This window comes from Microcoleus sp. B3-D2 (genome assembly GCF_036705345.1).
Taxonomy (GTDB): Bacteria; Cyanobacteriota; Cyanobacteriia; order Cyanobacteriales; family Microcoleaceae; genus Microcoleus.
Window position 1 is genome coordinate 1 of the sequence record NZ_JAUBUG010000028.1, and the last position, 57671, is coordinate 57671.

The window sequence follows — 57671 nt, forward strand, 5'->3', positions numbered from 1 at the left end:
GAAGGAAGAAGGAAGAAGGAAGAAGGAAGAAGGAAGAAGGAAGAAGGAAGAAGGAAGAAGGAAGAAGGAAGAAGGAAAAAGGAAGAAGGAAGAAGGAAAAGGGAAGAAGGTTGACTGTTGAGTGTTGACTGCTGAATGTTGAGTAAAATCTGGTAACTGCCAACTGACAACTGGTTACTAACTACTGACTACTGACTTCAAAAGCTTAACCTTGAATCCGGCGGCTCAAACTGCCGTATCTAGAAGCAAGGCGAGCTTTCCCCGCAGCGGCCCAATCTTGGAGAAACTGGATTTGTTCTTGAGCCGTTCTGGCTAAGGGCACCATCTGACTAGCTGATTCTAAAATATCATCTGTGGTAAAGTCTCGATTTTGGCTAAACCCAATGTGCATTGCTTCAATCAAAGTTTGCTCGATTTCGGCCCCTGAAAAATCGGGAGTTTCGTAAGCCAAGCGCTCTAAATCGTAACTTTTGATGCTGTGCGATCGCAACCGCAACAAATGTACCTCAAAAATCGCCCGCCGTTCCTCCTGGCTGGGCAAACCCACAAAAAATATTTCGTCAAACCTGCCTTTTCTCAGCATTTCTGGCGGCAAAGACTGGATGTTGTTGGCTGTTGCTACCACAAACACCGGGGAAGTTTTTTCGGCCAACCAAGTAATAAAAGTCCCGAACACCCGGCTGGTTGTCCCGGAATCCCCTTTACCGTCCAATCCCGCAAAAGCTTTGTCAATCTCGTCAATCCACAGCACGCAGGGGGCCAAAGCTTCCGCTAGCTGAATCATTTGCCTGGTGCGGGATTCTGATTCCCCGACTAATCCGGCAAACAAGCGCCCGACATCCAAGCGCAGTAAAGGCAAATGCCAGTGGTGGGCGATCGCCTTTGCTGTTAAGGATTTTCCCGTTCCTTGAATTCCGACTAACAACAAACCTCTGGGATGCGGCAAACCGTATTGGCGGGCTCGTTCGGTAAAAGCACCGCCGCGCCGCAGCAGCCATTCTTTGAGATTGTCCAAACCGCCGATATCGGAAATATTTTCGCGGGCTGGGTAAAAATCCAGAATTTGAGTTTGGCGAATTGTTTGGCGCTTTTCTTCTAAAATCAGTTCCGCGTCGTCGGGATGGAGTTCGCCTCTGGTGGCGATCGCCTTTGCCAAAACTCGGCGGATTCGTTCCATCGACAGCCCTTGACAGGAGCGCACTGTTTCGTCCAGCAAACGCCCTTCAATGGCTTGTCCGGTAGCCCCTAACAGCCTTTCTACCTCAATTTTGATTTCCGCCGCCGCAGGCAGGGGAAATTCCAAAACTGTCATCACTTCGCTGAGGTCTTCCGGGATGGAAATTAAAGGAGATACGATGACAATATTTTTGGGTACAGATTTGAGGAGTCTCGCCAAATTCCGCAGCTTGCGGGAAATCGAGACATCTTCCAAAAACCGCTGAAAGTCTCGCAGAATAAAAATTGCCGGCGCGGAGGCGGGCAATTTTTCGAGAAATTCCAAAGCTTGCAGCGGATTGCGCTTGCCAAAACCGGTATCGTTGGGATTGCCTTGGTAGCCATCAACAAAATCCCAGATGTAGACAGCGCGAGAACCCTGTTTTTTGGCGCATTGGGCGATCGCCGCTTCTACGCGCTCTTCTTCCCGTGTGGGAATGTAAATTAGGGGGTAGCGCGATCGCAGCAGTAGTTCAAACTCGTCGCTAAAAATAGTCATTAGTTATTAGTCAACTGACTAAGGCAATTGCCGTTTAAGTGCTTCCAGAGACGCCCAGCGACTGTCTGAGACTGTTTCTGAGCTTTCTGTATTTGCATCATCAGTTAAAGAAATTCCCGGACATTCAGTATCGCATATCTGTTTGTGCGGCAGTTCCAAACACATTTGCTCGTACACCCAATCGCTCGGAGAGAAATAGCCACCTGGGGACAAATTTTCCACCAAATCCTCTAAAGCAACTTCTATTTCTGCTGAACTTGAATCTGTTTGATTTGCTGTTTCCTCGAGCCAGATTAGTTCCGATGAGTTGAGTACCAAACGATGATTGTATTGTTTCAAGCATCTGTGGCACGTGAGAGTAACTATTGTTTCTGCTTTCGCCTTCACCTCAAGATAATTCCCTTGGTGAGCCACTTGCAGTCGCCCCCGCACCGGAGTAAGAGTTTCTAAATCGGGGATAAATTCTTCAAAATCAATGACCTCTTTCCGCTCAGTTTTTGTGAGTAGATGAGGGATATAAATTGTCTCCATAATCTTTTACCTTCCTACTTCTTGAATTCAAAGGTCAAAAGGAATAGTTAATTTTTAACTTCTTCCTTCTTCCTTCTTCCTTCCTTCTTCCTTCTTTAGCGTCAGCGCAGCCGCACTACCAAACGCCGATCGGGTTCTTGCCCTTGACTGTAAGTTTCTATGTCCTCACATTCGCTCAAAAAGCTGTGGACTTGACGGCGTTCTGCCGAAGACAGCGATTTTATTTCAACTTCAACTCCCGTCGATCGGGCTTGATCTGCTGCGTACTCTGCCATCGAGCGCAATTCCTCTTGGCGGCGGATGCGATAGCCATTTAGTTCAACTGTATAAGGAATTGACTCCTCTACTTCCTGACCTATATTCTGAACCGTGTTACAGAGGTATTGAATGGCATCTATTACATTACCGTTTGGTCCGACTAAGATTGCAACTTGTTCTCGAGTCAGATTGCTTTCATCTATTGTCATCCAATAGCAATCTTTTTGTTGTTCGCATACCACTTTTGAAGGAATTGCGGACAGTTGTAGCAATTCTTCTAACCATGCCTGTCCGCGCTGCATTTGAGAGTCTTTCATTGTTGTTAAAATCAAGCCTTTTTCTTGGCACGCTTTGGCTCAAAGGGAAGGGCATCTAATCCCTGATCTTTTTTTGTTTTCGCCTCTGCTTCGTCTACTATTTTTTGCAGGTTTTCCGGCAGCGGTTCTCGCGACAAAATAAACGCTTGAACTGTCTGGAAGATGTTAGCAATCAGCATATACATCAACACGCCGGCGGGCAGCGGGAAGAACAAAAACATCCCTGAAAATATCACTGGCGTCAGTTTGTTAACTGTAGCCTGTTGGGGGTTGTCGTTTGGTCCTTGTGCTTGTCCTGAAAGGGTTTGGTTGATGTACAAACTGATGCCGAAGCCCAGGATCATTACCAAAATATCCCAGTGGAGTGTACCGTCTGAGTCGATCGCGCCAACGCGGCCTAGAGCTTCAATAAACAGGAATCCTTTGTTAGTAGCCAATCCGGGGATTGTACCTTGAACTGTCGCTTCACCGGGCGCTAAGGCCGTGATGTTGCCCTGTTCATCTACCTTGACGATTTCTTCGCCTTTGATGACTTTCCAGCCGGGTTCAAAGTCGATTTCGCTCTTATTTTCTGTCGCTAGAGCTTTGAGAGGTTTGCCCTCTGGGGTTTGAAAATTAATCTTGGTTGTTTCGCCGACTGCGAGTTTGTCGCCGCCTGGAATTACGCCCACAACAGGAGCATGAAAAGTACCTGTGACGTAAATATTTTGCGGCGGTGTAGCAAAAGCTTGCGGTTGAACAGTTTCGATTTGTTCTTTGGGCAAAACTTGAACGTTTACGCTGTAATTTATGTCAGAAAACGGCGAACCCCTGAGCGTTGCAAACAGTGCAAACAGCACTGGCATTTGCAGCACCAACGGGAAGCATCCTGCTAGAGGATTACCAAATTCTTTGTATACTTTGCTCATTTCCTCCTGCTGTTTGGCAGGATTTTCTTTATAGAGTTTTTGAATTTGATCTACTCGCTCTTTCATCAATGGCTGCGCTACTTTCATGCGCCGCATATTGCGAAGAGAGCCTGCATTGAGAGGATAAAGAGCAAAGCGAATCACGAGCGTCAGAGCTACGATCGCTAAACCGTAGCTTGGCACGATCCCGTAGAAAAAATCTAGGATCGGGAGCATGAGGTTGTTGGAGAGAAACGAGATACCGAAATCCATTCGCTTTGAGTTAATTTAGGTGCTCTATGTTTGCTGTTGAGAACTATTTTTACCCGCTGAAGGCGAGCCGCCTCAATTTTTAGGGTTTTGTCTCTATCTTAGGACATTGCCCGTCGATCGACCGCCCAGTCTGCGGGTTTGTTGTAATGAGTTTGCCAATACTCGCACTCACTTTACCCTGATTTGAGGGCGAAGCGGTTCGGTTATTTAGCTTGGGCCGCGTTTGCTTTTTGAGCGGCTACGGGCAGTTTTTCGTTAATGTAGTCATACATTGCTCGAAATTTCGGCATAGCTCTGAGTTCCAAGCGGCTGCCATTTTTCATGGTGAGCACCATGTCTCCGTAAGTCCCGAAACCGCGAGGTACTGTGACGATTTTGACTATATCTGAGTAGATAACGTCTGTGCGATCGCCCCCCATCCAACCGCTAGTTACGGACACTCGGCGGCTCGTGATCCGATACCGCAGCCACAGAGCCCGGACAATTGCTCCTACTGCTAGGGGGATTCCGACGACTGTCAGCCCCAGGAGTAAATTGAGGATCAAGTCTCCCGGCGCGGGGCCGCCTTCATAATATACTTCCTCTCGAATTCCCATCTAGTACCTCGGCTTCTACCAACAACTGCTCTAATTCTTGCAGAATTTCTGCATAATTGCACTCTTGTGCGATCGGACGCACGACAATTACTAAATCCCACCCGAATTTTAATCTGGGCAATAGCTGTCGCAAAGCTGCCCGAATCTGACGCTTAATCCGGTTGCGGACTACAGCGCGTTTGCTGACTTTCAGGCTGATGGAAATGCCTGTGCGAGTTGGCTGCAAGGATTTTTCGGCTGTCGGTTTGGCAAATTCGGCGCTTTTTGGTTTACGCAGAGCTCTTAAGCTGAAATGGGCCGAGTTACGGCGCATTCCCTTGCGGTATACGGCGCTGAAGTCTTTTCGGTGCTTAAGTCGGTTTGTCTCGGGCAACATGGCGTAGGGCGATCGTTGAGGCCTCTCAACCTTGATGCAGTGCTATACTGCGAGGCGGTGGCGACCTTTGCTGCGACGAGCTTTGATTACCAATCGACCGGTTGCGGTACGCATTCTGGCGCGAAAACCGGATGTTCTTTTTCTTTTGCGGCTGGTTCCGTGCAGGGTTTGCTGTGTCATTTTGATTTCTCCCGGCTTGTTACTTTACTTTTGATTAATATTCACAATCTTCTAGTATACCATAGAGTTGTTTTGTTGGCAATAAAATTTTTCCGATTTGAATCGATCGCCACTAATCACAAAGCAACAACCCGTTTTCGAGCTGGTGAACAAGATTTCGGTTTCGTTTTCACTACCAGATACCTAACTTTTTAAGATGATATTGCAAGGGCGATCGCCCTTAACCGAAACAAATAAAATCCCCGACTGCTCAAACTTCTCAAACTGCTCCAAGAAGTTGGGGATTTCTCCTGCTAGTCGCCCTTAACCCAAACAAATCAAATGCCCGACTTGTAAATTCATCCGTGTATCCGTGTATCCGTGTTCTTCCCTTATTTCAGTTCAACATTTACCGTAACAGACATCCCCGGTGCAATTCGCGATTCATAGCCTTTAAAGCTTTCGGCATCAAATACAACTTTGACAGGAATCCGTTGCACGACTTTCGTGAAGTTGCCAGTCGCATTATCCGGAGGCAATAACGAAAAATGAGCGCCAGAAGCAGGGGATAAACTATCGAGACGACCCTCAAACTTGCGACCACCAAAAGCATCTAATTTGATTTCTACTTTTTGGCCTGGTTTCATGTTTGCCAGTTGCGTTTATTTGAAGTTAGCAACTACCCACAAATCGTTACTTACGATCGCCATTAACGGAGTTCCCGGCGGCACCCGTTGCCAGACTTCAACGGATTTGCGGCCGATTTGTCCGGCGGGTGCGGTGCTATTCGTGTAGGGAAGTTGCACTGTTTTTTTTAAGAGTGTGTAGTATTTTACGGTTATTTGTAATGTAGTCGAGGTAGATGCTGCTGCGCTTTACTAATAAAGATTGATTTGTCGGTTTAGGAAAGATTGACGATCGCCCCATCGATCAGTGGGCAAAAGAGTTATCGATCGGCCTTGTGAAATCCCCTCGACAGCTCGATCTCGGATTTCAGCTACCAGCGGGGGCAATACGTCTTGCAGTTCCCTCCCGGAGTCTGTCAGCCAAATGCGCCAAATGCGGCCATCGCGACTGTCTCTCTCTCGGCGGACTAGGCCTCTTTCTTCCATGCGATCGATCGCGCCTGTCAGCGTCCCGCCTACCTGTTGCAGTTTGTCGCCAATGCTGGAAGTCGGCAAACCGTCTTCTGGCCACAAGCAGCACCAGCCAGGGAAAAGCGGTCAGCCCAAAGGAGGCCAGCAGGTTTTTTGGCGATCGAATGCTAGGCTAAAACCGGGAATCCGCCTTCTGCCGGATATGTTAACAATTCTTATTGTTCTTAAACTAGAAAGAGTAAATCTAGTTTGCAATCAGAATTTATGTTGCTTCCACCCGACCAACGCACCAAGTTAGACGACACCGACGACAATTTGTTCTATTCCGCTCCCCGGTTTGTGACTCACGTAGACGATGGATTCATTGAGCAACTCACCGGATTATATCGGGAACGGCTGAAACCGAATACTCTGATTTTTGATATGATGAGCAGTTGGGTTTCTCACTTGCCCGACGAGATGCAATTTGCCCATGTCGAAGGGCACGGCATGAATGAAGAGGAGTTGGCAAAAAATCGCAGGCTGAATCATTATTTCGTGCAAAATTTGAACGCAAATCCCAAATTGCCACTGCCGGATGCAGAATTTGACGCGGTTGTCAACTGCGTTTCGGTACAGTATTTGCAGCACCCAGATGCGATTTTTGCCGAGATTCACCGGATTTTGAAGCCGGGGGGCGTAGCAATTATGAGTTTTTCCAACCGGATGTTTTATCAAAAGGCGATCGCGGCTTGGCGGGAAGGTTCCGAGGGCGATCGGGTAGAATTAGTCAAGGGTTACTTTGATTCTGTCAAAGGAGCGAATATACCCGGATTTAGCAAGCCGGAAGTAATTGTTCGCAAGCCTAACTTGCCGAGTTTTATGCAAATGCTGCGAATACCAAGCGGCGATCCATTTTATGCGGTAGTTGCTTACCGCCAAAGTTAGGCTTTTTTGGCAGTAAGGACTTTAGGACTTTAGGTGGAGATTGAAAGCACTAAAGTCCTTACTATAAACTGATCGAAAGCTACGCTCTTTAGGTTAGGATAGATTCAACATTGGCTGCTAAAATATGGAAAACTAACTTTTGCAGCGCATCACACTCGAACCCAATATCGGTCACGGACAACCCTGTAGGCGGGGTCTCCTATATCTAGTAGAGTGGATTCTTGAATTATTGAGTTCTGGTATGAATTCTAAAGAAATTATAGATGACTATGACGATTTAGAACATGAGGTTATTCTAGCTGCTTTGCTATTTGCCGCGCGGCTGACTCAAGTGAAAAGCATATACTTAGTATTGTAGTTCATCAGTAATCATAAAGTAGGGTAACACCTTGATATGAAAGCATATCAGCAAATAGCAATCGACGAATGCGGCGAACCTTTAGTCCCTATTCCACCAGAACATTTTGCCTTTGAAATTCCACACCCTTATCAAAAGTTGGGTGCTCCCTATCACAACAGCAAAGCAGATTCGCCTTACTATTTGCGACAAGGAGTGGTAGATAGTTTAATCGCCGCTCAAACTGAGCTACAGCAAAAATATCAAAATTGGAAAATTCTGATATTTGACGCTTATCGACCCGTGGAAGTCCAGCAATTTATGGTGGATTATACTTTCAATCAAATTGCCCTAGCTCAAGGCTGCGAATTTCCGGTTTCCGAAGACAAACGCCAAGTAATTATAGAACACGTATATCAATTTTGGGCAGTACCGAGCCTCGATCGCGCGACGCCTCCTCCTCACAGTACAGGTGCAGCTTTAGATATAACTTTAGTGGACGAAAATAATCGGCAAATTAATATGGGTTCTCCGATTGATGAAATATCAGAACGTTCTTATCCCGATTATTTTGGTAATAGAGCTCGCGAACCAGAACAGCAATATCACCGTCACAGGCAAATCTTAAAAAATGCGATGATAGCTGCGGGTTTTCAGCAGCATCCTAACGAATGGTGGCATTTTTCTCTGGGGGATCAGATGTGGGCTTGGTTGACAAATCAAAACAATAGTGGTAGTCAATTTATCGCCCGATACGGTCGCTATTAAAACGGTACGCAATTAAATCTGGACTGGCGCACTCGCAACCTTGAGAAACCGCGTTTATTGACAAAAAACCTCAGCTTTTAGGTGCTTTATTCGGCAAAAAACCAAGTTTCTGACACTCTATGCGTCCCGGACTATAAAAGCTCGATCGGCATAAATCATTTGTATCATAAGACACTACAACTATTGCCAGTGGGGTAGCGGTGGTTTAAAATCAACGAGAGCGAACAAGTGCAGGCAAATCGAGCCAGCACCGCAAACCCTAAAGGATAACTCAGAGTTCACCCAATGAAAGCACTCATCCTCTCTGGCGGCAAAGGAACACGCTTGCGTCCCCTCACCTATACGGGTGCTAAGCAGTTGGTTCCTGTAGCAAATAAGCCGATACTGTGGTACGGAATTGAAGGAATTGTGGCGGCTGGGATTACGGATATTGGGATTATTATTAGTCCTGAAACCGGAGAAGAGGTGAAGACGAAAACAGGAGATGGAGCTCGCTTCGGTGCAAAAATTACTTATATCTTGCAAGAAAAGCCGGCGGGACTCGCTCACGCGGTGAAAATTGCCAGACCGTTTTTGGGCGATTCTCCGTTTATTATGTATTTGGGAGATAACTTAATTGAAAATCAGCTAGATCCGTTTTTAGAGATTTTTAACACGCAAAAACTAGACGCTCTGATTTTGCTGCGTCCAGTTCCCAATCCCTCTGCTTTCGGTGTGGCAAAAGTTGATGAGAAAGGAAGAGTTTTGGAGTTAGTAGAAAAACCACAAGTCCCGCCATCGAATTTAGCACTGGTGGGGATTTACTTTTTTGCTCCTACTATTCACGAGGCGATCGATCAAATTCAACCCTCTGCCCGGGGCGAACTCGAAATTACCGATGCCATTCAACAGCTTATCAATCAGGAAAAACACGTAGAAGCCTGCAATTTAGAGGGTTGGTGGCTGGATACGGGGAAAAAAGACGATTTGCTGAGTGCAAACCAAATCATTTTAGATAGCCGTATCGTAGCTTCAACTGAATTAAAAGTAGACGCCAAAAGTCAAATTATCGGGCGAGTGCAAATAGGGGAAGGAACGGAGGTCATTAATTCTACAATTCGCGGGCCAGTGGTAATTGGGGAAAATTGCCGCATTGAAAATTGCTTTATCGGGCCTTACAGCAGTATTGCCGATCGCGTGACGATGATTGATGCTGATATCGAACACAGTGTAATATTGCAAGGGGCGAAAATACTTGGCATTCACCAACGAATTGTTGACAGCGTGATCGGGCAGCGAGCTCAACTAACCATTGCGCCGGCTCGTCCAAAAGCTCTGCGGTTTCTGATTGGTGATGACAGTCAAATTGAGTTAGCTTAAATTGAGATATTGCCAATATCGGAAGCAATAATCCTGATTTAACAAGAGATGAATTTTATTGTGGGGTGGGCATCCTGCCCGCCCTTGAACAGGCATCTTGCCTGTTCGCAATTACTTACAATTATTCACACAGCAAAGATGGCTGTTCACCATTAGTTACAATGAGTGAAACAGCAAATATGCCTGTTCCATAATAAGTCATAGTAAGTTATCTAAAGGAGAGGAAAGTTTGCACTACGAAGAAATACCAACTCAAAAGATAATAGATAGATTGCGGCAAACTTTGGAGCCGCGCATTGGTATTGCTGAGTCACCGCTGTTGGGAACAGAAAATAGTGCGATCGCCCGAGATGAAGATGACGAAGACATCGCCCTTTTAAAGGCTGGTTTCGACATTTATAACATCCCCATTACCTCTTACCAAAGGCGGCTGGGTTCCGCAGTCATCGCCGTTAGGAAAATAGTCCGAAAATTGCTCAGACCCGTCCTCGAACGTCAAGTTATCTACAATTTCGCTAATACGCGCGTCGTTCAAACACTGAGCATTCAATTGCAAAAATTGCAAGAAAATCAACAAACTCTAGAGAAAAAAATTAAATCCGAATTCAGCAGCGGATCTCCCGAAGTTACAGCACAGCTTGAGACTCAACAAAGAGCGCTCGCAGCTTTTCAGTCTGAAATAGAGCAAATTAAAGCAGTGCAGCAGCAACATACTGCTATTTTAGAGAAGATTACCGCTCAATTGCTCGATCGACAACAATAAAGCATCAAAGATGACCACACTGCCAATATGCTCGTTAATTATAGTCAACTATAACGGTCTACGCCACACGAAAGATTGCTTAAAATCTCTACAAAAGCTTGCGTATCCCGAACAGGAACTAGATTTAATTGTAATTGATAATTGCTCTCAAGACGATTCCGTTAATTCCCTGCGCGAACTATTTCCAAAAGTTCGCATTTTTGTCAACTCCGCCAACAACTTTGCTAAAGCCCTCAACCTCGGCATCAGCGAAGCAAAAGGGCAATATATCGGATTTCTAAATAACGATGCTACTCTTGACAGTCGCTGGTTAGATATTCTTGTCAAAATCCTAGAGACTCACAAAAAAATAGGTGCAGCCAGTGGGAAATTGCTGTTTAAAGACGGGCGAATTAACAGCGCAGGCATTCAGCAATTACCTAATTTTTATTGGCAAGATGTCGGATTTGGCGAAAAAGATTCGGGACAGTACGATACCGAAGGGGAAGTCGAAGGGCTTTGTTGGGCGGCGGTGCTTTTCCGCAGGGAATGTCTCGAAGATGTGGGGCCGATAGATGAAGATTTTGTGATGTATTTTGAGGATGTAGAGTTTGCCAAACGCTGTCACAAACGCGGTTGGAAAATGCTTTATACTCCCGCCGCCATCGCCCATCACGAGTATCGGGGTTCGAGTAAAGGAAGCAAACTTACTGAGTATTTCTGCAATCGCAATCGGTTTTTGTATTTGGCGAAACACGAACCTTTGCAATTAGTATCTTCAATTCATACTTCGGATTTTTTTACTCATAAGCAGTACGATTTGCTTTTCGAGAGTTTATTTGTAGCGATCAAAAAACTTCTAGATTATCAGAAACCAGAAATCATTGAAACTGTATTGTCGCAGTTGTCGGAAAAGTTGGCCGTGATTTACAGTCGCCTGAAGGTCGATCGCATTTTATCTCGATTGCAGGTGGTTCGGGGCGATCGCAAAATGTCGATCGCCATTTACGATCACGGACTGCATTTTATCGGCGGCGGTCAAAAATACGTCGCTACCATCGCCTCGCTGCTACAAAATGAATTTGACATTACTTTTATCGCCAACAAACCAGTTGCTGTTTCCGACTTAGAATCGTGGTACGGGCTCAACCTTTCAGGATGCAAAATTAAAATTATTCCCTTGGCGTTTTACGAGAAACGCGGAATGCAGTGCATCGATTCCAGCATCATCGTGGAGGATATGGAAAATCCCTTTGATGAAATTGCCAGAGAAAGCAAAAACTACGATATTTTTATCAACGCGAACCAACTGGAAAAAGTCAAGCCACTGTCGCCGATCTCAGTATTTTTCTGCCACTTTCCCAATACCTTCCGCAACCGTCACTTTGCTGTCGATAATTACACTTTCATTATTGCCAACAGTCAATTTACTGTTAAGTGGTTGGAGAAACGCTGGAACCTACAGCCAACTTTTCTGCTTTATCCGCCCGTAAAAATGGTCACAGTTAAAGTGCCGAAAGAAAACATCATTTTAGCTGTGGGACAGTTTGAAGTTGGGGGAACCAAAAAGCAAATTGAGCTAATTAAAGCTTTCCGCAGTTTGCTAGCGGATTATCCCAAAGAACTTCAAGGATGGCGGCTAATTTTAGTGGGCAGCAGCATTCCGAAAAATCCTTATTTAAAGACTGTTCAGAATTTATTGAAGCAAGATTCAAGGGCGATCGAGCTAAAAGTCAATGCTGACTTTGACGAGGTAAAATCGCTTTATGCTAGATCGAGCATATTTTGGCACGGCTGCGGTTTGGGTGAAGTCAATCCTCAAAGATTTGAGCATTTCGGCATGGCCACTGTAGAAGCAATGCAAAATAGTTGTGCTCCGATTGTTTTCAACGGCGGCGGCCAACCGGAAATTGTCGAACATGGGCGATCGGGCTTTGTGTTCAATACCGTTGAGGAACTGTGCCAGCATTCACATCAACTAATTGTTAATCCCGATTTACTAGCAGAACTTCAAGCTGGAGCACAGCAGCGCAGTCAGAACTTTAGACTTGCACGTTTTGAGGAAAAAGTCAAGAGTTTTTTTGAGATCATTCACCAAGAATATGCTACAATTCGGCTGCCAAATCCTGCCGATATAGCTCAAATGCTCGATCGAACTTAAAGGCTAATTAAATAGTCCACCAGGGCTTAAAACCCCTAGCCAAAAGCTAAATTCCTCTTGCATAGGACTAATATCAAAGTCAATTTTATTACCGTTTTCTTCAGTCCGCGCAGGCGGACTTTGTATGTGTAGTTGCGACTTTCAGTCGCCGGATATCTAAAATTATGTCTAATTCACTGTTAATCAATTTGTCCTTCTTAACTCCTGAACCAACGGGAATCGGAACTTATGCAGCTAATCTTTTCCCGCAACTGCAACAGCTAGAACCCACATTACTTGCTTCCCAGCAAATTGACAATTATACTTGCTATCAAATTCCCGAAACTCTAACACCGAATCGCGGCCCCAAAGGACAAATTAACAGGCTGCTGTGGACTCAGTTTGAGTTACCAAAAATTTACCAAAAATTGCAGTCCACCCTGATGTTTTCCCCAATTCCCGAAGCACCTTTGTATTCTGGCTGCCGCTACATCGTCACAGTTCACGATTTAATTCCTTTGCGATTTCCCCGACGGTTTTCTCGTTTAACAGCTTATTTCCGCTACTACATACCGCAGGTTTTGCGGCAAGCAGAACACATTATTTGCGATTCTCAAGCAACGGCGGCAGATGTTGCTAACTTTTTCCAGATTCCGCTTCATAAAATGACCGCCATTCCCCTAGCTTGCGATAATATTAATTTTAGATATCTCGACTTGCCCGCCAAAAATTATTTTCTTTATACCGGCAGACACGATCCTTACAAAAACTTGGAAAGATTAATTGCTGCATTTGCGAGTTTGCCCGATCGCGCAAATTACGAATTGTGGCTAGCAGGGCCTCCCAATGCCTACACACCGCAGTTGACAGCACAAGTTGAAGAATTAGGTTTACAATCTTTGGTAAAGTTTCTCGGTTACGTTCCCTATTCTCAATTGCCCGTACTGATGAATCAGGCGATCTCCCTAGTTTTCCCTACACTTTGGGAAGGATTCGGCTTACCAATTTTAGAAGCAATGGCTTGCGGCACACCCGTCATCACATCGAACCTGTCATCGATGCCAGAAGTAGCCGGAGATGCCGCATTATTAGTCAATCCTTACAGCGTCGGAGAAATAGCCGAAGCCATGCAAACAGTAGCCACAGATTCAAAAGTGCGATCGAACTTAAAAACTGCGAGTTTAGCCAGATCCTCTCAATTTAGCTGGCACAAAACCGGAAAAGCAACCGCCAACATATTACAGCAATATCTTTAAATCTTCCCTCTCTTCCTTTCTCCTCTCTGCGTCCTCTGCGCCCTCTGCGGTTAAAAAAATCCCAGCAAAAAACCGCAATCTACATATTATCCCATGCCCAATCCCCAATCTAATTTACTAATCAACCTCTCCTTCCTAATTTCCAAACCAACCGGCTTAGCCATCTACGCCAACAACCTATTTCCCCACCTAAAATCCCTCAATCCCACATTACTAACAGCCAAAAATTTTCCCAATAGCAACTGCTACCAAATCCCCGCCAATCTAACACCAGAACAAGGAACCAAAGGACACATCAACCGATTGTTGTGGACACAAACCAAACTTCCCAAAATTTACAAACAGCTAAAATCTAACCTGTTATTTTCCCCAATTCCCGAAGCTCCTTTATTTGCAGGTTGCCGCTATATAATTACAGTACATGACTTAATAGCGCTGCGATTTCCCCGGCGCTTCGATCCTCTGACACCTTATCACCGCTACTACATTCCCCAAGTGCTGCGGCAGGCTCAACACGTCATTTGCGACTCAGAATCAACAGCCAAAGATATCGCTAATTTTTGCAATATTCCTACTAATTTAATTACGCCAATTTTCCCCGGATACGATACCAGTTTTTTCCGTTTTTTAGACTTACCAACAAGCAATTATTTTCTTTATATCGGTCGCCACAATCCGTATAAAAACGTGCAGCGAGTTGTAGCAGCATTTGCTGCTTTGCATCATAATTCCGAGTACGAATTGTGGATAGCAGGTTCGGAAGACAAACGCTATACGCCACTGCTGAAGGCGCAGGTTCAAGAATTGGGATTGGTCGAGCGAGTAAAATTTTTAGATTACCTCCCCGCAGCCGACTTGCCCAAAGTCATCAACCAAGCGATCGCGCTGGTTTTCCCCAGTCTTTGGGAAGGATTCGGCCTCCCGGTGCTAGAAGCAATGGGCTGTGGCACTCCTGTCATCACCTCTAACCTGTCTTCAATGCCCGAAGTGGCGGGGGGTGCAGCATTATTAGTCAATCCCTACAGCGTCGAGGAAATTGCCTCTGCTATGCAAGAGCTTGCAGTCGATGCCAAAGTTCGATCGCACTTGCGGGAGCTCGGTTTAGCCAGAGCAAAACAATTTAGCTGGGAAAAAACAGGGCTGCAAACTGCTGCTATTCTCGATCGATATCTTTAACGAAGGAAGAAGGAAGAGGGAAGAGGGAAGAAGGAAGAAGGAAGAAGGAAGAAGGAAGAGGGAAGAGGGAAGAAGGAAGAGGGAAGAAGGAAGAAGGAAGAGGGAAGAGGGAAGAAGGAAGAGGGAAGAAGGAAGAAGGAAGAGGGAAGAGGGAAGAAGGAAGAAGGAAGAGGGAAGAGGGAAGAGGGAAGAAGGAAGAAGTCAGTAGGTAGATTAATGCCCCATGCCCCATGCCCAATTCCCACTTCCCCCTCCCCCTGACAGCCTGAGTGAGGGACTGTAGCCCCTTTTACTTATTGATACCCAACTGATCGCCGCGCTTGTACTGCTGATAAGCCGCAAAAAACAGCCCCGCCAGAGTAACAAAGATTAGACCCAGAACAATACCTGAAAGTAGCGGTTCTACCATGAGAGCTCCTTAACGTTAAGATTTAACAACCTATTTTTAATATTACCAGCACTTATACAGATGAATTTTCCCAAAAGCAGCCTTCCGTGGGTCTCAGAGCTTGCTCTCCCCGCTGCGAACGATTAAGCTATGTTATGAGAAATAAATTTTCTTGTAGATACTATTTTTAATTGAACTCCTTTGAATAACCAACTTGCCAGGAATGAAATTAAAAACCCGATCGAGCGACTTGCCATATTTGCGCTAGCGGTGTTGGTTGCCATCATGTTGGCGAGTATGACAATTCGTCAGTTTAAAGTCGCCGATCCTTACGTCAAAAGCGTACTATCCCTGACGGGCAACCCGTTTCAGGGTTCCGCCATCTTTCAAATGAACTGTGCGGGGTGTCACACATCGGTTTCAGAAAGTCAAGTCGGGCCCAACTTGCACGGAGTGTCCGAGCGCAAATCCGAATTCGATCTGATCCGGCAAGTCACCAGCGGGCAAACCCCACCAATGCCCCAGTTTCAGCCGAGTCCGCAAGAAATGGCAGACTTGCTAAAGTATCTCGAACAAATTTGATCAAAGAAGGGGAACGGAATTCGTTCCCCTTCTTTGGCAGAGCCTCTAAACATGGGTTTAGAGGCTCAGCTTTCGGGTAGTCCCTCTCTGCTGGGACGACTGGCAAGTGTAGGATCGGTTGCAACTGCCGAGTTCGATCTGCGGACTAAACCAACAAGCTAAAACTCTGAGCTGATAACTGGCTCGGCTGCACGCCCGTCACTATAGCCAAAATCTGGTCGCTGTTAGCAAGCCCGATCGCCGTCGAGCCATTAGTTTCGGTCAATGACAGTTGATTGAAGTCCAAGCCTCCCACCAACTCGATCGAATCCACTCCTTGGGTGAAGTTGATAATGGTGTCAATTCCTCCGCTCGCTGACAAGACAAAGCCATTGCTGCCAATGCCGCCGACGAGGGTATCGCTGCCAATGCCACCAAAGAGCAAGTTATCGCCGGTGTCACCAAAGAGCCAATCATCGCCACTGCCGCCAATTAAGGTATTGTTACCCTCGCCGCCGCAGAGAGTGTCATTGCCTTGATCGCCAATTAGCACGTCATCGCCAGCGCCTCCCAAAATTACGTCATCGGCTTTGCCGCCGTACAATACGTCATTGCCTTCGTCACCAGAGAGAGAGTCGTTGCCACGATTGCCATAAATCGTATCGTTACCGCGATCGCCAAAAATCAGGTCAAAGCCTTTGCCACCGAAGAGAGTATCGCTATCGATGCCTCCGTAGACAGTATCGTTGGCCGTATTGCCATTGATGTAGTCGCCGCCCCCTCGACCAAAGATCAAATCGTTGCCGATCAACCCCAAGATAGAGTCATTGCCCACACTACCGACGATCGTATCGTCGCCGTTAGGGCCGTTGATCACATTACCCGCTGAAGGAGTGCCGGGCTCATTCGGAGTAGCGATCCTGGGGAAGTTCTCAGGGCAAACCAAATCTGTCGGTACAGGTGCAGGAGTCGGCGTCGGTACAGGTGCAGGTGTCGGCGTCGGTACAGGTGCAGGCGTCGGCGTCGGTACAGGTGCAGGTGTCGGCGTCGGTACAGGTGCAGGCGTCGGTGTCGGTGCAGGCGATGTCGGCGGTGTGGGTGCAGGTGTGGGTGCAGGTGTCGGCGTCGGCGTCGGAGTCGGCGTCGGGAAGTTCCCGAAGTTGATGCCGCTGACAATAGCACCCGAAGTTAGGGTGATGTCGGCGGGTTCGGGTGTGCTTTGGGTAAACCCAGTTTGGTTGACCTCCCGGACGCGGTAGGTTCCCGGCGTTAGGTTCGCGAACAGGTAGTTGCCGCTGTTGTCTGTGGTAGTAGTAACAGGAGCAGGAGCAGTTCCAGCTACGACATTGGTTAACTGAATTTGGAAATTGGGTAAACCCGGTTCTCCAGCATCCTGAGTACCATTGTTGTTGGTGTCTTGGAACTTCAGACCTCGGATCGCGCCGGGTTGGGGCAAAAAGTTGCCGAAGTCAATGCCCGTGATGTTATTTGGAGGATTAACAGTAACGGGGGCGGGGTTGGGGGTCGTCTGCGTCCAGCCGTTTTGCGGGACTTCCCTTACCTGGTAAGTACCTGCGGGTATATCTCGGAGAGTGTAGTTGCCCGCTGCATCGGTGATGGTAGTTGGTTCGCCCTGCTGAAACAATCCATCCGGATTGATACTGTCGAGAAATATTTGCCAGTTAGCTAGCCCCAATTCTCCGGCATCCTTAACGCCGTTGTTGTTGAGGTCATTGAATTTTTGACCGCTGATTGTGCTCGACTGGAAGTTACCGAAGTTGATGTTAGCGATGTCTTGACCGCTAGTGACAGTGATGTCGGCCGGGTTGGGGGTAGTTTGCGTCCAAGTAGGCTGCAAGACTTCCCGCACCTTATAGGTTCCGGCTGACAAATCGGAGAATTTGTAGTTGCCGGCTGCATCGGTGAGGGTGTTCGGTTCCCCGGTGTCGAGAGTGCCGTTATCGTTGGTATCGAGGAAGAATTGCCAGTTGGGTAGTCCTGTTTCTGCTGGCGCATCTTGGATGGCATTTTTGTTGAGGTCATTGAACTTCAGACCACTAATCGAGTTGGGCTTGAAGTTGCCGAAGTTGTTGTTTTGGGAGTCGGTACCGCTGGTGACGGCGATCGTAAACGCGCCTGAAAGGGTAGGCGTGGCTGGGTTGACGGGGGGTACAGTTTGCGTCCAGCCAGTTTGTGGCACTTCCCGCACTGTATAAGTGCCGGCTGTAAGGTCGTCGATCTCATACTGACCCGTAGCATCCGTGATTTCGCTTTCTTCATCAGCATCGAAGGTGCCGTTATTGTTGGCATCTACGTAGATTCTCCAGCCTCCTAGCGGTTGTTCTGCTGGCGCATCTTGGATGCCATTTTTGTTGAGGTCATTAAATTTGATCCCGCTGATTTTGCCCAACTGGAGGTTGCCGAAGTCTTGAGCCGTAATGTTTGTGCCGCTGACCGGGTTAATTGTATAAAAAGCCGGGCCGGCGGTTTGTGAGAAACCAGTTGGCACATCTTCTCTCACAAAGTGCCTACCGGAGCCGACGTTGGCAAAACTATACGTCCCAGCAGCCGCTGGTGCTGTCCCGGTAACTTGAGAGGCGATTTCCGCGTCGCCTGTATCTAAAGTGCTGTTATTGTTAGTATCTTTGAACAAGCGAACCGTGGTGCCGTTGAGCGGCGTGTCATCAGCAGAGAAGCCGTTGCCTGTGAGGTCGGTGAATTTGGTGCCGCTGACGGTGATGTTTTGGAAAACGCCGAAGTTTTGGGCGGTGACGGGAGTACCGCTTTGGGCGCTAACGAGAATTGCGGCAGCGGGGAAAGAGATGCTGGAGTTGGCTGGGGCCGTGGCTTGTATCAGGTAATTGCCAGGGCCGATATCCGCGAATGTGTAATCTCCGGCTCCTGCAGTGGTTTGTGCAGTGCCGACAACAGTATCTGTGGCGACTTCTAGCGTACCGTTGGCGTTGGTGTCTTTGTAGAGGTTGACCGTGACGCCGTTTAATACGGTGTCGTCGGGCGTGAAGCCGTTGCCCGCGAGATCGGTGTAGGTTTTGCCCGCGATCGATGTTTTCTGGAAATTACCGAAGTTGGCACCCGTGACATTAACAATACCCGTATTTGCCGGAGTCGGGCCGAGAGTCTGCACCCAAGCAGTCGCAGGCGTTCCAGCGGGGGGCGCTTCTGTAATCGGAGTATCGGTTTTTACGTCGCGGAGGATGTAAGTGCCGTCGGCTGCGGTAGTAGTGCTCTTCGTGCCTACAGAAATCACCCAGCCCGGAAGACCTGGTTCAGTCGCTGCGGCACCTTGCAGGCTATCCCCGTTAAGGTCGTTGAATTTAACCCCTGTGACGATCGGGCCGTATTCATAAGCACCGATATCAACAGCAGTGCCGATCGTCCGGGGAAAGCCAGCACCCCGCTGGTCAGTCGCGCCCGCAGCAGCCGCAGCCGTGGCATCCCCAGTATCGATCGCCGGATTAGGAGTCGCAGTGCTGTCAGCCAAAGCATAAGTCACGGGAACGCCTGTAGCCTGGTTCAATCCTGCGGTAGGGGCGATGACATTTGCTAGAGGAACGGTCAGTTGCTGGGCGACAGGTAAATTGCTGCCAGCAACATTCCCGATCAAATTGTTGATACTGGTGGCGGTGAATGTCCCAAACACGTCAGGATTCGCGCCGCCCAAATTCCCGGCGACGATCGAATTTAGGACATTCACAGTACCGCCGTTAGTAGCAATACCCCCGCCCACAGCAAGAGCAGGAGCAGTTGCAGTCGCAGTGTTAGCAGTGATGGTGTTGTTAGTCAGAGTTGCTGTAGCGCCGCTGTTGACAAAAATCGCGGCCCCCGCGCCCTGGCCCGGTGTCGCCCCCGCACCGCCCGCCGCGCCTCCGGTTGCTGTGTTGTTGAACAAAGTGCTGTTGTTCAGGGTCAAACTACCAGTATTAACAAAAATTGCGCCTCCCAAACCAGCACCGCCGCCGCCACCGGCGGTGCTGCCGGCGCCGCCCGGGGCGAAAGCTCCGAGGGGCGTGCTGGCTCCGCCTACTGTACCGCTGCCACCTCCGCCACCGAAGCCCCCAGCGCCGCCATTGCCGATCGCACCGACCGCAGCAGGGGCAGTAGCCGTACCTCCAAAACCACCAGCGCCGCCACCGCCACCAAAGCCACCAGCACCGCCTGCACCGCCAGCGCCGCCAGCGCCGTTGCCAACAACTCCAGCACCGCCAGCACCGCCAGCACCGCCAGCACCGCCCCCACCGCCGAGGACGCCTCCCGCACCGCTACCGCCTGCGCCGCCTGCGCCGCCAGTACCGCCTGCGAAGGTAGTGCTGCCACCGAGACCGCCCGGACCGCCTTGGCCGCCGGGAACGCCCGCTCCAAAAGTATTGTTAACGCCAGCGCCACCACTACCAGCGTTGGGTGCAGTAGCAGTACCAGCAGCACCTGGACCGCCCGCAGTTGTGAAGTTGAAGCCAGCAGTGCCACCGAAGAGGGTGCCGAAATCAGCGCTGCCACCAGCACCGGCTGGGGCTGGGGCTACCGCTGCGGCTGCCCCGGCGCCTCCTGTAGCGGTGTTGCCAGTAAACGTCACGCTGTTGACTGTGACAACGCCGTTGTTGATAAATAGTGCGCCTCCCATGCCGGCCCCACCGCCACCGCCGGCTGTACCGGCACCACCCACAGCGCTACCGTTGGCAATTGTCAGGTTAGAAATGCTGACAGCAGCACCGCTGTCTACAGAGAAGCCCCGGTTAGTGTTGAGATTTAGGGTGAAACCGCCACCGGTCAAGGTGATGGGGTTAGTGATTCTGGGCAGAACCTCTCCGGCGGCTAAGGTGATGTCGCCAGTGATGGCAATCGTGTCGGTGTCGGTCAAAACATTTGCCACCAGAATCTTATCGCGCAGTTCCCCAAATGTGGCGACTAAAACTGCACTGTAAGCTTCCCTCGCCTCTGCAGAAAATGCCAAAGGTGTTTCAATGTTTCCCGTAGTTACTTCGAGTTCCCAGTCTCCACCCAACGCAGCATTCCCAGTCAAGTTATCGGAAGCGGCAATATTTGCTCCCGTGAGCTGGCTCAGCCTTTGGACGAAAGCCACACCTGCTTCTGTGGCCGCGACGTTGCAACCGTAAAGCAGAATTTCGGGTTTAGCTGTAATTGGAGAGTTAGAGTTTGCCTCGGCTGCTGGCAAAGCAAACCATGTTTCTAAATAATTGCGGTAGCTTTCAATGTTGCTGAGATTTAGTTCTGTTGCTCCCAGTTGCAAGCTGGCTGCTGCGCCGTGAGACAAAATGTGGACGGCTGCAATGTTTGGCCGCTGTTTAAGTGTTTCGGCGATTTGCTCGATGCCGTCGCGATCGGCTTTCAGAATAACAATTTCTGTATCGGGATTGACCGTTTCTGTTAAACTTTTGCAATCTTTAACTTGTGAATCTGCAAAAACTATCTGGTGTTTCGGTTCTGTATAGAGTTCCACGTTCAAATCCTCCTGGTACACGCACACATCAAATTCATATCACAAACCAACCGCAGCAGCGATCGAGCTTTTTCCGGTGAATGCGGATGAGAGTCGTTGGCGAAGCCCTCGAAGAGGATCGCCCCCAACTTTCACCTAAATTAAATATTGACAAAAACGTTTTTTTATGCTGCCCTGCCCTAACAGAGTTAGTTTGATGGTTGAGAAGTTTTAAAGGGGAATATTGTTCCGGCTGTTTCCCCAAAAGTTGGACAAAACTTGCGCGCTGTTTTATGCTATACCCGAGATGGGTAAAATACCATATTTTATAAAAATTGTCAAGCAAATAATTAACCGATGGCGATCGATATTTGTGAGTCAAGAGTTATCAATCACGGTTATTAGCTGTAAGCTGATATTATTTGGTAGTGGTTGGCTGCTGAATGATATGTATGTGCGATCTAACAACCGCAATCAAATTGCTTGGTAGTAAGGAATACAAGTCCTCTGAGTTTTATGAGGACTTGCATTCCTCACTAGAAGCGTGATAACGGTAATTTTACAGGAAGAGATATGCGGACTCATGACTAACATTCCTGGAGGCTATTAGACTCAATAAACCGGCTAGAATAAAGAAAATTCTGCCTGTCAGTCTAGAATATTAACTCTTCCAGGTTGGTGCGTGCAAGACTCACTAATTACCAACTTTCTTCATCGGGATTATTGGAATTGCTCCAGATTTCCACATCTAAATCATTGAGATAAATTAGAGCTGTTTCAATCTGTTTACTTGTACCGTTAAGTTCCAAGTCAAACCAACCGTCATCTAAAGTTTTGACACCCAACAAAGCGGCATTAAAATTCACCGTCAAACCGTATTCAGAAATCAGGTTAGATATCACAGGTTCCTGATGGTACTCTTTGGGAACTCGAATGCGAATGCGGGTTTGAGTTGGTCTGCTGTCAGCACTATCAGATTGGGGAATATCTGATTCTTGGGTTCTGTGAAAATTGCCGCTCGCCTCAAATTCAGATTCGCTAGTGTTGTGAGCTAACATTTGGGCCTCCTAATGTTTGTTTCAGTTTACATTTTGCACCAATATCTTGTAGGGTGCAAAGCTGCGATATTTTCCAGCTTCCAAGCAGATTGTCGATAGATCCGCACCCTACTAATGACTAACAACTTCGTACCCTACAGCCTAATGACTGATGATTATTCTTCAACCTCCTTAATGCTAGTTTTTCGTTCCAAAATCTCCTTAAGCACGAGGGTAATAACTCCTAAAAAACCTAGAATTACCGCCGCTGAAAATGCGGCTTGCGTCGCGTACTGCTTGTAAGCATCCTCTACAAACAAAGGCAAAGTTTGGGTTTTTTTAGCAATATTTCCCGACACCACAGAGACGGCTCCAAATTCTCCCATTGCTCTAGCATTGGTCAAAATTACTCCGTAAAGCAATCCCCAGCGAATACTGGGAAGCGTGACATTCCAGAAAATTTGCCAGTCATTTGCTCCCAAAGTTTTCGCCGCCTCTTCTTGATCTGTACCCACTTCTTCCAAAACAGGAATTACTTCGCGGGCTACAAAAGGCAAGGTAACAAAAGCAGTAGCCAGCACCATTCCAGGGAAGGCAAAAATAACTTTGATATTAGCCGCATCTAGCCAGGGCCCGAACCATCCTACCCGACCGTAAAGCAGTACAATCATTAAACCTGCAACTACGGGAGATATGGCAAACGGCACGTCTAAAATGCTGATTAATAGCGTGCGCCCCCGAAATTTATTGCGGCCAATTACCCAGGCTGCACACAAACCGAAGACTGTATTTACAGGCACGACAATCAGAGAAATCACCAGGGTAAGTTGCGCTGCGTGCAGAAAATCGGGCGAGGTTAAGTTAGAAAAAAATGGCTCAAATCCTTTTCGGAAAGCTTGGTAAAAAACGTTGAGCATGGGGATAAATAAGACGAGAGCAAGATAGCCGCTCGCAATTCCGATTAAAGTGGGTTTTACCCAGGCTTTCTCCTGACTCCGACTAGAACCCGCAGGCGGAAATTTGTAATCAGCGGATGAATTGATATTAGCCGTCATAGCGTCTTCTCCATGCTTGTAAGAGATTAATTGCGAACAGCATGGTCAGCGAAATACCTAACAGGATAGTGCCGATAACTGTGGCTCCTGCATAGTCGTACTGTTCCAATCTTTGAAAAATTAATACGGGCGCGATTAAATCTTTGAAGGGTATGTTAGAAGCTACAATTACAGTAGAGCCATACTCGCCAACCGCTCGCGAAAACCCGAGGGCAACTCCGGTTAAAATAGACGGGAACAGCGGCGGTAAAACTACTCGCCAGAAGGTTTGAAATTGAGAAGCACCCAAGCACCAAGCTGCTTCTTCGATGTCTTTTTCCATCTCGTTTAAAACTGGCTGTACAGTCCGCACGATAAAGGGCAAGGAAATAAAGATCATGGCTATTCCTACGCCCAAGCGAGTAAATGAGATCTTGATTCCCAAGGGTGCAAACAGCCCGCCGATCCAGCCGTTATCGCTGTAAACTGTGGCGAGAGTTAAACCCGCGACGGAGGTTGGTAGTGCAAAAGGTAAATCAACTGCTGCATCGACAACCCGTTTTAAGGGAAAGTCGTAGCGGACTAATACCCAGGCAATTAATGTGCCAAATACTCCGTTAATTAATGCCGCAATTAATGCCGTAACGAAGGTGACATCGTAGGCGGAAAGGGCGATCGGACTGGTGGCAATTGCCCAAAATTCGGCGGGGTTGGCTGTGCTGGCTTTCAGCAGCATTGCTGCAACTGGGAGCAATAGCATTAAGCTGAGGTAGCCTAGGGTGATTCCCCAAGGTAATGTGATTTTGCCGATCGCCCTTTTGATATTTTCGATGGGAGATTCAGGGTTGCTGGTTGGAGATGATACAGCCATAAGTTAATAGTTTGGATTTGCCAAGAATAGTGAATCTTTTAGATCCCCGACTTCCTCGCAGTTGTCGGGGATCTGAGCCTTCTGTTTTTTTACTGTTTAATTGAACCTTGGATTTTGTCAAAAACAGCTCCGTCATCGAAGAATTTCTGCTGAATATCTCCCCAACCTCCTAAGTCTTGAGCTGTAAATAGGGTTTTGATGGGGGCATATTTTTTGACAAATTCTGGTTCCGCGGCTACTGTCGCATCTACTGGGCGGAAGCCTACTTTGGCAAATTCTCGCTGAGCTTCTGGGGTGTAGAGAAACTTGACAAATGCTTCGGCGACTTCGCGAGTGCCGTGTTTATCAACGTTTTTATCGACAATGGCAATCGGATTGTCGATCGAAACATTGACTTCGGGAATAGTATAAGTCGGTTTTTCGCCTTTCTCACCTGCCAGAAAAATCTCGTTTTCGTAGTTAATTAAGGCGTCGCCTTGCCCTTGTTTGAAAAATACATCAGTGGCTTCGCGGGCATCTTTAGTCAGAATCGGGACGTTTTTGTAGACTTTGCTAGTCAAGTCTAATGCTTTGGTTTCGTCTCCTCCGGTTTTAACAACCGATCCCCAAAGTGCGAGGAAATTCCAACGGGCAACGCCTGATGTTTTGGGATCGGCAGTAATCACTTTTACTCCGTCTTGGCTTAAATCTTCCCAGGTTTTGATGTTTTTGGGATTGCCTTCGCGGGTAACTATTGCTCCTACGGATTTACTGACTATGCCTTCGTTGGGAACTTCTTTTTCCCACCCAGGTTGAATTAGTCCGGCTTTTTCGATTTTTGCAGTGTCGAGGGCGAGGGCTAGGTGTACGATGTCTGCTTCTAAACCGTCAATTACGGCCCGAGTTTGGGAACCGGAACCGCCGTAGCTTTGGTTGAAAGTGACGGTTTGACCCTTTTCTTTTTGCCACTGTTCTACGAATTTGGGAATTATCGCTTCGTGGGCGGCTTTGGTGACGGCGAAGGATACTAGGGTTAATTCTACGTTGCCTTTGTTGGCTGCTGGGCTAGCACCGCCTGGAGTGGCTGCGGGGTTGTTGGTGCTTCCCTGGCCGCAGGATGCAACGGCCAGACTTAAAGTTATTCCGACTAAAAATAGCGACACAAATCTTTTGAGGGCAGTAAATGATTGATTTGTGCTGGCTGATGGCTGTTGCGGCCAGTGAAGGTGTTGATTTAGGCGTTGCCACGGACTCATTATATTTGTTCCTCTAGAAAAAGTACGGTTATTGGGTCGGAATACCGTAATTATGGTTGTGAAGTACGATTATAGACAAGAGCGAGTCAAATGGCAACAAAAAAAATGAATTGGGGGAACTCAGGGTCGATCGCATATTCTGATGTCTTTTCCCTGGGTGCTTTCGATTCAGATTTGGGGTAAAATGTAAAGCGTATAAATACTATTATTGAGTTAAGGTGCTCAACTTGCGCGGCTGCACGATACGCCCTACGATTACCATCGGCCGATCGCTCAAATGTAATAGCCCTGCCAAGAGTCCCCGCCCCAGGGGGATATGTCTGACTCGCGCGATCGCCCTTAAGTAAGAAAAAGTTTTAACTGGTATGTCCTTACCCCGCCCTGTCTCAGACACCCTAATTGAACTGTTGAAGCCTGTAGCCTCTGAATTGGGAGAAAGATTGGGAGCAAGCGCTGTCAACGAACGCTATGCAGAAATTGAGCCGTCGGGTTCTTCAGCTTTGAACCAGCAAATCAAAAAAGACCCCCGCTGGATTAAAGCACAAATGAGATATTTGCAGCGGCAGCAGGCCAGAGAACAACAATTAATCGCCCTCGCCGGCGCAGAAGAATGGGCAAAGGAAGAACGTGTTAATCGAATTAAGGCACAAGAATTGAGAGATAAGCGGGCAATTAGCCGGCTTTGCCGCGACTTAATGCGAGAGTTTCAATCAGAAGCAATTCGAGTTAAGCTGAGCGAAATTCAAACGATTTGGGACAGGGACAACTGGTTTTCTAATTTGAGCAGGCAGGAAACTGAACAGATTTTGCAGCAGCAGCAGCACCGATTGCTGCTGTTAGTTGCTCCCGCAAAAATTAGCGAAGATTGCCCGGATTCGTTTCGCCACAATCTAAATATCGAGCTGCCGGCTAAGTTAAGAGCTTTTTTGAATCAGCACTACCCCCAGCACGGAGAGGTGTGTCCGGTTCAATTTTACGGAGACTATTTCAAAAAATCGATTTCTGATATTGATGTCGAGCGGTTGCAGAGTGTTTTGTCTCCCGTACCTACAGCTATACTGTACAGCGATATCAGCGATTATGAAGTTAATTTTCATGTCGGTTTTTGGGGAATCATAAATCAGAGCGTTTCTCTAGTGGCGATGCAGCCTTGGAATTGGGAAGAGGTTTATCACCAGTTGGAAGCGCAGGGGAAAGATGAAAAACTGAGCCTGCGGATTATTCGGCAAATAATTGTGACTATTCACAAGTTATTGGCGGCTTTTTTAGCTGATTTGTATTATTTAAATATCGATTTTACTCACGAACCTCAGTTATTTAAATTAGAGGCGGAATTTGCTCAGGAATGGTTTTCTAAAGATTGGGCACAACCGTATATTGAAACTCTTAAAGAAATTCAGGAGCAGCAGCGAATAGTCTATAAGGGAGAGATGCGGCGGCTGGCGCTTCGAGAGGCGAAAGCTAAGGCGGAACGCCAGCGTTTGGAGGAAGCTGAACTCAAACGCAGAGAGGAAGCTGAGGCGGCATCTAAGCGGGTGAAGGAATTAGCTCACAAATTAAAACATCAGAAATGGCGGTGTGTATATACGCTGCCAGGACATTTATCGTTTGTGAATTCTCTGGCGATTAGCCCTGACGGCAAAATTCTGGCTAGCGGTAGTTGGGATAAAACTATTAAGATTTGGAATTTAGAAACAGCGGAATTAATTGGCACTCTGACGGGACATTCCGATCGCGTAAATTCGGTTGCGATTAGCTATGACGGAAAAATGTTGGTCAGCGGCAGTTCGGACGAAACAATTAAGTTTTGGAATTTGCACAACGGTGATTTGCTGTGTACTTTTCCGGGACATTCTATGGAGGTGAATTCGGTGGCGATTAACCCGAAGCGCCAGGTAATTGCTAGCTGTGGCGGGGCTGATAATACGATTAAGCTGTGGAATTTGCGGAGTGGTGAGTTGCTGCGGACTTTGAGGGGTCATTCTGACAATGTGAATGCGGTGGTTTTTAGCCCGGACGGTAAAATATTGGCGAGTGGCAGTTCGGATGCAACGAGCAAGGTTTGGGATGTGGAAAGCGGCAATTTGCTGCGGACTCTTTCGGGGTTGAATGTTGGGGTGAATTCTGTGGCGATCGCGCCGGACGGTCAGATTCTTGCTAGCGTGAGCAATGATTATACGATTAAGCTGCGGAATTTGCACACGGGCAGTTTGTTGCGGATTTTAAATACTAATTCTGGAAGGGGAAAGGGTGAAACGAATTTAGGAACGAATGAGGCGGTGCATATTTTGCAGAATTATGTGAGTCGGGGCGAGTCGGTTGCTATCAGTCGGGACGGTTTGACTTTGGTGAGTGGGTGCGATGAGAATACGATTAATATTTGGAATTTGCAGACGGGGGAGTTGTTGAGCGCTCTTAAGGGACATTCGGGTACTGTGTACTCGGTGGCGATCGCACCTTCGGGCAATTTGCTCGCCAGCGGCAGTGCGGATCAGACGATTAAGATTTGGCGCTGCGATTAGTTAATTGGCAGTGGGCAGACAATTTCGGTTTGGCCGTTACGGGGAGGGGTTTTGAGCGAATTTGAAAAAAAAATGGCTGGGGGGGTTGCGCTAATGACTATAAGTTTGCTATATTAAGTTTCACTGCTGGTGTAACTCAGTTGGTAGAGTAGCTGATTTGTAATCAGCCTGTCGCAGGTTCAAATCCTGTCACCAGCTTTACGGATAAGACCAAGGCTCGATGAGACTTCGAGCCTTGGTCTTATTTTTAGGTATGAAGTGGGTCTAGAACCCCATACCCAACTAAGCTCTTAAAGCTCGGCTTTCTGATATAAAGTCCTATCTTAGTAGTATATAAAAAGTGCGAAGTAAAGCTAAGCTAGATAGGGATTTAGAGCTGGTTGGCTATCTAGTAGGGTAAGGGTTCATTAGTAGGGCGTGGCGTGGGCTCGACTACTTACACATCAGGAGTAGAAGGAGTTACCTGTATAGATTCAATCTCTCGTGTTGCTGCTGCGGATAGTGTAAACTGGCTAACGTTGTAGTGTTTCTCTAAGTGTACAAAGTCCTCAGAAAGACCTGAAATGTATTCCTTAATGTATTCCTTAAAGATAACCACCACACGGTCTAGATCAATCTCCATTGTTGGGGAATATCTGCCCAACTCTACAGCATTAGAAGATCGCTCTTGCTGATAGGCGATAAATAAAAGCAACAACTTGATAAGCTCAGGAGCATAAACCCCTTGGTCTGAAAGGACTGTTATGTGTTGCACAAAGGCATCGGATTGAAACCACTGGCAGAACAGATTGTGCAAAGCATAGCTTTCTATTGGTGAGAAATTCGAGTTTAAAGGCTTATGGATTCGGTACTTAAGATCCGACCATTCCGGGGTAACATCCCATGCCAGTGTAAAATCTGACATGAAGTTAAAGGTTGATACTGTCCTCCGTATTCCCTCCGCAGATTGATAATCAAACAGTAGTTGTTGACCTTTCTCACTTTTTACCAATGAAACAGAGATAATTTCGACTTTTGCGTTTTTAACTTTCTTGTATGTCTTTACTTCTTTTCCGCTCTTTTTATCAATCTTTTCTGTGCAGGTTGCTGCGAAGAGTTCGAGGCAAATTTCTTCTATAAATTCAGCAGTAAAAGATAGGTTTTGACTTCTAGGAGGCATGGTATCTGTCCTTTTTTTGTGAGTGTTTACATTTTTCTAGTAAGTGATGCTAGTTAAGGTATTATAGTTTAGTAGCTACCTTTACAGATACCTGTAAAGAAAGAGCTAGGATAGACTACCACATATACCCTAGCTAAAAGGCTTAGTCTTGACCGCGTAACTTTTTAGCAGTCCGTAAGCAGTCCTCTAAAGCCTCTAAGTGTTTAGAAATATGTGCATTGTTACTCAACCATCCAGGCTGCATTTTGTCTAGAGTCTTTTTAAAACTCTTAATGTCCTGCTGTAGTAGTGCTTGAATTCCCAGGGTTCTGGTGTTATCCCCATCTTTAAGAATAGAGAGAAGTTGAATTTTGATTCTATGTTCCCATCGGCTAACATCATCGGTATATAAAGTCCAAGGGGTTAATACAACACCCTTAGAACATTTAAACCCGATTGATAAGCCTGATAGCTGGTAGAATACATCAATCAAGTCCCCCCAAACTAAAGTGTCTAAATGTGGTTGTTCATCTAGTAAATTGTGAACCCCCAACATTAACTTACCCGGATCGGGATTATGGAATAGTTGCCCCCCTAGCTCTATTTTTTCATCCTTGCTTTTTTCCCAGTATTTCCAGCCTCGGATAAGGGAGTCTAGCAACTCATTAGCATCATGCTCGTTATACGTTTCTAACGTTAGCAGATTAATCAGTTTTCCTTGGTCTACTTCTGAGTGAATAGTAAATGGGGTTACAAACTTTTTAAACGTCTTGATAACCTGATTGATTCCCTTACTGGTAGAACCAAATCCACAAATATCTGCTACTGAGGTAGGCATTGATACTTTGTTTTGGACCGTAAATCTTGCCGGGTTAGCAGCTAGAAACTTTTGCACTATTTTTTCAAGTTGGCTTTTAGCTTCCCGCACTAATTGCCGATCTGCACTCGTACACCTTAACAAACTGTAGAACTCACCATCTCCCACATATTGGATCGATGTAGATACTTTAGTAGGAACCTGGCCCCCTATTCTGTCCTTTGCTATCGGACTTGTAATATCTAAACGCTGTCTAGCCTGTAACCTCCCTTCATAGTATATCTCAATGTAAATTCCTCTCTCTTCCTTGATGATTAGCTCCACGTTTTCAAATTTAAAGATACTTCGTACATAATCCCGGATTTCTTCAAAGCTCGGAAAAGTAAAAGGAAACTTTTTTCCTAAGCTAGTTGGAACCCTCTTAAGCCATTTAATAACACTAGGTACTTCTGATTGTCGCGTGGCATTCTCACTCCCCCAAATAAACGTGTATGTTAATTTTTTAGTCTCTAATTCTTGAATAAAGGAAACATCTCCTAACGTGTGACTCCTATAGTAGTTATCCGTATACAAGGAATTATGCTTAAACTCTGCTTTGTCTAAATATTTCCTGATTATTACAGTAGATTCTCGCAAACTCTCGGGATTTAACTTTTTCCCTTTTACTACCTGAATTAATAGGTTTTCTAGCCTAGCAATAAGCTTTAGACTATTTACCTTGTTTTGATTTTTGAGTCTGTCAATTTCCCTATGCAGATAAGCAATAGCTTGATTCGGACTGAGATTACCTACTACATACCTCGCAAGGTCATACTCTGGCACTTTAACCGGAAGTCCTATTAACTTCCATTCCTTACCCGATGGTACTAAGCAAGCTAATAAAGGAGTAGTACCAACTACCGACCTAAATATTACAGTTCCCTGTGCTACTTTTGCACCGTCCAACTTAATAGGCTTAGGTCTTTGCCGAGCTACCAATTCTTTTGCTCGTTTATATTCTTTTTCCCAATCAGCAAAACTTATTATTTCAATGACTTTAGAGCAAACTTCCTCGACATCCTTATTAACAGCTATCTCCTTATTCAACAAAAAAACTACATAATAAAGGAGATATCTCAAAACATCTTCACTAGCAGAAACGCACAAGTAATCAACTAAATTTAAAAGAACTCTACTATTTTCATCAGATAATAACTCATTATTTTGATACAGAGAGACTGCGACATTTTGAACATATTTTCTGTTTATTTTTCCATTAAACCACCTTAGCCACGCCTCGATATTAATGTTATATTCAGCAACTAACCTTTTACCCTCCTCTATTTGTTGACTAAGAAGCTGAGAAGATGAGATTTTTTGATATTGGATTATGGCTCCTTCAATAATCCCTTTAAATTTATTCTGGAACTTTTCTAAGCTTTGTTCTCTACTTTCTGAATCAGTGTCTTGTTTACGGGTATTGGTATTGTTCTTTGTTTTCCACTCACAACCTTTGCCTGTCTCATTGAAATGAGAAAAGTGAGAAACTCTTTCTATACATGGCTTAAAAAAGATAAGTTCTCTACATTTACCACAAGTAAGACCTAGCTTTTTATAGGATTCATAGTTTAGCGTATCATCATCAGGTGTAAATTCTTTATCTAAAAAGATAGATATGGCAAAAGAAATAGATACTTCTGATTCTGCTTTCATAAAACTTAACCCCCTTGTTTTTTGTAATAATCATTAAGTAAATAGAACCTTATAATAATTTTAGTAATTATTTAAAAGTTCTCCCAGCATTACCTATGAATTTAACAGTAATCCTCTGGCATATACTGTGACTTAAATCACCGAATTGTCGGAAACCCTAAAATTATATAGCAAGAGTTTTAGCTATTTATCAGTAGGTGATTTTATCCTGAGAAGTGTAACTATGTAACTATGTAACAGTAGGGACACGGCACTGCCGTGTCCCTATCTGATATGTGCTATTTTGTACCTTTGGGGCGGGCTGGCGTGCCCACCCCACAAGAGTTTCCCGAAAAATAGTTGCACAAGTTAAATGTGCGACAAATTACAAGGCTTAACCTAACGCAGTGCAGGCTTTTTTCAACCATTCAATTGTTGCTGCATCAAGTACGGGTTCGAGTTTCTCGACTACCGAAGCGTGATAATTATTCAACCATGTCAGTTGAGTCTTTGACAGCCGATCGACATTTATTAATTTGCGCTCAAACGGAATATACGTCAGCGGTTCAAATCCGTACCAAACGGTACTGTTTTTGGATGGCATTTCCCTGACAACATAGAGATTTTCGATGCGAATTCCGCCCCATCCTGGTTCGTAATATCCCGGTTCGATGCTCGTTACCATTCCGGCTTCCAGGGGATACTGCACAGATTTGCTGATGCCATTGGGCCCTTCGTGACCGGCTAAAAACGCGCCGACTCCGTGCCCTGTACCGTGTCCGTAGTCTAGCTGTTGTTGCCATAATACCGCACGGGCGATCGCATCTAATTGCGCTCCCGTTGTTCCTTTGGGGAATTGCTGCATTGCACAGTTGATGTGCGCGATTAAAACTGTGGTGTAGTGTTCTATTTGTAGCGCCGTCGGTTCTCCGATACTTATTGTTCTCGTATCGTCGGTTGTACCTGCTAAATATTGCGCGCCTGAGTCAAGCAGCAGCAATTCTCCGGGTTTTAAGGTGACTTCTGGGCTGGGGGTTCCGTAATGTACGATCGAGCTATTGGCTCCCGCACCGGCGATCGTTCTAAAAGTTAAAGTCTGAAAATCAGTTTCTTCCTGGTAAAATCTTTCGATGCTTTCTTTAACATCCAACTCGGTCAAGACCTTACCATTTTCTAGTTGTTCTGTCAACCATTTTAAAGTCAAAGTTTTCGCTCGACTTGCTTTGAAATTGGCTGATTTCATCTGCTCGATTTCAACCGGATTTTTGCGAGCTTTCATCCCTTCTACCGGATGCGTCTCAAAAACTATTTCGATGTTGTATAATTGCGCTTCTTGATGGTTTAATATTAACTGATACGTGCCTGCTGTGCTGTGTTTCGGGTCTAAAAGTACCCGAACTTTATGTGGCAAATTTACGCAAGTTTCTAATGTATGCGGATAGTCTGCGTAGGGAAGCAAAGTTACATCCGCCCGCAATTCTTGCTTGATTTCTAGTGAAATTCGTTCGGTATTTGTAAACAAAAATGCTGAATCTGTGGTGACAATGGCATAGGATATGAAAATGGGAATGTGGGGAATATCCGAGCCTCGGAGGTTGAACAGCCACGCTATTTGATTGAGGTTGGTAATCGGAAGCACATCGATGTTGGCTTTTTGCATCGCTTCCCTGACTCTGGCTAATTTTTCGGCGGCGGTTTCTCCGGTCAGGGATACAGGTAAGCTAAATATGGGCTCTGCATCAATCGCGGGTAAAGTCTCGGCTGTTTGCCAAGGAGTTTGCGATCGCACTTTGTCTGTCAAATTCTCCCGGATTGGTATGAGTTCAATCTCTGCATGGGCGAATTTTTTCACCCAATTTTGATATTGCTCTGTCGCTACGGTAAACGGGTCAAAACCCAGGCGAATTTTAGTTGATTTTTCTGCCGATTCTACCGCCAGTTTTTCTAAAGTTTCAATTAAGGTTAAATTTCCTTCTAAGCCGAGTTTCGATATTTGAATAATTCCAGTATCGACTTGCAATTCGGCTTGTTCGTAATAGCGGGAATCCACAAACAACCAAGCGGAATTTTTGCCAACCAACAAATCACCGGCGGAACCCGTAAAACCGCACATCCAAGCTCGCCGCTGCTTGGCTGCTGGAACTGATAAATTTAAGTGTTCGTCAACCGCTGGGATGTAATAGCAATCTAATTCATAATCTGCCATCAAATCGCGCAAGTCTGCCAGTCTTGCAGCGGAGGTATCTTGGATATTTGTATTTGCTTTTAAATTAGTGGCAACCATGTTGAATCTTCCTATTTTACTTGTTTAAAATTGTCTTCAAACCTTTAACTAATCTCCTAATACCAGCGGTGGCGGTTGCTTTCTCCAAAGCACCGTAAGCAACGCGCAAATAGCAGCCGCTATCCATGCCGAAGGTTGTACCGGGAAGCACTGCTACGTGATATTCGCGAATTAATTTTTCTACTAATTCCATTGTATCGATTTCAGTATCAACTTTCAAGAAAAAGTAGAATGCTCCGCAGGCTGGGGAAATTGTACACAAATTTTGGATGGTATTGAGTTCGTCTAATACGAGTTGGCGCACGGATGCGATCGCCCTTACATAATTATCGCAGTAACCTCTACCAACTTGCAAGGCTCCCAGCGCTGCATACTGAGAAATTACGGGGGGACAAATCAAGATTGTATCTTGAATTTTTCTCACTGAAACGAGCAAATGTTCTGGGATTACCATATACCCGATCCGCCAACTCGCAAAACCATAGGCTTTGGAGAGGCTAAACAGAGAAATTGTATGTTCGCTGCTATTGGGAAAAGCGGCGGGCGAACAGTGTTTGACGCCGTTATAAGTAAAATATTCATAAGCTTCATCGCTGATGTGATAAATGTTGTGCTGGCGACAAATTTCGTTAACTTCCCGCAGTGCTTCGGCTGAATAAACAACACCCGTGGGATTATTTGGGGAAATGGTAACTATGGCTCGCGTTTTGTCGGTAATTGCTTTTTTTATAGCATCGATATTAAGTTGATAATTGGCGTCAGTTTCTACTATCACTGGTCGGCAACCTGCCATAATTGCCGCCATTTCGTGGTTGAAGTAATAAGGTGATTGGATAATAACTTCGTCTCCCGCCGAGGTGATGGCGAGAATGGCGTTGGTAAATCCCATATTGCTGCCGGCAGTAACGACAATGCAGTTTTTGCTGTTAATTTCTATGTCGTTATCGGTTTTAAGTTTGGCTGCGATAGCATCTTGTAATTGTGGAATTCCTTCCACGGCTTTGTATTTGTGATTGTCGGTATTTGCGAAGAATTCGGGAATTCGGTCAAATGATTCTTGTGGCGGATTGTAGTAAACTACGCCTTGTCCTAAAGATATTGTTCCCGGATTTTGGCGGATCAGTTCGCCAACTACTGGAATTATTGGCGACTGTACCGATTGCATTCGAGTCGGGTGATTTTTCATCATATATTATAGGTAATTGTAGGGCAGGTTTAGTGATAATGTACGTCCTTAAGCAAGTTTACTATTTCACGCACGCGCCTCTCACTTCAGGATCTATGTACTTCTATTTTAGAACCTTGGGGTGATTTAGAAACTTTAACTTGTGCGGGCAATCTTTCGCCCAATTCTCGAACGTGGGTAATCACTCCAATCAGCCTTTCTCGCTGTCGCAAAGATTCTAAAATTTGAGTAACGCTTTCGAGAGTTTCGGTATCTAAAGTACCAAATCCTTCATCTAGAAATAAGCTGCCCAAGTGAGCTCCTTGAGACAGCTTTTCTGACAAAGCTAAAGCCATTGATAAGGAAGTGGCAAAGGTTTCGCCACCGGAAAGAGTACGCACTCGTCTAGCTTCGCCGCCGTTCCAATTATCTGCTACCCAGTATTCGCCGTCTTGGTTTATTAGTTTGTAGCGATTTTCGGTTAATTCTTGCAAAATTAAGGTGGCGCTGCCCACTAATTCTGCTTCTAAATGTTCTAAAATGTAGGATTGAAATTCGTTGGATTTGAGATTCTGCGCTAAGGTGTGATAAGTTTGCTCTTGTTCTGTGAAATTTGTGATTTGCTGTGACAGTCTTTCGGCTTGTTCGAGATTTTGGGCTGCTACTTGAATCCAAGCTAACAGTTCGGCGCGGTTGTTGTTGGCTTGTTTGAGGTTTTCTTGGGCGGTATGTTTTGCCGATCGCACTTGTGCTAAAGTATTCTCATCGGTAGTTCTGCCTGCGATTGCCTCGCTCAAATCTTTCGCCCGCGTCTCTAACTGAATTTTTGATTCCCGGTGAGAGCGAATAGCATTTTCCCATTCTGATTGTTCCTTAACTGTCGCCACCGCTGCTAAAAAGGTCTCTTCTGTGAAATCAGCCGCTGTTAATTTTGCTGACCAATCCAGGTTTAACTGCTGTTTCTGGGCTTGGGCTTGTCCAAAAGCTTCTCCAGCTTGTTGCTCTCTCTCTGCGGCTTGAATAACCTTATTTTGAGCAGTTTGATAGGATTTTTCGGCAACTTTCAGCAGATTTGCCAAGTCTTGCTTGTCTTGTTCTAAGACTTTTGCTAAATTAGCATAAGGTTGATATTCGGTAATTTGATAAAGCGCATTTACACAACTTTGCAACTGCTGCTGGCGGCGGTCTGATTCGGCGATCGCATCTTGATATTCCTGCTGTTTAGCTGCTTGAGTCGCCACAGCAAAATTAAATTTTTGTTGAAAATTATCATATTCCAATGATGCGAGTTGGAACTGCTGTTCGGTTTGGCGGTATTGGCGATCGCTCTCTTTAAGGAGTGCCAACTCCTGCTGCAACCCCAAGCTTTCCCACTGAGGATTTTCCAGCACATGAGTGATTTCCTGCTGCAATTGAGCAACTTTATTCGCAGTTAATTCCAACATTTGAGCAATTTCCGACTCTTTTTGCAGGCAGGCTGCTACTGCACTTTTTCCCTCAGCAGCCAACCTTTGAGCATCTTGAAAAACCTGATTTGCAGCAGCCAATTTCTGCCGCAAACCAGCCACATCGACAATATTAGAATCGGGCAAAGGAGGGAGCCGATCGCTCTCAGGATGCACCCCTCCGCACACCGGGCAAGTATCGCCAGAATTTAGCGACATTCTGACAGCAGCCACACTCTCTAAACGTGCGGCTTCCGCATTAGCGGTTTGGGCCGCTTCTAACTCGCGATCGCACTCTTTTAGTTGGATTTCTGCTGCTTCTAAATTAGCGGCAACCTGCACATAATTCTGTTGAGCTTTTTCCTTATCTGCCAGAGATTTATCCAACTGTTCTTGCTGAGTCTTTTGCTGCTTGGTAATTAGCTGCAATTCCATCAATAAGGGTGAAATTTGCTGCAATTGCTCTAAACGCTTTCCTCCCGGCGCATACTGTTCGAGCTGTGCCGCTGCTTGAGTAACTCGAAAACCCGCGCCTTGAATTTTAGTGTTAGCAGCTTGCAGTTCTTTATCTGCTGCCATAAAAAAGCGGAGTTTTTCCTGTTGAAGTTTTTGGGCAAGCGCCACTTCTTTTTCTAATTGAGCGCGCTGTTCTTCATATACTTTAGCAGCAGCTAGAGCATCTTCGCGAGCCTTAATTTGTGGCGCTAGCACGTCTTCTTTGGCTTTTGCCGCATCAAATTGGTGCTGCTCTACTGCCAGCTCAGAGCGAGCTTTAATTAACTGCTTTCGCGCTGCCACCGAGGCACTTTCGGCAGTTTCATACTGACTGCGAGCCGATCGCACTAAAGCCCAATCTCCCTGTAAATGATTGGCAGCTTGCGCTCTTTCTAAACGCTGTGCTAAAATTGCAACCTCAGCAGAATTAGCATTTAATTTAGCCAGTTGTTGTTGTAACTCTTGCCAGCGAGCGATTTGCGAAAATAGCTGTTCCTCTTCATCTAGATCCTTCTGAGCTTTCATCACAGCGCGCTCGAACTGGGGCAACTGCTGCTCTAAAATCAAAAGTTGCGATCTTCTTTGAGCCACCTCATCAGCCGTCGGCGCACTCAAATCCGCTAGCTGCCTTTCCACCATTTCCCGTTCCTGTTTCAGCAACTTTGCGAGTTCATTTGTTTCCTTCCGCATCTGCTCAAAAATCTCAAATCCCGCTAGCTGCCGCAAAATTTCCCGACGTTTTGAAGTATCCCCTTTAATAAATTCATCAAACTTGCCTTGAGGCAGAACAATTGCGCGTGTAAAAGTATCAAAATCCATTCCTAAAATCTGTTCAATGGTATTTTGAACAGCAACGATACTCGTCCCCAAAGTTTCCCATTGACCATTTTGCCAGTTGTCCAAAATCACCTTATTTTCGGGAGATTTGGGACGAAAACGCCACCTTCGCGTCACCCGATACTGTGCCGAACCCACAGCAAAACGCAACTGCACTTTTAAATTTTCGCTGCCTTGACTTGCCAAATCACTTACTTGTTTGCCGCTGCGAGTTGTCGTGCCAAAAAGAGCGTAAGTCATGGCATCTAACAGGGAAGATTTGCCTGCACCTGTAGCACCAGTAATTGCAAACAAATCGAGTTGAGAAAAATCTAAACGCTGTTCGCGGTGGAAGCTGGTAAATCCTTCGAGAATAAGTTCTAGTGGACGCATACTGATTTTAGTTTTAGGATTTGGGGTTTTAGATTGTTATATTCAGCTCTACTGTCTTCCTTCTACAGTCTTCCCGATCCCCCCTAACCCCCCTTGTTAAGGGGGGGACAAGAGTATTATCAAAGTCCCCCTTCTTAAGGGGGATTTAGGGGGATCTAGACTCGACTACAAGCGACATTGAGCGTGGGTTTCAGTCTTAAAACTATTTGAAATTTGAGATTTTGGATTTTGGATTGTATTTTTTTACCCATTTAATTGTTAACTGTTTCCTTAAACTTCTTGTACAAATTTTTAAATTCCTCCAATACTACCGGTTTCGGTGTCGTTCCCAAGCGGTTTTGATAATAGTTGCAAAACTCTGCTGCCGGATCGAAATTATTGGGATCGATATTAGTTATTTCTGTTGCTTCTAGCGCTGCATCTGGATAGCGCGGTTCAATTAACAGCGCTTGAGAACAAATTTGGCGCACTCGATCGGCAAGTCCGATTTGCGGACTGTCCAATTCGACAATTACTTTCAAGAAACCCGGATGATACTGATGAGCTTGTAAAGTTTCATCGAGATTGTCGTTATGACATTTAAGCACTTTTAACGGCTTGTGGCAAGCCACAGGCTTAAATTCCACCTTTGCCTGACTTCCCGGCTCAACTTCTATCAAGCAAAATCCTTTTTCCTGTTCCGCTTCTCCAAAATCTAACTGAATCAAAGAACCGGAATAATAAGCGGGAGAAGTCTCAGAAATCCGCTGGTGAATGTGGATGTGTCCGAGGGCAACATACTGAGCTTCCGGCGGCAGAGTTTGCGATGATAGCAGGTATTTTTCTCGCGTGTAATAAGCGACTTCGGATTTTGCTAATCGAGCGCCGTCAATGCTCATGTGTCCCATGAGAAAATTGACAGTATTGTCTCTAAAATCCCTGGTTAAATCTTCGAGTAAATATTTTACTATTTCGCGGTAATCTTTTCGGCGATCGGCATCGCCAGACTGCCAGAGAGAATTAGCATCTAACAGTCTTTGTTCGGAAGCAAAAGGCATCGCTCCCACGCAAAGTTTACCGCTTTTTGTATTAAGAGTAATTGTGCCGCCGTCTGCGGAAAGCCTGGGTTTGCCTAAAGCGCGAACACCGGCGAGGGAAAGCAATTGCGCGATGCTGTCGATGCGGGATGCCGAATCGTGATTACCGGCGATCGCAATTGCGGGAATTCCTGCCGCTTGGAGTTCGCAGAAAAAGTTATAAGCAATGCGTTCAGCGTAAGCGGGAGGGTTGGGCACGTCGAAAATGTCGCCGGCAACGAGCACAGCATCGACATCCAAGGCTTTTGCTTGCTTCAAAATCTGTTCGAGGGCGATCGCAATTTCAAAAGTGCGATCGATCCCTCGAAAACGTCGCCCTAAATGCCAGTCAGCAGTATGAATTATTCGCATAGTACGAGGAGTTTTTTGTTTATGTTAACTGAGATGTTGTACCATTTTCAAGAACGGGCAAGATGCCCGTTCCACAAAGAATAAATTTCTTGTGGAACGGGCATCTTGCCCGTTCATAAAAGCCTGATTTAAAATGGTAAAATATTTCAGTTTTAATGCTTTGTGCGATCGCGGTATAAAGATCTGCCACAGTTTATGCCTCTTCCTGTTCTCGAATTGCTCTTTCAATCTCATCAGGATATGCCTCAGCATAACTAAAAGCATTCACCAAATCTACGGCACTCAGATCGGGATGACCTTCTAAAATATGAGCATCTGTGGCACTTTGACGGCGATAACTTACCAACAGCCAAACAGGAATCCGAGTTTTTCGGATACAGGCTTCTCCGCCCATGACACCGGGAGTCTTTTGAATTCCCGGCCAAAAGTTGCTTAAACTTTGGGCTAGGAATTGTATAGCTTGAGCCTTTTCTTCGGGAGTTAAAGCCAAGAGTTGCGGTTGCAATTCTTTGAGTGTCATTTTCGTAGTAACTGAAGTCATAAATATCAACTTTTATCGTCCTAGAGGTATTCTAGCACTATTATACTCACAACTTTTCTTCCACCGGCTTCACATCGTGAAACCGAGTATAATCAACCACCCGCCCTCCCGTCGCCGATTTCAAAAGAATATCTACAAATCGCATATTCCACATAATTTCAGAGGCTACAAAAGAATGTCGCGCGTGAATAGTTTGCGAAACTGTTTCGTCAATTCCTGTTAAAGTAATTACAATTTCCGCTTGCTGTTCCATCAAGTCTTCGGCAGTAATTTGGTACAAAGGACTGCTCTCCTCAATTGCGTGCATAACCGTCCAAGTTAAGGCAAAAACCGGAGAGTGACTTCGCACTAATTGCAAATCGTAAAAACGCCGCATAAATTCTCCTTCCGCTGTTACCTCGTTGCGGATCAAAGTAGCTCGCTGCTGCGCTTCTAAAATTTGGTTAAAACGCTGATTTGCAGTGCGGTACATCAGAGTCGGAACACCGTTGAAAGGAGCGATCACAGCTACCCGGCTGAATATAACTCTAGCTGTTGGTCGAGAAAATCTCGAAAAAGCCAGTCCCGTCACCATCGCCACTCCCCACAAACCAAAAAGCGCTTGGATCGCGACTATAGTATTAGCGTAATCCGTGCGCGGATACATAGAGCCGTAGCCGATCGTCGCCATTGTTTGCACGCTGAAATAAAAGGCATCTGGGAAAGAACCCGGCCGCGCGTTAGCAATGCAATCTCCTCCCGCCAAGTAAGCTAAGGCAAATAAAGAATTTGTGACTGTATAGGAGAGACAAATCAGCATGAAAAATCGCGGCCAAGAAAGAGTTAGCAGGCTGTGGTAGAGGTCGGCAAAATGCAGGCGAGGTACTCCCAGCTTGACAATATTTAAGGGGAATTGTCCTTGGCGGCTGACTAAACGCGCCTGTTGCGGGCGGTTGCGGGGTATTTTCATTGCGATTTGTAACTCCTGCTGTTTCAATTTGTAACTATTGCTTTGAGCGGGAAAACTTATCCTTTAGACTGATGTCTGATTCCAAAAATACGGATAAAAGCGGAGTTTAGAAATGGTTGAGCTTAACTGGCATGACTATCTCGTTATGGTTTCTTTTGTGGCTTCTATTGCGGGTCTAGTCCTGCTGGGTGATAATCGCAACTCACCGCCAACGGACGATCGCACTTTGAGCGAAGAAATCCTAATCAAGATGAGCTTTACTTACTGGATAGTGTACTGCATATCTTTTTTCGGGCTGAAACTTCACCTACCAGAAGATAGCTGGTTATTGCTCAGTTTGAAACTGACTACGGTTCTTTCTTACTTGTTGACTGCTTCTAGCATACTCAGCCTGCCGCTGCAACGCATGGCTGTCCGACGAGTTGAAGATTAACAAAAGGTGTTTGTAGTGAGGACTTCAGTTCTTTCGATCGCGGTGAATAAAGACTAAAGTCCTGACTGCAAAGCTATTTGAGTGATATTACCGGGCAATAAGCTCACAGTTAGCTGTGAGTATGCCACGAACTCGGTTGCTTAGGATTTAAAGCCTTTAGAGCTTTTCTTTTTCTCCTGCGGTTTAGACTTTGACTTATTAACTTCGCCTAAAGCTTCCTGAAATAAGTTGTGCAGGTGCACGGGAACGCTGGCAATTTCCGGGAGTTCGGGTTCTAATGGTTTTTTAAACTCTTGCAGCAAAGCATCTAAATCGCGCTCGATCTGAAAGTCTTTACGTTCCAATACAGTTTGCAAAATTTGTTCTAATTTCGCTGGATTAACTTTAGCTAACCGTTGCCAAATCCAGACATTAATTGCAGGATCTTCTAGATAGTTACGCACCAGCTTTTCGTAACCGGGAACGGTTGAAAAATCTTCGGCTGCTAGCAGTGCAGTAAATTGAGTGTAAGTAGACAAAAAGGTTTGTCCCCAGCGAGGATGAGAAAGTGCTGTCACCTGTTCGGCTTTCTTGAAGCGATCGGGCAATTCAACTTTCGGCATTACCATTTTTGAGTGAGGATCGCTATCGATCCCTACCTCCACTGAAGACGGATCTGCACCGGCTGCTGCTATAGCTGCTGCTTTAATTTCTTCTGCATCGACTCCAGCATCTTCAACGATCTCCGCCAGAGATTTATGTTCATCAATGCCGATATCCGCTAGGCGTTTTTTAGTGATGAATTCCTGAAATTCAGCCAACTGTTTATTCAGGTGATATCCCGATAGCGTAACTTCCTCACTGCCAAAAAATTCGGTAAAATCTTCGTGGTACTGTTCTACCGAATGCCAAGCTTGCTCTAGCAATTCCGGCGCATCGCTGTATAGGTTATTTTTGTGATTTTGCTTGAAATTGCCGATCGCCACCGCCAACTTCGGCTTGCCCAATTTCCCCATCGGTATCGGAGGGCCTGATAGTATCCACCAGTCATCGGTGAGAGGAGCAATCCGAGCCCGCAAGATTTCTCCTAACTTAAAGCGAGACATTTCTGCAAGAAAATTAGAACTGTTGGGCTTGACCACGTAGTGCTTAGCCGTCAGCCAGTTCATCAGTTCAAACCTGTCGGGGGAAAGTTGAGTGATTTCAAATAAGCCGGTGAAGCTTCTGTGTTCCCAACTTTCCAGCAAGCTACGATCGCTCTCGGTTAAATCCGGCTGACTTTCGACAAATAGCTCGATCGGCGTTTTCTCTCCGACTTTACCTTCGATGGTAAAACTGTCAATCACTTGATTTTGCTGAGCAATATCGTAGCGCTCGCCGGTCGATCGAGCGGCAGCATAAGCTTCCAAAGCTACCGCCAACTCTCCCTCAGCATCCAGCACAAAGTCAATTAAATTTTGCTTGAGTGTCCAAGCTCTTTCCAACATTTCATCCACAATTTATACCGATTTTGAATGAGAGGATTTAGATTTTTAACAATTATCGGGCTTGAAGCAACCAACGCTTTACGCTGGGGCTGCGATTGAATAAAGCGCATCGCGAACAATGACAGAAATATGCGATCGATGCCTCAGTCCTGAATAAGTTTAATTTTAAGGCTAATAGTCAAAAAAAAATGCCCATCTCCAACCGAAGCATCCCGATTGGGTAACAAAGCGTTTATTAGGAGTGCGATCGTCCCGCACAGCAAAGCCTATACGTCTCTAGCGAGTTCTCACAGCGAACAGTCCTGTGAAATAAAAATCGTGCTGAAAAAGGCGATTTCAAGGGAGCATAAAAATACCCTCTCCGATGTAGAGAGGGGCTAAAAATCCCCAAAAACTTTGCTAAACTCGCTTTAAAAACTGTGCCACCTATCAACAACAGTCCAAGACGCAGCAGCCGGGTTTTTTTTTATCAAACACTTCCCTCCATTCCGGTACCCGGCTAAAAATAACCGGAACGCTTGAGTTTGTGTGCGTCCAAGACTGAGAAATACTTGCGATCGGCTTAACGGCCGTCTTTGTCAATGTCGCCCGGAACAGCGCGTTCCACCCGATCCCAAGCGTCGCGGGTGGCGTGCTTAGCTTTTTCCCAAGTCACATTAGACTTACCGCGATTTGTTTCGTAGTCGCGCTGCAAATCCGGTTCGATCTCGTGGAATTGCTTACCAGTATTGCCATAGCGGGTGTATCCCTCATAGCCGGTGCGGTACGCAGGCTGATAGTCTTCGTAAGTTGCGCTAGTGTCCACGTAAGGACGGGAACTGTAATTGCTTTGCCAGTAAGCATCTTCTACCGTGGGGTCGATCGCCTCGGCCACACCTTTGCCCACCAAACCGCCACTAAACGAACCCACAACAGCGCCTACAACTGCTCCTACAGGCCCGCCGATAGCACCGCCGATTGCAGCACCCGCAGCACCGGCACTCGCCGCACCAATACCCGTTCCCACTGGATGAGCCCCTTTTTCCCCGGAAAGCGGGTCGAGGTTAGCATCAGGTTCATGTACCGTTTTTTTGTCATCGCTCATGATATTTTTTTCCTTTTATCTGACTGTAACTATTATTTAATTTACTTTTTTAATTCCTCTCTCTTCATCTTCCCTAAGGATGAATCTGCTAGCTTAAATATAAAGAGGAATGAGAAAATCTTTCTTTCTGGATGCAACAAGTGGTTTAACCCGCTACTCTAAAGCAATAAGGTGCGCTGCCCGGCGCACCCTAGAGAATTATTTTCAAGTGAGTCCTGATAGCGGCTCAATTGTCTACTCACGGAAGCTCTGTATTTACCAGCAACTTGAGTTAGATAGAAATCTGTTGATTTATTAGTTGCCCGTGACCTTTTCGATCAACTCTTCAGCTTTTTGAACTATGCCTTCTTGCGGGTGTTCTCCCTTGTACTCTTTTAAGCTTTCGTCGTAAATTTTCTCGACGTTTGCAGGATTTTGAGCAGTTTTGACTATTTCATCGTAAGATCCTGCTTGGGGATTGAGATCCTCGAAACTTGTTGCGGGTTCAGTAATTGTAGCTTCTTGCGGCGCGTGACTCTTGTCTTGACCTGCGTAAGCACCCTGAGTGGGTATTACCGCTAGACCTACCAGACTAATCAAAGCCAGCGTACAGACCAGCAAAATGCTTTGAATCAATGTTTGTCCGAGAGCTTTTAAAACCCGCTTCATATCAACTTCTCCTGGTATTTTTCCGCAAAAATTATGGTGTTTGTCGCCCCTTCACTGCGATCGCACCTTGACAACCTTGGTTCAAGCGCAATCTTTGTCGCAGCTACCGCATCTAGAGCGAGCGAAAAGGGATGTTTCCGATGATGTCCAATATCTTAAGCGCCTGCTTGTGACAATTCCTTCTACCAAAAGATAGATTAGTTAGACAAGCGGAACTCATCTCCTATGAGGGGCGATCGCAATTCCTGCGAGGAACCCTATCTAGGGGTTTTCCCATCAATTACGAAGACCCTGAGTCTTCTCTTTCGGCGCGTCTTTCGCGTCTTCGCCGTTCGGGAAAAAATCCCATCTACCAACATTTTAAATTGCTATAAATAACCTAATGAACTACAAAACAACCTGCTCTATGTCTAGGTTTCTGTTCTGTATAGCTCCTTCAAATAGCTCGGTAGAAAGAGCTTGTTCTACCGACCAAACCCCCGGTTTGTCCAGTTTACCTTCTAACATTAATTGAGCGATGCTGCCAGTACCGATGCCAGTAGCGGTGGCAGCATTTGGGTGTACCGCTGTCGAGCAAACTTTAGCCGGTTGACCGTTTTTGAGACCTGTCACTTGCGATCGCACTGCCACACCAACCCCACTAAAACTATTAGTAACACTTGTCATCCCATAACTGACGTAGGAAAGAAATTCAATCACGGAGTTATTTTTGAGCCAGCTAGCAGGCCAATACTTGGCAACAAACCAGGTAAGGTGATTGTAAAGGTCGGGAGACGTACCGAATTTAGTCACAACTGATTTGACGGCGAATGTTTCGGGCAAAGTGATTGCTTCCGGCATATCAAACCAGTAAACCCCTGTTTTACCGTAGGGCGCGGGAAATTCAATTGTTTCGCGATTGCTGTAGGGTTTTACTTGGTGCCACTTGCGATCTTCCCAAACCTCAAAAGGGGTTTGCAATCCTAAAAAAGTGGTTCTCATGACGGTAACGCCAGCGCCGCCAGAACCTCCGACTACATAACTCAAATGGATGTGTTCTGCTTCATCTAATTGTTCCACATCTCGGCGCACCATGCTATTAGACACACCGGGAAAAATTCCCGTATTAATAATAGCCGTAATCCCAGCATTTTTAGCAGTTTCGCGCAATTCTAAAGCTCTGCGAGTAAAACTGCGGCTGTCGCTGACATCAGTATAATTAACACCTGCTTCTATGCAAGTTTTTAATACACTAGCGTCTCGGTAGTGAAAAGGCCCGGCACAGTGAACGACCAGATTAGAGGATGAAACCGCTTGGTGCAGGGCTGCACTGTCTGCTAAATCTAAAGCTATATAGTGCACCCTATCCGGCGGCAATCCCAGCCCTATAGAGGCTTCTGAATTGCGTCCGGTAACAGTAATTTCCGCGTCGGTGTGGGTAACAAGGTCTTGGGCAACGCTGCTGCCAATTCGTCCCCGCCCGCCGACAATCAAAACTCGGTTTGCCATGGCTAAAAAAAGGGTAACGCCATTTCTCAGTTTCTCAACTTGGGGCCGGCGTTTTCATCCGCATAAAGTATGAATTTATGAGAATGCCAGAGGCTGGGGGATCGGCGGCGATGCCCTGAACCGGAGATGGGGAGCGACTTCTACCAGCGACTTGCCTGTTTTGCTAAATTAGAGGTTTGGCTGGGACACTAAGTTAAAAAATGCCTTCAGCGTTAACTTGTTTTTCTAATATTGAGAATTTTCTCAATGGAATATGCTCTCAGATGGAAAAATATTTTAACAGGTTTGATGGAACGGGAACCGCCACCACCGATCGCGAAAGATGCACAAGATTTAGAAAAGGTATTGAGGGCGATCGCAAATCGTTTTCCCTTCACAGGGAATCAACCATAAAAAATTCTCGCACTCGCACAATGATAAATCAATACAAACAAACGCAGATGTGATTCATCTGCGTTTATCTGCGTTCATCTGCGGTTGCTAAAAATCTTACTTCTCATTACTGCGAAATACCGACTTACCCTTCGCTTTCAGAGTATTAGCTGCATCTGCTAAAGTCTGGGCGAAAGGCTGCTGCGAGTGCATGAAAACGCGAGCAGTATTGCGTCCCGGCATCCCCGAAATCGAGCCACCCGGATGCGTTCCCGCCCCGGTCAGAAACAAACCGTCGATCGGCGTTTTGTAATTCGCCAACTCCGGCAAAGGACGGAAAAATATCATCTGATCCAGCGTCATATCAACGTGATAATAATTTCCCTTCAAAGCTCCCAAACGCTCTCCCAATTCCGCCGGACTTTCCACGTGGCGGCCGATAATTGCATTTTTGATATTTGGCGCGTATTCTGCTAATTTATCGATGCAGCGATCGGCAACTTTGTTTTTCAGCTCATCCGTCCACCCCGTACCGTGCTGGCCGGTTCCTTCAGCATTTTCGATCATGTAAGGAGCAAAAAATTCAATCCAAGCCGTATGATGTCCGGGAGGAGCCATTGACGGGTCTAGTACCGTCGGAAACACTACATACATTGAGGGGTCAGAGTCGGGGATTCTGCCGATGGAAGGGTCGCTGTGAGAAATTTCAACGTGTCTCACCGAGTCTGCAATTAAAACCGACCCGATTAAATATTCGTCCCGGTGATTCCAGCGCTCGAATCTAGGCGCTTCATTGAGAGCTAAGTCTATTTTGAGAATAGTCTCGTTGTTGTTAACAATTTTGCGCTCTAATCTTTCCCGCAAATCCGGGTCGGCACTGTCAACATCGCTGGAGTCCATTAAGTGCAGAAACAAGCGCTTAGCATCAATATTAGAAATGACACCTTTTGTAGCGCGGTATTCCGTGCCGTTGGCAACTCGAACTCCCACAGCGCGACCGTCATCAACTAATATTTTCTCGACGTGCTGGTCGGTAAGTACCACACCCGAGTATTTTTTCACTACATTGAGCAGCGCTTGCACTAATGCACCCGTCCCTCCGCGCGGTCTTGCCATGCCGGGATTGTGCCTCATTGCCAGCATAATTGCGCCTACAGCCAGGGTTTTTTGCGAAGGAGGGGCGCCGAGTTCTGAGGCGAATCTTGCGAGGGGTGCTTTGATAAATTCCTCGTCAAACCACTCGTTTACAATGTCTTCAGCGCTGGTGAGCATCGTGCGAATAAAGTCCAGCGTTTTGTTGGGGGAACCGATGACTGACAATAAATCTTGGATCTTTGAAATATCGTAGTTGCCCAGAATATCTATGATGGATTTTGGTGGCGCATTAAACATCGGAACCATTGCACCTAAAGCCCGCTGCCAAAAGTCTGTATATTCGGCATATTTTTTAGCATCGCGCTCGTTGTAGCGCGCAATTTCAGCACAAGTTTTTTCTACAGATTTGTGCGCTAAGAAATATTTGCCGTCGGGATGCGGACAAAAGGCAACTGGATCGCAGAAAAGATATTCTAAACCGTGTTTTTCCAGTTCTAATTCTTCTACAACTGGCCCTAAATGGATAAATTCATGGTCGATCGCGCACATATTGAATTTAAAATCCGGCAATTCGGGAATCGCAGCTTCGGTAGTGGCCGCGCCGCCGGGAACCGAACGTTTTTCTAACAACAGGACGGTATATCCCGCTTTGAGGAGATAAGAGGCACAGACCAGTCCGTTGTGACCTGCTCCGATGATAATCACATCATACGTTTGCATAGATAAAGCTCTGGGGATGGGAGATTTTGCTTATTTTACAAATGTTAACAAGTTTGCTGTCTCTACCAATAGAAATAGATTCATTTTCAGGAACCCGTTTTAACATCTTACAAAAGATGGAGTTTTTACCAAATGCTACTGTGCGATCGGCCTTATTTCCTCTTGAATTTACCCGCGCGATCGCCCTTCTCGAATCGCGCCAATATTGTACACTATTTAGCCACATTTATCTGCATTCAATTAAAAACTTAAGCAAACGAAGGAAGAAGGAAGAAGGAAGAGGAAAGGGGGAATAGGGAATAGGGAATAGAAACAGTTTTGATATCAAATCCGTTAGCATCGGAATAGTAAATTCGAGTTGACTGTTGACGGTTCACTGTTGACTGTTCACGGCGTCAACAGTCAACAGTCAACAGTCAACCGTCAACATCATTCCGGTGTAACCGGAAATGATATGAGATGGCTTTTTTCCTTGCAACACGGCGATTGGAAGGAGTTAAGCCCTAGGAAAATTACTTGCTCCACACTCAAAACTGCTAGCCCATTACCAATTAGTCCATTGAGAAATCTTACTTTAGTTGCTGGAGCGCCGCCTCAGCTTTTTGTACACCATCATTGTTGCCTTGCTGGCGGTAAGTGTCGAGGGCTTGTTGAAAAGCTTCAATTGCTTCGGATTTGCGATCGCGCGCTTTGAGTGCCGTACCCATATTATAATAAGCTTCGGCTCTGTTTGGATCGAGCTTAATCACTCGCCCAAAAGTGGCAATCGCTCCTAAAAAATCTTGTTTTTCCAGTTGAATTTTCCCGATTCCTGCGTGTGCTTCCACTAAATTAGGTCGCACCGAAATAGCCCGCTGATAAGCTACCAGCGCTCCGTCGAAGTCGTTTTGAGCCTGGAGAATTTCGCCAATTTCTAGCTGCACTTCTGGATTGCCGGGTTCCAATTTGGCAGCTTCTTCAAAAGCTGCTAGCCCTTCGGAAGTATAGCCGGCACGCAGCAAAGCAGTGCCTAATTTTAACTGGACACCTGCTTGTTTGGGAGCGAGTTCGGCTGCTTGTTGGAGCACGGTAACAGCACTGGCAAAATTTCCCTGCTGGATCAATACTAAACCCATTGAAGAATAAGCTTGCCAATTTTTCGGATCGAGGGCGATCGCCTCTTGGTATGCTTTAAAAGCACCGCTGTAATCTTTTTGCTGAAAGAGTACCACTCCCAAACCGATCCGGGCATTGACATTTTTGCGATCGAGCTGAGCGGCGCGGCGATAAGCTGTGGCTGCTGCGGGATAGTTTTGTAAATTCGCCATAGCATATCCTAAGGCGTATTGGAAGTCAGCATTGTTCGGTTCCAGACCGATCGCTTGTTGGTAAAATTCCACTGAGGCTTGATAGTTGCCTTGACGCGCTTCTAAATAGCCAATACCAGAAAAAATGCGGGGGTTTTCCGTATCTAAACGTGCCGCTTCCTGATAAATGGCGATCGCCTTACTGTAGTCTCCTAAATCTACCAACTCGCGCCCTTGTCGCAGCAGAGCATCTAAATTTGAATTATTTTCAGGGTTGACTTCAACTGACGTTTCTGCTGAGAGCGCTATCTGCGGCGCAGCGACAGCGAATCCTGCTACTAACAGCGTACTGAATATCAAGAGACTTTGTTTGTGCACGGCCATTTGTTTCAAAGAGTGTGTGGAATGAAAGAGCGAGTTGCTGTCAGCTTAGCAAGCTGACAACTTATGGTTTACCAGGAATGTTTGAGCGGCGAGATGTAGTAAATCTACAGAACAAGACCCACTCAAAATTTTCTCGACTGAGGCCAACTGATGATTGTAACAACAACTGATATCATCCAAGGAGCAGAAATTCAATCTTACCTGGGAATTGTAACTGCTGAGGTGGTTTACGGCACCAACGCCCTGCGAGATTTCTTCGCGGGCATTCGCGACATCATCGGCGGGCGCACCGGCAGTTACGAGGAAGTTTTTCTCAAAGGACAGCGAGATGCCCTCGCGGAACTGGAAAAACGGGCCCAGCGCCTGGGCGCCAATGCCGTAATCGGCGTGGAAGTGGACACAGGCACGATTAATGTAGACTCGAACGGAACTTTGCTGCTGATTACTGCCGTTGGAACGGCTGTAAAATTGCGTTAAGCTGTCTTTCCTGTATAAGTCCGCATTTCCTGTATACGTCCGGAAACTTTTCTAACGGGATAAAATATTCATCACTTATCAGTCATAAATCATCAATGATTCGCTAATAGCGGCGGGCTGGTGGGTGATGACTTTTTCGTTTATTTCTTCAGACATAGAGACTGGTTCTTTCCCCAGGCAGATATACTTTCTATCAATCTCAGCCATAATTCATGCTTAGTTGAAAGATGGTTAAAAATTAAAGCAACTCTCAGAGGAAAGAAAAACCTATGTCATACGTAAATAGACCTGTAGATAACGTTGGTACCGAACCCGTAGTTGTGAATTCAATGATGGAATACCACGATCGAGTACGTTGGGGCCCGATTTTTTCTGGTTTGGTAATTGCGATCGCCACGCAATTAGTATTAAGTGCATTGGGCGCTGCGATCGGGTTGAGCAGCATTGCTGGTTCAGGAGCTCCGCGCAGTATTTCAGGGGACGTGGGTGCCAACGTCGGAATTTGGTCAATTATCAGTTTGTTAATTAGCTTGGCAGTTGGCGGTTGGGTAACTGCTCGCGCTTGCGGCCCGATGAACCGCAACACAGCACTTTTAAACGGAGCAATTTTGTGGGCAACTACCTTAACAATTGGCTCTTGGCTGTTAGCAAATGGCGTGGCCGGCACTTTTGGCGTAATAGCTGCGAATGCGGGAGAAGCAATTAATCAAGCGCAGCAGGGCGGGGTCGATTTGCCGAACCGAGCACCTAACGTATCTGCTCAGGATGCTCGCAATCTTGCTGGTAATGGTGCAAAAGCTGGTTGGTCGTTCTTGTTCGGCTCGCTATTGGGTTTAGTTGCTTCGATGGTAGGAGCATCTGCCGGTGCGCGCACTCCTCGGAATTACTCGTAAAAGTTTCGTCAGACACGGAAAGTTCTATATTCATGAAAGCACTTTTTTCAAGGTGCTTTTTTGTTGGTTTCTCGTTCCCAAGTTCTACCGGGGAACGCATTTCTTGAGGCTCTGCCTCCAGGTTTTTAAAGCTAGTCAGTTCTAACTGTTTAGCGAGCACGGCGGGCGGGTGTGAGTTTGGACTCTTTGTCATGGTAGCGCTAGGTTAAGACAATTTATTAAAAAAATATTAAGAAAACTCAAGACTCTAATTTGAGGACTTTATACTCCTAAGAGTAACTACGAAAACTTGATAGAAATACCGTAGTTAAAGAAAATGTATCGGTGAATCAACAACAAGTTTGGCAAAATTCAGTGACTTCGATCGTTCAGTCTCTAAAATTTGCGATCGCAGCCAGTTCCCAATTGGTGCGATTTTCAGGGCAATTTCTCAAAAAAGCCCAGCATCTAGGACGCTCAGTCCAAGCGTACATCGTCTTGTTTTTACTAGGTGTAATTCTAACTGCGTCAATTGCTGCTTGCTCTGCAGCGAGTGGGGCCAATCAAAGCGAGGTCAAGCTCAACCTAGTTTCCTTCTCAGTGACGAAAGCGGCCCATGACCAAATCGTCCCTAAATTTATTGAAAAGTGGAAGAAAGAGCACAACCAAAACGTCATTTTTGAACGCAGTTATGGCGGGTCTTTAGCGCAAACCGACGAGATCATTGCCGGCAAACAAGAAGCCGATGTGGTGCATCTTGCCCTCCCATTGGATGTGGTTCGCATCGAAGAAGCTGGTTTGATTAATTTTGGCTGGGAGGACAGAGTTCCTAGACGGGCAGTAGTTAGTCATTCTGTGGCGGCAATTGTCACCCGAGAAGGCAACCCCAAAAATATTCAAACTTGGGCAGATTTAGCCAACGAAGATGTAAACGTGATTGCAGCAAATCCTCAAACATCGGGTATTGGTGTTTGGCAATTGTTAGGTCTGTGGGGGTCAGTAACCCAAGAAGGAGGCGAACCTGAACAAGCCCTTGATTTTGTGGGCAAAGTCTATAAAAAGATTCCCACCCTAACCAAAGATGCCCGCGAAGCCAGCGACTTATTCTTCCAACAAGGTCAGGGAGATGCCTTAATCACCTATGAAAATGAAGTGATTTTAGCTGGAACGAACGGACCAAAAACCAGTTACTTTGTTCCTCCCCTCAATATCTCTATCGATAATCCCGTGGCAATAGTTGATAAAAACGTTGATAAGCATGGAACGAGAGAAGTGGCAGCAGCCTTTGTCGATTTTCTCTATTCAGACGAAGCTCAGCAAGAATTCGCCAAATTAGGCTACCGTTCGGTCAATCCCTTTATCGCTCAAGGCGGACAGGTGCAATTTCCCCCAATTAAAACTTTGTTCAATGCTCAAGATTTAGGAGGGTGGCCTTCGATCAAAGAGAAGTTTTTTGCAAACGGTGCCATCTTTGACCAAATTAAGGGAAAGTTCTGAACCTAAACGCCTAATTCACTTTCATTTTTCCAAACTTACACTCAAATGCTGTCAACAACCCACCACTGACCCTACGGGTACAGTGGGGGCTTGAAATACAGCCCTAGTTGACCAGACTCAGGTAGAAATACCTCCGTTTAAGGCAAGTGTTAAAGTTCCTACCTTGGGATGCGTAGCTAGTTCCAAGCTCTAGAACTCAAAAGTTAAACAGTCATTTGGGAGACAGTGCTTTTGAGATAGTACCGACCTTAAACATTGTCAAAGCTAACATTACCCGCAAGGAGACTCACGAGTGAGTAAAGTTTTCGTTTTAGACACCAACAAACAGCCTCTTAATCCTATCCATCCAGGTAGGGCAAGAATGCTGTTATTTCAAGGGAAAGCTGCTGTATTTCGCCGCTACCCTTTCACCGTGATACTGAAGGAGGAGGCGATCGACTCAAAGATAGACTCGCTACGAGTCAAAATTGACCCTGGAGCGAAAACCACTGGGCTAGCACTTGTCAACGACAGCACTGGAGAAGTTGTCTGGGTAGCCGAGTTACAACATAGAGGGTTTCAGGTTCGGGATGCTTTAACTTCACGACGCCAGTTAAGACGCTCGCGCCGCAACCGCAAAACCCGTTATCGCAAGCCTCGTTTCCTCAATCGCACCCGTCCTCAAGGCTGGTTGCCACCATCTTTAAGTAGTCGAGTTGCTAACATCCTAACCTGGGTTAAGCGCCTGTCATCATTGTGTCAAATTACTGCTGTCTCTCAAGAGTTGGTCAGATTTGACACTCAACAGATGCAGGATGCTGAAATTAGCGGAGTTGGTTATCAGCAGGGAACTTTGGCGGGATACGAGATTCGCGAGTTTCTGTTGTTCAAGTGGAATAGAACCTGCGCCTACTGCGGGGCAAAAGACACTCCTCTTGAGATTGAGCATATAAATCCTCGGTCAAAAGGAGGTTCTAATCGAGTCAGCAATCTATGTCTAGCCTGCGTTCCTTGTAATCAGAAGAAAGAAAGTCAGGATATCAAGGATTTCCTGAAAGGTCAGCCTGACTTACTCAAACGCATCTTGTCCCAAGCTAAAAAACCGTTAGCTGATACGGCAGCCGTCAATGCAACTCGATGGAAGTTGTACGAAAGCCTCAAGAAAACAGGTTTACCTGTTGAGGTTGGCACAGGTGGGCTTACCAAATACAACCGAACTGTTCGGGGCTTAGGCAAGACTCACTATTGGGATGCTACTTGCGTTGGAGCATCCACGCCAGAGCAGTTAATCACAGCAGGTGTTAACAAGATGCTTATTGCTGCTAAAGGTCACGGAACCCGTCAGCAATGCCGTACTGACAGATTAGGGTTTCCGATTCGTTATTGCTCTAGAACCAAGTTTCACAAAGGGTTTCAGACAGGGGACATTGTTAAGGCAGTTGTCACCGCAGGGAAGAAACCAGGGACTTACGTTGGGCGGGTAGCAACTCGTGCCACAGGTAGTTTCAATATTTCAACACCTGATGGGCTGGTTCAAGGAATCAGTCATAAGTATTGCAAACATATTCACAAAAAGGACGGTTATTTCTATGCACAGTAACTTGGATATTTTAGGGGGATTGACCTCCATAAAATATCCCCCGTTTCCTCCCACCGCTGACCCTACGGGTACAGCGGGGGTCTCCACGGGGGTAGAAAGATGAAATTTTCTCGTTTGTTTTACCTAATCCCTCTCATCGTCATGGGCAACCTGATGACGAGTTGTGGCAATTCAGGAGATAAGGAACAGCAAATCAGTATTGATGGTGGTGCTGTGGGCTTTAGCGTTTCCCTCGCCGTCGCCGAAGAATACCAAAAACTTTATCCCAATGCCCAAGTCAGCGTCGCGGCCAGTGGCACAGGGGGAGGGTTTAGCAAGTTTTGCGCTGGAAACCTTGAGATTGCGGGGGCTTCTCGCACCATTAGAGAGGAAGAAATCAAAAAATGTGCCGACAAAGGAATCGAATTTATTGAACTGCCGATGGCTCTTGATGGTCTTGCGGTAGTGGTTAATAAGGAAAATAACTTTGCCAAATGTCTAACGATTAAAGAATTAGACATAATGTGGAATGCCAAATCCGAAGGCAAGATTACCAGTTGGAAGCAAATCAATCCCGACTTTCCCGACGAAAAACTGTTGCTGTTTGCCCCTCCTTCCGATACAGGAACCTTTGATTATTTCACCCAAGCCGTAACGGGTAAAAGGAAAAATAGCCGTACCGACTTTACCCCCAGTCGCAACCAAAATACTCTCGTTCAAGGGGTGATTGGCAATAAATCGGGAGTGGCCTATCTGGGAATTGCCTTCTTGCTCCAAAACCAAGACAAATTGAACGGGGTGGCGATTGAAAATGCGGATGGAAAATGTGTTAAACCAGTTCCCCTTGATAACGTTCTGAGAAATATCTATAGCCCCCTCTCTCGCCCGCTCTTTATCTACGTCAATAAAAAAGCCCTTGAAACCAATTCTTCCCTTGAAAGATTCGTGAAATTCTATTTAGAAAATTCTTGGAAATGGGTAGATGGTGTGGGCTATGTGGCGTTACCCGATGAAGCTTATGTGAAAACTAAGCAAAAATTTGAGCGGCGTGAAACCGGAACGAAATTCAAAAAAGCCAAACCCGGTGAACCCATTACTAACTTTATTTAAGGAGGAAATCTCAAGCCCATGACCCTAACTCCTAGTTCCTTTGATGACTCCCTTTTCGCTGCGGATGACTCCTTGCTTAAGAAGTCTTCGGAAGATGTCCCAGAAAAGATTATTAGTGCGGTTTTATTTGCCTGTGCCTTCGTGTCCGTTGCCACAACCTTTGGTATTGTCTGGATCATTTTCCAAGAGACTTTGGGTTTTTTCCAAGAAGTTTCTTTAGCCCAGTTTTTTCTGGATCCCCGATGGACTCCGCTGTTTGCCGATGCCCATTTTGGCATCTGGCCGCTGCTGAACGGAACGTTTTTAACCTCTGCGATCGCTATGGCTGTGGCGGTTCCTTTGGGTTTGTCTTCAGCCATTTACCTGAGTGAATATGCCCAACCGAAAGTGGCAGCCGTGTTACGCCCTGCTGTGGAGTTATTGGGGGGAATTCCCACAGTAGTTTATGGCTACTTTGCTTTGCTGTTTGTCACTCCGGTTCTGCGGCATCTTTTCCCCTTAGAGATTTTTAATGCCCTCAGCGCTGGGTTAATGATGGGCATTATGATCACCCCCACAGTCGGTTCCATCAGCTTAGATGCCATTCAATCCGTTCCCCGTTCTCTGCGGGATGGTTCCTATGCCTTGGGCATTACCAAACTAGAAACCATTTTTAAAGTGGTGCTTCCGTCAGCCTTGTCTGGGATTATGGCTTCGATTATTTTAGGCGTTTCCCGCGCAGTGGGAGAAACCATGACCGTTCTGATTGCGGCTGGATCGCAGCCTCGCCTCACTTGGAATTTCATGGAATCCGTCGCCACCCTGACCGCTTTTATGGCGGAGATTTCGGGGGGAGATAGTCCCAGGGGTAGCCTCAGTTTTAAGACTTTGTATGCGGTGGGAGCAGTTCTGTTCGTGATTACATTGGCTCTCAATATGGCCAGCTTCTGGATTTCTAGTCGCTTTAAGGAAAAATACGACTGATTGCTATGCTTAAATCAACTCCAACAAACAATTCCGTCAACACTGCTGAATTTACCGATAACCTAGAACGTCGAGAAGCGATCGGTAAAGTCTTTGAGTATCTATTCTTAATTGGGTTACTCATCGGTTTATTTGTCCTCGGCTTACTGGTTCTTAATATCCTTCATGATGGACTTGGCAGATTGCTAACACCGGGGTTTCTCACGGAAACGCCTTCCCGTTTTGCCGAACGCGGAGGTATCCGTCCAGCCATTATTGGGAGTTTCTTTCTGGGACTGATCGTCCTTCTGGTTGCGGTTCCCATTGGGGTAGGGGCTGCTTTGTACCTAGAGGAATACGCCCCTAAAAAGTGGTGGACTGCCGTCATTGAGATAAATATCGGGAATTTAGCGGGGATTCCTTCTATTGTCTATGGCTTACTGGGTTTAGGGGTCTTTAACTATTTACTAGGGTTTGGGCCTACCTTGATTTCGGGGGCATTAACCCTTGCCCTCTTGTCTTTACCTGTGATTATCGTCACGGCGAGGGAGGCCATCCGCGCCGTTCCCGATTCCCTGAGAAATGCTTCCTATGGACTGGGAACTACCAAATGGCAAACCATTCAACACCATGTCTTACCCTATGCCATTCCGGGAATTCTTACGGGGGTGATTATTTCTGTCTCCCGCGCCATGGGGGATGCTGCTTCTTTGGTGGTCGTGGGTGCTGTCAGTTTCCTCACGTTTAATCCGGGTTTGTTCCAACGATTTATGGCGTTACCGATTCAAATTTTTAGCTATATTACTCGTCCTGAACCAGGGTTTGCCAATGCAGCCGCAGCGACGATTATTGTGCTGATTATCTTGATTTTGGCGCTCAATGCCGTCGCTATCTATTTGCGTCAACGCTATTCCATCCATTAATTAACGTGAGTTGTCAAGATTAAGGAGACCATTTCAGATGACTAACAGTAAAGCCCACCTCAACACGGATGATAGCGTGTTTGATGCAGAAGGCATAAAGGTTTATTACAGTGGCTTTTTAGCCCTGGTCGATGTCTATATCAAAATTCCCCGTCAAAA

Annotated in this window: 51 protein-coding genes and 1 tRNA gene (1 of these 52 running past the window's edge); 22 read left to right on the plus strand and 30 right to left on the minus strand. The window is 46.1% G+C overall.

What is annotated here, in order from left to right; genetic code table 11:
* Positions 1-205: 205 nt before the first annotated feature.
* From QUB14_RS12650 to QUB14_RS12695, 10 genes are all read right to left on the minus strand, one after another.
* Positions 206-1714, minus strand: coding sequence for an AAA family ATPase (locus QUB14_RS12650; protein WP_333217310.1), 1509 nt, complete (start codon positions 1712-1714; stop codon positions 206-208).
* Positions 1715-1732: 18 nt separating this feature from the next.
* Positions 1733-2245, minus strand: coding sequence for a YceD family protein (locus QUB14_RS12655; RefSeq protein ID WP_190656766.1), 513 nt, complete (start codon positions 2243-2245; stop codon positions 1733-1735).
* A 101-nt stretch (positions 2246-2346) separates the two neighbouring features.
* Complete coding sequence (locus QUB14_RS12660) at positions 2347-2820, minus strand: R3H domain-containing nucleic acid-binding protein (RefSeq protein WP_333067524.1); 474 nt, start codon at positions 2818-2820, stop codon at positions 2347-2349.
* An 11-nt stretch (positions 2821-2831) separates the two neighbouring features.
* Positions 2832-3980 (minus strand): membrane protein insertase YidC, encoded by a 1149-nt coding sequence (yidC, locus tag QUB14_RS12665; protein WP_333217311.1) that lies wholly within the window; start codon positions 3978-3980, stop codon positions 2832-2834.
* 203 nt (positions 3981-4183) lie between these two features.
* The gene (locus QUB14_RS12670; RefSeq protein WP_015174194.1) at positions 4184-4576 is read right to left on the minus strand and encodes a PH domain-containing protein; all 393 of its coding nucleotides are present in this window, start codon (positions 4574-4576) and stop codon (positions 4184-4186) included.
* A complete protein-coding gene (gene rnpA / locus QUB14_RS12675) occupies positions 4548-4952 on the minus strand; it encodes a ribonuclease P protein component (RefSeq protein ID WP_333029826.1) in 405 nt (134 codons plus the stop codon). The genes QUB14_RS12670 and rnpA overlap by 29 nt, the downstream gene beginning before the upstream one ends.
* A gap of 42 nt (positions 4953-4994) precedes the next feature.
* On the minus strand, positions 4995-5132 hold the full coding sequence (rpmH, locus tag QUB14_RS12680; RefSeq protein WP_006632320.1) for a 50S ribosomal protein L34: 138 nt from the start codon (positions 5130-5132) through the stop codon (positions 4995-4997).
* 371 nt (positions 5133-5503) lie between these two features.
* On the minus strand, positions 5504-5758 hold the full coding sequence (locus tag QUB14_RS12685; protein ID WP_445251838.1) for an HlyD family secretion protein: 255 nt from the start codon (positions 5756-5758) through the stop codon (positions 5504-5506).
* A gap of 15 nt (positions 5759-5773) precedes the next feature.
* Positions 5774-5917 (minus strand): hypothetical protein, encoded by a 144-nt coding sequence (locus tag QUB14_RS12690; protein WP_333217312.1) that lies wholly within the window; start codon positions 5915-5917, stop codon positions 5774-5776.
* 72 nt (positions 5918-5989) lie between these two features.
* Positions 5990-6310 carry a MarR family transcriptional regulator gene (locus tag QUB14_RS12695; RefSeq protein WP_333217313.1) on the minus strand — a complete coding sequence of 107 codons (321 nt, stop codon included), beginning with the start codon at positions 6308-6310 and terminating at the stop codon, positions 5990-5992.
* A 162-nt stretch (positions 6311-6472) separates the two neighbouring features.
* Between QUB14_RS12695 and QUB14_RS12700 the strand changes: the two genes are divergently transcribed.
* The 8 genes from QUB14_RS12700 (at position 6473) to QUB14_RS12735 (ending at position 14913) form a co-directional block, all read left to right on the plus strand.
* Positions 6473-7135, plus strand: coding sequence for a class I SAM-dependent methyltransferase (locus QUB14_RS12700; protein WP_333217314.1), 663 nt, complete (start codon positions 6473-6475; stop codon positions 7133-7135).
* Positions 7136-7274: 139 nt separating this feature from the next.
* A complete protein-coding gene (locus QUB14_RS12705) occupies positions 7275-7493 on the plus strand; it encodes a DUF433 domain-containing protein (RefSeq protein ID WP_333217315.1) in 219 nt (72 codons plus the stop codon).
* 36 nt (positions 7494-7529) lie between these two features.
* Positions 7530-8240, plus strand: a complete 711-nt coding sequence (locus QUB14_RS12710; RefSeq protein WP_333217316.1) for a M15 family metallopeptidase — start codon at positions 7530-7532, stop codon at positions 8238-8240.
* 285 nt (positions 8241-8525) lie between these two features.
* Entirely contained in the window at positions 8526-9599 is a 1074-nt protein-coding gene (locus QUB14_RS12715) for a glucose-1-phosphate thymidylyltransferase (protein ID WP_333217317.1), read from the plus strand.
* A 229-nt stretch (positions 9600-9828) separates the two neighbouring features.
* Entirely contained in the window at positions 9829-10362 is a 534-nt protein-coding gene (locus tag QUB14_RS12720; RefSeq protein ID WP_333217318.1) for a hypothetical protein, read from the plus strand.
* Between the two features lie 10 nt (positions 10363-10372).
* Positions 10373-12502 (plus strand): glycosyltransferase, encoded by a 2130-nt coding sequence (locus QUB14_RS12725; RefSeq protein WP_333217319.1) that lies wholly within the window; start codon positions 10373-10375, stop codon positions 12500-12502.
* 164 nt (positions 12503-12666) lie between these two features.
* On the plus strand, positions 12667-13737 hold the full coding sequence (locus tag QUB14_RS12730) for a glycosyltransferase family 1 protein (RefSeq protein WP_333217320.1): 1071 nt from the start codon (positions 12667-12669) through the stop codon (positions 13735-13737).
* 93 nt (positions 13738-13830) lie between these two features.
* The gene (locus QUB14_RS12735; RefSeq protein ID WP_333217321.1) at positions 13831-14913 is read left to right on the plus strand and encodes a glycosyltransferase family 1 protein; all 1083 of its coding nucleotides are present in this window, start codon (positions 13831-13833) and stop codon (positions 14911-14913) included.
* Between the two features lie 289 nt (positions 14914-15202).
* Here QUB14_RS12735 and petG read toward each other — a convergent pair whose 3' ends face one another.
* Positions 15203-15322, minus strand: a complete 120-nt coding sequence (gene petG / locus QUB14_RS12740) for a cytochrome b6-f complex subunit V (protein ID WP_006632329.1) — start codon at positions 15320-15322, stop codon at positions 15203-15205.
* A 180-nt stretch (positions 15323-15502) separates the two neighbouring features.
* On the opposite strand from petG, the gene QUB14_RS12745 reads away from it, so the two are divergent.
* Positions 15503-15883 carry a c-type cytochrome gene (locus tag QUB14_RS12745; protein WP_333217322.1) on the plus strand — a complete coding sequence of 127 codons (381 nt, stop codon included), beginning with the start codon at positions 15503-15505 and terminating at the stop codon, positions 15881-15883.
* Positions 15884-16028: 145 nt separating this feature from the next.
* Here QUB14_RS12745 and QUB14_RS12750 read toward each other — a convergent pair whose 3' ends face one another.
* The 5 genes from QUB14_RS12750 to QUB14_RS12770 form a co-directional block, all read right to left on the minus strand.
* The gene (locus QUB14_RS12750; protein WP_333217323.1) at positions 16029-21338 is read right to left on the minus strand and encodes a DUF4347 domain-containing protein; all 5310 of its coding nucleotides are present in this window, start codon (positions 21336-21338) and stop codon (positions 16029-16031) included.
* A gap of 677 nt (positions 21339-22015) precedes the next feature.
* Positions 22016-22375, minus strand: a complete 360-nt coding sequence (locus QUB14_RS12755) for an NIL domain-containing protein (RefSeq protein WP_333217324.1) — start codon at positions 22373-22375, stop codon at positions 22016-22018.
* Positions 22376-22530: 155 nt separating this feature from the next.
* Positions 22531-23409 carry a sulfate ABC transporter permease subunit CysW gene (cysW, locus tag QUB14_RS12760; protein WP_333217325.1) on the minus strand — a complete coding sequence of 293 codons (879 nt, stop codon included), beginning with the start codon at positions 23407-23409 and terminating at the stop codon, positions 22531-22533.
* Positions 23399-24259, minus strand: a complete 861-nt coding sequence (gene cysT, locus QUB14_RS12765) for a sulfate ABC transporter permease subunit CysT (protein ID WP_333217326.1) — start codon at positions 24257-24259, stop codon at positions 23399-23401. The genes cysW and cysT overlap by 11 nt, the downstream gene beginning before the upstream one ends.
* Before the next feature lie 89 nt (positions 24260-24348).
* Positions 24349-25494: a sulfate ABC transporter substrate-binding protein gene (locus QUB14_RS12770; RefSeq protein ID WP_333217327.1), complete on the minus strand. Its 1146-nt coding sequence runs from the start codon at positions 25492-25494 to the stop codon at positions 24349-24351.
* Positions 25495-25859: 365 nt separating this feature from the next.
* On the opposite strand from QUB14_RS12770, the gene QUB14_RS12775 reads away from it, so the two are divergent.
* Together QUB14_RS12775 and QUB14_RS12780 are read left to right on the plus strand one after the other, a co-directional pair.
* The gene (locus tag QUB14_RS12775; RefSeq protein WP_333217328.1) at positions 25860-28016 is read left to right on the plus strand and encodes a WD40 domain-containing protein; all 2157 of its coding nucleotides are present in this window, start codon (positions 25860-25862) and stop codon (positions 28014-28016) included.
* Positions 28017-28141: 125 nt separating this feature from the next.
* A tRNA-Thr gene (locus QUB14_RS12780) sits at positions 28142-28214 on the plus strand.
* A gap of 238 nt (positions 28215-28452) precedes the next feature.
* Here QUB14_RS12780 and QUB14_RS12785 read toward each other — a convergent pair.
* From QUB14_RS12785 to QUB14_RS12820, 8 genes are all read right to left on the minus strand, one after another.
* On the minus strand, positions 28453-29175 hold the full coding sequence (locus QUB14_RS12785; RefSeq protein WP_333217329.1) for a hypothetical protein: 723 nt from the start codon (positions 29173-29175) through the stop codon (positions 28453-28455).
* 142 nt (positions 29176-29317) lie between these two features.
* A complete protein-coding gene (locus tag QUB14_RS12790) occupies positions 29318-31663 on the minus strand; it encodes a hypothetical protein (RefSeq protein ID WP_333217330.1) in 2346 nt (781 codons plus the stop codon).
* Positions 31664-32036: 373 nt separating this feature from the next.
* Positions 32037-33926 carry an aminopeptidase P family protein gene (locus QUB14_RS12795; RefSeq protein WP_333217331.1) on the minus strand — a complete coding sequence of 630 codons (1890 nt, stop codon included), beginning with the start codon at positions 33924-33926 and terminating at the stop codon, positions 32037-32039.
* A 16-nt stretch (positions 33927-33942) separates the two neighbouring features.
* Positions 33943-35112 carry a pyridoxal phosphate-dependent aminotransferase gene (locus QUB14_RS12800; protein ID WP_333217369.1) on the minus strand — a complete coding sequence of 390 codons (1170 nt, stop codon included), beginning with the start codon at positions 35110-35112 and terminating at the stop codon, positions 33943-33945.
* Between the two features lie 86 nt (positions 35113-35198).
* Positions 35199-38240: an SMC family ATPase gene (locus QUB14_RS12805; RefSeq protein ID WP_333217332.1), complete on the minus strand. Its 3042-nt coding sequence runs from the start codon at positions 38238-38240 to the stop codon at positions 35199-35201.
* 251 nt (positions 38241-38491) lie between these two features.
* Positions 38492-39667: an exonuclease SbcCD subunit D gene (locus tag QUB14_RS12810; RefSeq protein ID WP_333217333.1), complete on the minus strand. Its 1176-nt coding sequence runs from the start codon at positions 39665-39667 to the stop codon at positions 38492-38494.
* A gap of 193 nt (positions 39668-39860) precedes the next feature.
* Positions 39861-40187 carry a DUF433 domain-containing protein gene (locus QUB14_RS12815; RefSeq protein ID WP_333083023.1) on the minus strand — a complete coding sequence of 109 codons (327 nt, stop codon included), beginning with the start codon at positions 40185-40187 and terminating at the stop codon, positions 39861-39863.
* A 67-nt stretch (positions 40188-40254) separates the two neighbouring features.
* Positions 40255-41157 carry an ion channel gene (locus QUB14_RS12820; protein WP_333217334.1) on the minus strand — a complete coding sequence of 301 codons (903 nt, stop codon included), beginning with the start codon at positions 41155-41157 and terminating at the stop codon, positions 40255-40257.
* A 112-nt stretch (positions 41158-41269) separates the two neighbouring features.
* Between QUB14_RS12820 and QUB14_RS12825 the strand changes: the two genes are divergently transcribed.
* Positions 41270-41590: a hypothetical protein gene (locus tag QUB14_RS12825; RefSeq protein WP_006634523.1), complete on the plus strand. Its 321-nt coding sequence runs from the start codon at positions 41270-41272 to the stop codon at positions 41588-41590.
* A 140-nt stretch (positions 41591-41730) separates the two neighbouring features.
* On the opposite strand, the gene QUB14_RS12830 is transcribed toward QUB14_RS12825, so the two are convergent.
* The 4 genes from QUB14_RS12830 to QUB14_RS12845 all read right to left on the minus strand — a co-directional run bounded on the left by QUB14_RS12830 (position 41731) and on the right by QUB14_RS12845 (position 46276).
* Positions 41731-43065, minus strand: coding sequence for a hypothetical protein (locus tag QUB14_RS12830; protein WP_333217335.1), 1335 nt, complete (start codon positions 43063-43065; stop codon positions 41731-41733).
* A gap of 553 nt (positions 43066-43618) precedes the next feature.
* Complete coding sequence (locus tag QUB14_RS12835; RefSeq protein WP_333217336.1) at positions 43619-44140, minus strand: hypothetical protein; 522 nt, start codon at positions 44138-44140, stop codon at positions 43619-43621.
* 294 nt (positions 44141-44434) lie between these two features.
* Positions 44435-44788 carry a hypothetical protein gene (locus QUB14_RS12840; protein WP_333217337.1) on the minus strand — a complete coding sequence of 118 codons (354 nt, stop codon included), beginning with the start codon at positions 44786-44788 and terminating at the stop codon, positions 44435-44437.
* Between the two features lie 387 nt (positions 44789-45175).
* The gene (locus QUB14_RS12845; RefSeq protein WP_333217338.1) at positions 45176-46276 is read right to left on the minus strand and encodes a saccharopine dehydrogenase NADP-binding domain-containing protein; all 1101 of its coding nucleotides are present in this window, start codon (positions 46274-46276) and stop codon (positions 45176-45178) included.
* A 246-nt stretch (positions 46277-46522) separates the two neighbouring features.
* Here QUB14_RS12845 and QUB14_RS12850 point away from each other — a divergent pair, with 246 nt between their 5' ends.
* Complete coding sequence (locus QUB14_RS12850; RefSeq protein WP_333217339.1) at positions 46523-46669, plus strand: hypothetical protein; 147 nt, start codon at positions 46523-46525, stop codon at positions 46667-46669.
* Positions 46670-46765: 96 nt separating this feature from the next.
* Here QUB14_RS12850 and crtO read toward each other — a convergent pair whose 3' ends face one another.
* Positions 46766-48463 (minus strand): beta-carotene ketolase CrtO, encoded by a 1698-nt coding sequence (gene crtO / locus QUB14_RS12855; RefSeq protein WP_333217340.1) that lies wholly within the window; start codon positions 48461-48463, stop codon positions 46766-46768.
* Positions 48464-48489: 26 nt separating this feature from the next.
* Here crtO and QUB14_RS12860 point away from each other — a divergent pair, with 26 nt between their 5' ends.
* Positions 48490-48759 carry a hypothetical protein gene (locus tag QUB14_RS12860; RefSeq protein WP_333217341.1) on the plus strand — a complete coding sequence of 90 codons (270 nt, stop codon included), beginning with the start codon at positions 48490-48492 and terminating at the stop codon, positions 48757-48759.
* A gap of 273 nt (positions 48760-49032) precedes the next feature.
* Here QUB14_RS12860 and QUB14_RS12865 read toward each other — a convergent pair whose 3' ends face one another.
* On the minus strand, positions 49033-50133 hold the full coding sequence (locus QUB14_RS12865; protein ID WP_333217342.1) for a tetratricopeptide repeat protein: 1101 nt from the start codon (positions 50131-50133) through the stop codon (positions 49033-49035).
* 150 nt (positions 50134-50283) lie between these two features.
* On the opposite strand from QUB14_RS12865, the gene QUB14_RS12870 reads away from it, so the two are divergent.
* From QUB14_RS12870 to pstB, 8 genes are all read left to right on the plus strand, one after another.
* On the plus strand, positions 50284-50610 hold the full coding sequence (locus tag QUB14_RS12870; protein ID WP_333217343.1) for a YbjQ family protein: 327 nt from the start codon (positions 50284-50286) through the stop codon (positions 50608-50610).
* Between the two features lie 269 nt (positions 50611-50879).
* The gene (locus QUB14_RS12875; RefSeq protein WP_333217344.1) at positions 50880-51503 is read left to right on the plus strand and encodes a hypothetical protein; all 624 of its coding nucleotides are present in this window, start codon (positions 50880-50882) and stop codon (positions 51501-51503) included.
* A 324-nt stretch (positions 51504-51827) separates the two neighbouring features.
* Positions 51828-52979: a sulfate ABC transporter substrate-binding protein gene (locus QUB14_RS12880; protein WP_333217345.1), complete on the plus strand. Its 1152-nt coding sequence runs from the start codon at positions 51828-51830 to the stop codon at positions 52977-52979.
* A gap of 292 nt (positions 52980-53271) precedes the next feature.
* A complete protein-coding gene (iscB, locus tag QUB14_RS12885; RefSeq protein WP_333217346.1) occupies positions 53272-54558 on the plus strand; it encodes an RNA-guided endonuclease IscB in 1287 nt (428 codons plus the stop codon).
* A gap of 99 nt (positions 54559-54657) precedes the next feature.
* Positions 54658-55647 carry a PstS family phosphate ABC transporter substrate-binding protein gene (locus QUB14_RS12890; protein ID WP_333217347.1) on the plus strand — a complete coding sequence of 330 codons (990 nt, stop codon included), beginning with the start codon at positions 54658-54660 and terminating at the stop codon, positions 55645-55647.
* A gap of 18 nt (positions 55648-55665) precedes the next feature.
* A complete protein-coding gene (pstC, locus tag QUB14_RS12895; RefSeq protein WP_333217348.1) occupies positions 55666-56610 on the plus strand; it encodes a phosphate ABC transporter permease subunit PstC in 945 nt (314 codons plus the stop codon).
* Positions 56611-56615: 5 nt separating this feature from the next.
* Positions 56616-57512, plus strand: coding sequence for a phosphate ABC transporter permease PstA (gene pstA / locus QUB14_RS12900; RefSeq protein WP_333217349.1), 897 nt, complete (start codon positions 56616-56618; stop codon positions 57510-57512).
* 37 nt (positions 57513-57549) lie between these two features.
* Positions 57550-57671: the 5' end (the start) of a phosphate ABC transporter ATP-binding protein PstB gene (gene pstB, locus QUB14_RS12905; protein ID WP_333217350.1), read on the plus strand. The gene runs 685 nt beyond the window's last position; 122 of the gene's 807 nt are visible here — the first part of the coding sequence; the start codon lies at positions 57550-57552; its stop codon lies off the right edge, out of view.

What these genes read in the sequence shown, in the direction of transcription:
- QUB14_RS12650 (WP_333217310.1), bottom strand. Translation starts at nt 1,714, where the DNA reads ATGACTATTTTTAGCGACGAGTTTGAACTACTGCTGCGATCGCGCTAC.
- QUB14_RS12655 (WP_190656766.1), bottom strand. Translation starts at nt 2,245, where the DNA reads ATGGAGACAATTTATATCCCTCATCTACTCACAAAAACTGAGCGGAAA.
- QUB14_RS12660 (WP_333067524.1), bottom strand. Translation starts at nt 2,820, where the DNA reads ATGAAAGACTCTCAAATGCAGCGCGGACAGGCATGGTTAGAAGAATTG.
- yidC (WP_333217311.1), bottom strand. Translation starts at nt 3,980, where the DNA reads ATGGATTTCGGTATCTCGTTTCTCTCCAACAACCTCATGCTCCCGATC.
- QUB14_RS12670 (WP_015174194.1), bottom strand. Translation starts at nt 4,576, where the DNA reads ATGGGAATTCGAGAGGAAGTATATTATGAAGGCGGCCCCGCGCCGGGA.
- rnpA (WP_333029826.1), bottom strand. Translation starts at nt 4,952, where the DNA reads ATGTTGCCCGAGACAAACCGACTTAAGCACCGAAAAGACTTCAGCGCC.
- rpmH (WP_006632320.1), bottom strand. Translation starts at nt 5,132, where the DNA reads ATGACACAGCAAACCCTGCACGGAACCAGCCGCAAAAGAAAAAGAACA.
- QUB14_RS12685 (WP_445251838.1), bottom strand. Translation starts at nt 5,758, where the DNA reads ATGAAACCAGGCCAAAAAGTAGAAATCAAATTAGATGCTTTTGGTGGT.
- QUB14_RS12700 (WP_333217314.1), top strand. Translation starts at nt 6,473, where the DNA reads ATGTTGCTTCCACCCGACCAACGCACCAAGTTAGACGACACCGACGAC.
- QUB14_RS12710 (WP_333217316.1), top strand. Translation starts at nt 7,530, where the DNA reads ATGAAAGCATATCAGCAAATAGCAATCGACGAATGCGGCGAACCTTTA.
- QUB14_RS12715 (WP_333217317.1), top strand. Translation starts at nt 8,526, where the DNA reads ATGAAAGCACTCATCCTCTCTGGCGGCAAAGGAACACGCTTGCGTCCC.
- QUB14_RS12725 (WP_333217319.1), top strand. Translation starts at nt 10,373, where the DNA reads ATGACCACACTGCCAATATGCTCGTTAATTATAGTCAACTATAACGGT.
- QUB14_RS12730 (WP_333217320.1), top strand. Translation starts at nt 12,667, where the DNA reads ATGTCTAATTCACTGTTAATCAATTTGTCCTTCTTAACTCCTGAACCA.
- QUB14_RS12735 (WP_333217321.1), top strand. Translation starts at nt 13,831, where the DNA reads ATGCCCAATCCCCAATCTAATTTACTAATCAACCTCTCCTTCCTAATT.
- petG (WP_006632329.1), bottom strand. Translation starts at nt 15,322, where the DNA reads ATGGTAGAACCGCTACTTTCAGGTATTGTTCTGGGTCTAATCTTTGTT.
- QUB14_RS12755 (WP_333217324.1), bottom strand. Translation starts at nt 22,375, where the DNA reads ATGTTAGCTCACAACACTAGCGAATCTGAATTTGAGGCGAGCGGCAAT.
- cysW (WP_333217325.1), bottom strand. Translation starts at nt 23,409, where the DNA reads ATGACGGCTAATATCAATTCATCCGCTGATTACAAATTTCCGCCTGCG.
- cysT (WP_333217326.1), bottom strand. Translation starts at nt 24,259, where the DNA reads ATGGCTGTATCATCTCCAACCAGCAACCCTGAATCTCCCATCGAAAAT.
- QUB14_RS12770 (WP_333217327.1), bottom strand. Translation starts at nt 25,494, where the DNA reads ATGAGTCCGTGGCAACGCCTAAATCAACACCTTCACTGGCCGCAACAG.
- QUB14_RS12775 (WP_333217328.1), top strand. Translation starts at nt 25,860, where the DNA reads ATGTCCTTACCCCGCCCTGTCTCAGACACCCTAATTGAACTGTTGAAG.
- QUB14_RS12785 (WP_333217329.1), bottom strand. Translation starts at nt 29,175, where the DNA reads ATGCCTCCTAGAAGTCAAAACCTATCTTTTACTGCTGAATTTATAGAA.
- QUB14_RS12790 (WP_333217330.1), bottom strand. Translation starts at nt 31,663, where the DNA reads ATGAAAGCAGAATCAGAAGTATCTATTTCTTTTGCCATATCTATCTTT.
- QUB14_RS12795 (WP_333217331.1), bottom strand. Translation starts at nt 33,926, where the DNA reads ATGGTTGCCACTAATTTAAAAGCAAATACAAATATCCAAGATACCTCC.
- QUB14_RS12800 (WP_333217369.1), bottom strand. Translation starts at nt 35,112, where the DNA reads ATGAAAAATCACCCGACTCGAATGCAATCGGTACAGTCGCCAATAATT.
- QUB14_RS12805 (WP_333217332.1), bottom strand. Translation starts at nt 38,240, where the DNA reads ATGCGTCCACTAGAACTTATTCTCGAAGGATTTACCAGCTTCCACCGC.
- QUB14_RS12810 (WP_333217333.1), bottom strand. Translation starts at nt 39,667, where the DNA reads ATGCGAATAATTCATACTGCTGACTGGCATTTAGGGCGACGTTTTCGA.
- QUB14_RS12815 (WP_333083023.1), bottom strand. Translation starts at nt 40,187, where the DNA reads ATGACACTCAAAGAATTGCAACCGCAACTCTTGGCTTTAACTCCCGAA.
- QUB14_RS12820 (WP_333217334.1), bottom strand. Translation starts at nt 41,157, where the DNA reads ATGAAAATACCCCGCAACCGCCCGCAACAGGCGCGTTTAGTCAGCCGC.
- QUB14_RS12825 (WP_006634523.1), top strand. Translation starts at nt 41,270, where the DNA reads ATGGTTGAGCTTAACTGGCATGACTATCTCGTTATGGTTTCTTTTGTG.
- QUB14_RS12835 (WP_333217336.1), bottom strand. Translation starts at nt 44,140, where the DNA reads ATGAGCGATGACAAAAAAACGGTACATGAACCTGATGCTAACCTCGAC.
- QUB14_RS12840 (WP_333217337.1), bottom strand. Translation starts at nt 44,788, where the DNA reads ATGAAGCGGGTTTTAAAAGCTCTCGGACAAACATTGATTCAAAGCATT.
- QUB14_RS12845 (WP_333217338.1), bottom strand. Translation starts at nt 46,276, where the DNA reads ATGGCAAACCGAGTTTTGATTGTCGGCGGGCGGGGACGAATTGGCAGC.
- QUB14_RS12850 (WP_333217339.1), top strand. Translation starts at nt 46,523, where the DNA reads ATGGAATATGCTCTCAGATGGAAAAATATTTTAACAGGTTTGATGGAA.
- crtO (WP_333217340.1), bottom strand. Translation starts at nt 48,463, where the DNA reads ATGCAAACGTATGATGTGATTATCATCGGAGCAGGTCACAACGGACTG.
- QUB14_RS12865 (WP_333217342.1), bottom strand. Translation starts at nt 50,133, where the DNA reads ATGGCCGTGCACAAACAAAGTCTCTTGATATTCAGTACGCTGTTAGTA.
- QUB14_RS12870 (WP_333217343.1), top strand. Translation starts at nt 50,284, where the DNA reads ATGATTGTAACAACAACTGATATCATCCAAGGAGCAGAAATTCAATCT.
- QUB14_RS12875 (WP_333217344.1), top strand. Translation starts at nt 50,880, where the DNA reads ATGTCATACGTAAATAGACCTGTAGATAACGTTGGTACCGAACCCGTA.
- QUB14_RS12890 (WP_333217347.1), top strand. Translation starts at nt 54,658, where the DNA reads ATGAAATTTTCTCGTTTGTTTTACCTAATCCCTCTCATCGTCATGGGC.
- pstC (WP_333217348.1), top strand. Translation starts at nt 55,666, where the DNA reads ATGACCCTAACTCCTAGTTCCTTTGATGACTCCCTTTTCGCTGCGGAT.
- pstA (WP_333217349.1), top strand. Translation starts at nt 56,616, where the DNA reads ATGCTTAAATCAACTCCAACAAACAATTCCGTCAACACTGCTGAATTT.